The 57,671-nt window shown below is 46.5% G+C and carries 58 protein-coding genes and 2 pseudogenes (1 of these 60 running past the window's edge); 10 read left to right on the top strand and 50 right to left on the bottom strand.

The window, feature by feature from the left end:
* The 18 genes from ACZMB2_RS08940 to ACZMB2_RS08855 form a co-directional block, all read right to left on the bottom strand.
* Window positions 1-513: the 5' end (the start) of a dicarboxylate/amino acid:cation symporter gene (locus tag ACZMB2_RS08940; protein ID WP_487596474.1), read on the bottom strand. The gene continues 699 nt to the left of window position 1, outside the view; only the first 513 of its 1,212 coding nucleotides appear in the window; it begins with the start codon at window positions 511-513; its stop codon lies beyond the left edge, outside the window.
* Between the two features lie 153 nt (window positions 514-666).
* Complete coding sequence (locus ACZMB2_RS08935) at window positions 667-1,608, bottom strand: AEC family transporter (protein ID WP_487596473.1); 942 nt, start codon at window positions 1,606-1,608, stop codon at window positions 667-669.
* Window positions 1,609-1,614: 6 nt separating this feature from the next.
* On the bottom strand, window positions 1,615-2,235 hold the full coding sequence (locus tag ACZMB2_RS08930; protein ID WP_487596472.1) for an NUDIX hydrolase: 621 nt from the start codon (window positions 2,233-2,235) through the stop codon (window positions 1,615-1,617).
* Between the two features lie 2 nt (window positions 2,236-2,237).
* Window positions 2,238-2,600, bottom strand: a complete 363-nt coding sequence (rsfS, locus tag ACZMB2_RS08925; protein WP_487596471.1) for a ribosome silencing factor — start codon at window positions 2,598-2,600, stop codon at window positions 2,238-2,240.
* Between the two features lie 12 nt (window positions 2,601-2,612).
* Complete coding sequence (yqeK, locus tag ACZMB2_RS08920) at window positions 2,613-3,194, bottom strand: bis(5'-nucleosyl)-tetraphosphatase (symmetrical) YqeK (RefSeq protein ID WP_487596470.1); 582 nt, start codon at window positions 3,192-3,194, stop codon at window positions 2,613-2,615.
* Between the two features lie 16 nt (window positions 3,195-3,210).
* On the bottom strand, window positions 3,211-3,825 hold the full coding sequence (gene nadD / locus ACZMB2_RS08915; protein WP_487596469.1) for a nicotinate-nucleotide adenylyltransferase: 615 nt from the start codon (window positions 3,823-3,825) through the stop codon (window positions 3,211-3,213).
* 17 nt (window positions 3,826-3,842) lie between these two features.
* Window positions 3,843-4,136 carry a ribosome assembly RNA-binding protein YhbY gene (gene yhbY / locus ACZMB2_RS08910; protein ID WP_487596468.1) on the bottom strand — a complete coding sequence of 98 codons (294 nt, stop codon included), beginning with the start codon at window positions 4,134-4,136 and terminating at the stop codon, window positions 3,843-3,845.
* A gap of 11 nt (window positions 4,137-4,147) precedes the next feature.
* Window positions 4,148-5,437, bottom strand: coding sequence for a GTPase ObgE (gene obgE, locus ACZMB2_RS08905; protein WP_487596467.1), 1,290 nt, complete (start codon window positions 5,435-5,437; stop codon window positions 4,148-4,150).
* Between the two features lie 92 nt (window positions 5,438-5,529).
* Complete coding sequence (gene rpmA, locus ACZMB2_RS08900; RefSeq protein ID WP_487596466.1) at window positions 5,530-5,817, bottom strand: 50S ribosomal protein L27; 288 nt, start codon at window positions 5,815-5,817, stop codon at window positions 5,530-5,532.
* Between the two features lie 57 nt (window positions 5,818-5,874).
* A complete protein-coding gene (rplU, locus tag ACZMB2_RS08895) occupies window positions 5,875-6,183 on the bottom strand; it encodes a 50S ribosomal protein L21 (RefSeq protein ID WP_118769547.1) in 309 nt (102 codons plus the stop codon).
* 147 nt (window positions 6,184-6,330) lie between these two features.
* Window positions 6,331-6,657, bottom strand: a complete 327-nt coding sequence (locus ACZMB2_RS08890; protein ID WP_487596465.1) for a ribosomal-processing cysteine protease Prp — start codon at window positions 6,655-6,657, stop codon at window positions 6,331-6,333.
* Entirely contained in the window at window positions 6,654-7,853 is a 1,200-nt protein-coding gene (locus ACZMB2_RS08885) for a ribonuclease E/G (RefSeq protein ID WP_487596464.1), read from the bottom strand. The genes ACZMB2_RS08890 and ACZMB2_RS08885 overlap by 4 nt, the downstream gene beginning before the upstream one ends.
* Entirely contained in the window at window positions 7,846-8,550 is a 705-nt protein-coding gene (locus ACZMB2_RS08880) for a TIGR03936 family radical SAM-associated protein (protein WP_487596463.1), read from the bottom strand. Before ACZMB2_RS08880 ends, ACZMB2_RS08885 begins: the two co-directional genes overlap by 8 nt.
* Entirely contained in the window at window positions 8,540-10,399 is a 1,860-nt protein-coding gene (locus tag ACZMB2_RS08875; RefSeq protein ID WP_487596462.1) for a TIGR03960 family B12-binding radical SAM protein, read from the bottom strand. Before ACZMB2_RS08875 ends, ACZMB2_RS08880 begins: the two co-directional genes overlap by 11 nt.
* Window positions 10,400-10,592: 193 nt before the next feature.
* Window positions 10,593-11,897 (bottom strand): phosphopyruvate hydratase, encoded by a 1,305-nt coding sequence (gene eno, locus ACZMB2_RS08870; protein WP_487596461.1) that lies wholly within the window; start codon window positions 11,895-11,897, stop codon window positions 10,593-10,595.
* A gap of 212 nt (window positions 11,898-12,109) precedes the next feature.
* Complete coding sequence (gene pflA, locus ACZMB2_RS08865; RefSeq protein WP_487596460.1) at window positions 12,110-12,859, bottom strand: pyruvate formate-lyase-activating protein; 750 nt, start codon at window positions 12,857-12,859, stop codon at window positions 12,110-12,112.
* A gap of 6 nt (window positions 12,860-12,865) precedes the next feature.
* Entirely contained in the window at window positions 12,866-15,118 is a 2,253-nt protein-coding gene (pflB, locus tag ACZMB2_RS08860) for a formate C-acetyltransferase (protein WP_487596459.1), read from the bottom strand.
* Window positions 15,119-15,256: 138 nt separating this feature from the next.
* Complete coding sequence (locus tag ACZMB2_RS08855; RefSeq protein ID WP_487596458.1) at window positions 15,257-16,117, bottom strand: LysR family transcriptional regulator; 861 nt, start codon at window positions 16,115-16,117, stop codon at window positions 15,257-15,259.
* Window positions 16,118-16,237: 120 nt separating this feature from the next.
* On the opposite strand from ACZMB2_RS08855, the gene ACZMB2_RS08850 reads away from it, so the two are divergent.
* The 4 genes from ACZMB2_RS08850 to ACZMB2_RS08835 all read left to right on the top strand — a co-directional run bounded on the left by ACZMB2_RS08850 (window position 16,238) and on the right by ACZMB2_RS08835 (window position 20,036).
* Window positions 16,238-16,966 carry an AzlC family ABC transporter permease gene (locus ACZMB2_RS08850; protein WP_487596457.1) on the top strand — a complete coding sequence of 243 codons (729 nt, stop codon included), beginning with the start codon at window positions 16,238-16,240 and terminating at the stop codon, window positions 16,964-16,966.
* Entirely contained in the window at window positions 16,956-17,261 is a 306-nt protein-coding gene (locus ACZMB2_RS08845; RefSeq protein ID WP_487596456.1) for a branched-chain amino acid transport AzlD family protein, read from the top strand. The genes ACZMB2_RS08850 and ACZMB2_RS08845 overlap by 11 nt, the downstream gene beginning before the upstream one ends.
* Before the next feature lie 89 nt (window positions 17,262-17,350).
* The gene (locus ACZMB2_RS08840; RefSeq protein ID WP_487596455.1) at window positions 17,351-18,673 is read left to right on the top strand and encodes a sodium-dependent transporter; all 1,323 of its coding nucleotides are present in this window, start codon (window positions 17,351-17,353) and stop codon (window positions 18,671-18,673) included.
* Window positions 18,674-18,677: 4 nt separating this feature from the next.
* Window positions 18,678-20,036, top strand: a complete 1,359-nt coding sequence (locus tag ACZMB2_RS08835; protein WP_487596454.1) for an MATE family efflux transporter — start codon at window positions 18,678-18,680, stop codon at window positions 20,034-20,036.
* On the opposite strand, the gene ACZMB2_RS08830 is transcribed toward ACZMB2_RS08835, so the two are convergent.
* The 29 genes and pseudogenes from ACZMB2_RS08830 to ACZMB2_RS08690 form a co-directional block, all read right to left on the bottom strand.
* Complete coding sequence (locus ACZMB2_RS08830) at window positions 20,033-21,310, bottom strand: L-cysteine desulfidase family protein (protein WP_487596453.1); 1,278 nt, start codon at window positions 21,308-21,310, stop codon at window positions 20,033-20,035. The two genes, ACZMB2_RS08835 and ACZMB2_RS08830, sit on opposite strands and share 4 nt — an antisense overlap.
* A 47-nt stretch (window positions 21,311-21,357) precedes the next feature.
* The gene (gene truA, locus ACZMB2_RS08825; protein WP_487596452.1) at window positions 21,358-22,092 is read right to left on the bottom strand and encodes a tRNA pseudouridine(38-40) synthase TruA; all 735 of its coding nucleotides are present in this window, start codon (window positions 22,090-22,092) and stop codon (window positions 21,358-21,360) included.
* Window positions 22,092-22,841 (bottom strand): annotated as a pseudogene (locus tag ACZMB2_RS08820) (D-alanyl-D-alanine carboxypeptidase family protein); the annotation flags it as partial. The gene truA and the pseudogene ACZMB2_RS08820, both read right to left, overlap by 1 nt.
* Before the next feature lie 18 nt (window positions 22,842-22,859).
* On the bottom strand, window positions 22,860-23,276 hold the full coding sequence (locus ACZMB2_RS08815) for a hypothetical protein (protein WP_487596451.1): 417 nt from the start codon (window positions 23,274-23,276) through the stop codon (window positions 22,860-22,862).
* Window positions 23,277-23,439: 163 nt separating this feature from the next.
* Entirely contained in the window at window positions 23,440-25,152 is a 1,713-nt protein-coding gene (locus tag ACZMB2_RS08810; RefSeq protein ID WP_487596450.1) for a peptide ABC transporter substrate-binding protein, read from the bottom strand.
* A gap of 70 nt (window positions 25,153-25,222) precedes the next feature.
* Entirely contained in the window at window positions 25,223-26,236 is a 1,014-nt protein-coding gene (locus ACZMB2_RS08805; RefSeq protein WP_487596449.1) for an ABC transporter ATP-binding protein, read from the bottom strand.
* 1 nt (window position 26,237) lies between these two features.
* Window positions 26,238-27,251: an ABC transporter ATP-binding protein gene (locus tag ACZMB2_RS08800; RefSeq protein WP_118769530.1), complete on the bottom strand. Its 1,014-nt coding sequence runs from the start codon at window positions 27,249-27,251 to the stop codon at window positions 26,238-26,240.
* Between the two features lie 16 nt (window positions 27,252-27,267).
* Window positions 27,268-28,614, bottom strand: coding sequence for an ABC transporter permease (locus tag ACZMB2_RS08795; protein ID WP_487596448.1), 1,347 nt, complete (start codon window positions 28,612-28,614; stop codon window positions 27,268-27,270).
* A gap of 2 nt (window positions 28,615-28,616) precedes the next feature.
* A complete protein-coding gene (locus ACZMB2_RS08790; protein WP_118769528.1) occupies window positions 28,617-29,564 on the bottom strand; it encodes an ABC transporter permease in 948 nt (315 codons plus the stop codon).
* 199 nt (window positions 29,565-29,763) lie between these two features.
* A complete protein-coding gene (gene pepT / locus ACZMB2_RS08785) occupies window positions 29,764-31,002 on the bottom strand; it encodes a peptidase T (protein ID WP_487596494.1) in 1,239 nt (412 codons plus the stop codon).
* Window positions 31,003-31,014: 12 nt separating this feature from the next.
* The gene (locus ACZMB2_RS08780; RefSeq protein ID WP_487596447.1) at window positions 31,015-31,923 is read right to left on the bottom strand and encodes a DUF975 family protein; all 909 of its coding nucleotides are present in this window, start codon (window positions 31,921-31,923) and stop codon (window positions 31,015-31,017) included.
* A gap of 22 nt (window positions 31,924-31,945) precedes the next feature.
* Entirely contained in the window at window positions 31,946-32,410 is a 465-nt protein-coding gene (locus tag ACZMB2_RS08775) for an HD domain-containing protein (RefSeq protein ID WP_487596446.1), read from the bottom strand.
* Window positions 32,411-32,480: 70 nt separating this feature from the next.
* Window positions 32,481-32,960 (bottom strand): 23S rRNA (pseudouridine(1915)-N(3))-methyltransferase RlmH, encoded by a 480-nt coding sequence (gene rlmH, locus ACZMB2_RS08770; RefSeq protein ID WP_487596445.1) that lies wholly within the window; start codon window positions 32,958-32,960, stop codon window positions 32,481-32,483.
* A 72-nt stretch (window positions 32,961-33,032) separates the two neighbouring features.
* On the bottom strand, window positions 33,033-34,502 hold the full coding sequence (gene spoIVA, locus ACZMB2_RS08765; RefSeq protein ID WP_487596444.1) for a stage IV sporulation protein A: 1,470 nt from the start codon (window positions 34,500-34,502) through the stop codon (window positions 33,033-33,035).
* A 77-nt stretch (window positions 34,503-34,579) separates the two neighbouring features.
* Window positions 34,580-35,788 carry an NADP-dependent isocitrate dehydrogenase gene (locus tag ACZMB2_RS08760; protein ID WP_487596443.1) on the bottom strand — a complete coding sequence of 403 codons (1,209 nt, stop codon included), beginning with the start codon at window positions 35,786-35,788 and terminating at the stop codon, window positions 34,580-34,582.
* Between the two features lie 27 nt (window positions 35,789-35,815).
* Window positions 35,816-36,496 (bottom strand): GntR family transcriptional regulator, encoded by a 681-nt coding sequence (locus tag ACZMB2_RS08755; protein WP_308459312.1) that lies wholly within the window; start codon window positions 36,494-36,496, stop codon window positions 35,816-35,818.
* A 106-nt stretch (window positions 36,497-36,602) separates the two neighbouring features.
* A complete protein-coding gene (locus ACZMB2_RS08750) occupies window positions 36,603-37,271 on the bottom strand; it encodes an ABC-2 transporter permease (protein WP_487596442.1) in 669 nt (222 codons plus the stop codon).
* Window position 37,272: 1 nt separating this feature from the next.
* Window positions 37,273-38,118 (bottom strand): annotated as a pseudogene (locus ACZMB2_RS08745) (ATP-binding cassette domain-containing protein).
* Entirely contained in the window at window positions 38,118-38,492 is a 375-nt protein-coding gene (locus ACZMB2_RS08740) for a GntR family transcriptional regulator (protein WP_487596441.1), read from the bottom strand. The pseudogene ACZMB2_RS08745 and the gene ACZMB2_RS08740 overlap by 1 nt, the downstream one beginning before the upstream one ends.
* Window positions 38,493-38,685: 193 nt before the next feature.
* Window positions 38,686-39,078, bottom strand: a complete 393-nt coding sequence (locus ACZMB2_RS08735; RefSeq protein WP_487596440.1) for a hypothetical protein — start codon at window positions 39,076-39,078, stop codon at window positions 38,686-38,688.
* A gap of 98 nt (window positions 39,079-39,176) precedes the next feature.
* On the bottom strand, window positions 39,177-40,352 hold the full coding sequence (locus ACZMB2_RS08730) for a CapA family protein (protein ID WP_487596439.1): 1,176 nt from the start codon (window positions 40,350-40,352) through the stop codon (window positions 39,177-39,179).
* A gap of 56 nt (window positions 40,353-40,408) precedes the next feature.
* The gene (locus ACZMB2_RS08725) at window positions 40,409-41,086 is read right to left on the bottom strand and encodes a TIGR00266 family protein (protein WP_118769921.1); all 678 of its coding nucleotides are present in this window, start codon (window positions 41,084-41,086) and stop codon (window positions 40,409-40,411) included.
* A gap of 34 nt (window positions 41,087-41,120) precedes the next feature.
* Window positions 41,121-41,819: a DUF975 family protein gene (locus ACZMB2_RS08720; RefSeq protein ID WP_487596438.1), complete on the bottom strand. Its 699-nt coding sequence runs from the start codon at window positions 41,817-41,819 to the stop codon at window positions 41,121-41,123.
* A 183-nt stretch (window positions 41,820-42,002) separates the two neighbouring features.
* On the bottom strand, window positions 42,003-42,326 hold the full coding sequence (locus tag ACZMB2_RS08715; RefSeq protein WP_487596437.1) for a hypothetical protein: 324 nt from the start codon (window positions 42,324-42,326) through the stop codon (window positions 42,003-42,005).
* A gap of 16 nt (window positions 42,327-42,342) precedes the next feature.
* The gene (locus ACZMB2_RS08710) at window positions 42,343-42,684 is read right to left on the bottom strand and encodes a hypothetical protein (protein WP_487596436.1); all 342 of its coding nucleotides are present in this window, start codon (window positions 42,682-42,684) and stop codon (window positions 42,343-42,345) included.
* Between the two features lie 47 nt (window positions 42,685-42,731).
* Entirely contained in the window at window positions 42,732-43,208 is a 477-nt protein-coding gene (locus ACZMB2_RS08705; RefSeq protein WP_487596435.1) for a coiled-coil domain-containing protein, read from the bottom strand.
* A gap of 138 nt (window positions 43,209-43,346) precedes the next feature.
* Window positions 43,347-45,038 carry a S8 family peptidase gene (locus ACZMB2_RS08700; protein WP_487596434.1) on the bottom strand — a complete coding sequence of 564 codons (1,692 nt, stop codon included), beginning with the start codon at window positions 45,036-45,038 and terminating at the stop codon, window positions 43,347-43,349.
* 109 nt (window positions 45,039-45,147) lie between these two features.
* Entirely contained in the window at window positions 45,148-46,902 is a 1,755-nt protein-coding gene (locus ACZMB2_RS08695) for an ABC transporter ATP-binding protein (protein WP_487596433.1), read from the bottom strand.
* Complete coding sequence (locus ACZMB2_RS08690) at window positions 46,895-48,652, bottom strand: ABC transporter ATP-binding protein (protein WP_487596432.1); 1,758 nt, start codon at window positions 48,650-48,652, stop codon at window positions 46,895-46,897. The genes ACZMB2_RS08695 and ACZMB2_RS08690 overlap by 8 nt, the downstream gene beginning before the upstream one ends.
* Window positions 48,653-48,788: 136 nt before the next feature.
* Here ACZMB2_RS08690 and ACZMB2_RS08685 point away from each other — a divergent pair, with 136 nt between their 5' ends.
* The 3 genes from ACZMB2_RS08685 to ACZMB2_RS08675 are packed head-to-tail and all read left to right on the top strand — an operon-like array spanning window position 48,789 to window position 51,942.
* Complete coding sequence (locus tag ACZMB2_RS08685; RefSeq protein WP_487596431.1) at window positions 48,789-49,670, top strand: LysR family transcriptional regulator; 882 nt, start codon at window positions 48,789-48,791, stop codon at window positions 49,668-49,670.
* 17 nt (window positions 49,671-49,687) lie between these two features.
* Complete coding sequence (locus ACZMB2_RS08680) at window positions 49,688-51,229, top strand: DUF1538 domain-containing protein (RefSeq protein WP_487596430.1); 1,542 nt, start codon at window positions 49,688-49,690, stop codon at window positions 51,227-51,229.
* A 29-nt stretch (window positions 51,230-51,258) separates the two neighbouring features.
* Window positions 51,259-51,942 carry a P-II family nitrogen regulator gene (locus ACZMB2_RS08675; protein ID WP_487596429.1) on the top strand — a complete coding sequence of 228 codons (684 nt, stop codon included), beginning with the start codon at window positions 51,259-51,261 and terminating at the stop codon, window positions 51,940-51,942.
* On the opposite strand, the gene ACZMB2_RS08670 is transcribed toward ACZMB2_RS08675, so the two are convergent.
* Complete coding sequence (locus ACZMB2_RS08670) at window positions 51,939-52,733, bottom strand: zinc dependent phospholipase C family protein (protein WP_487596428.1); 795 nt, start codon at window positions 52,731-52,733, stop codon at window positions 51,939-51,941. The genes ACZMB2_RS08675 and ACZMB2_RS08670 overlap by 4 nt on opposite strands.
* Before the next feature lie 106 nt (window positions 52,734-52,839).
* Between ACZMB2_RS08670 and ACZMB2_RS08665 the strand changes: the two genes are divergently transcribed.
* From ACZMB2_RS08665 to ACZMB2_RS08655, 3 genes are all read left to right on the top strand, one after another.
* Window positions 52,840-53,145, top strand: coding sequence for a chorion class high-cysteine HCB protein 13 (locus ACZMB2_RS08665; RefSeq protein WP_487596427.1), 306 nt, complete (start codon window positions 52,840-52,842; stop codon window positions 53,143-53,145).
* Between the two features lie 171 nt (window positions 53,146-53,316).
* Window positions 53,317-53,649 carry a hypothetical protein gene (locus ACZMB2_RS08660; RefSeq protein ID WP_487596426.1) on the top strand — a complete coding sequence of 111 codons (333 nt, stop codon included), beginning with the start codon at window positions 53,317-53,319 and terminating at the stop codon, window positions 53,647-53,649.
* A complete protein-coding gene (locus ACZMB2_RS08655) occupies window positions 53,646-53,948 on the top strand; it encodes a hypothetical protein (protein ID WP_487596425.1) in 303 nt (100 codons plus the stop codon). The genes ACZMB2_RS08660 and ACZMB2_RS08655 overlap by 4 nt, the downstream gene beginning before the upstream one ends.
* A 29-nt stretch (window positions 53,949-53,977) precedes the next feature.
* On the opposite strand, the gene ACZMB2_RS08650 is transcribed toward ACZMB2_RS08655, so the two are convergent.
* Together ACZMB2_RS08650 and ACZMB2_RS08645 are read right to left on the bottom strand one after the other, a co-directional pair.
* A complete protein-coding gene (locus tag ACZMB2_RS08650) occupies window positions 53,978-55,255 on the bottom strand; it encodes a chloride channel protein (protein WP_487596424.1) in 1,278 nt (425 codons plus the stop codon).
* A 108-nt stretch (window positions 55,256-55,363) separates the two neighbouring features.
* Window positions 55,364-57,436, bottom strand: a complete 2,073-nt coding sequence (locus tag ACZMB2_RS08645) for an elongation factor G (protein ID WP_487596423.1) — start codon at window positions 57,434-57,436, stop codon at window positions 55,364-55,366.
* Window positions 57,437-57,671 lie beyond the last annotated feature (235 nt).

Raw genomic sequence — 57,671 nt, 5'->3', positions numbered from 1 at the left:
AATGATTTTGGAAAAATCGCTGATACCGTTATAAAGGCTGTTTCCCATCTCTTTTCCTCTCATGGTAGACAGGCAGAGTCCGAGAACGAAAGCAAGTGCTACTGCGGACAGGGTATCTAATACCGGTTCCAGTGAAATGGAAAAATAAGAACTTAAAGAAGCATCTGCGGTTGCTGCGATCTGCTCCAGTGCCCCCGCACTCATAAAACTCGGAAACAGATTGTCAGCTACCAGGAAGGAAGCGGTTCCTGCGATCAGTGTAGAACCATAAGCAATGGCTACGGTGATCAGCAAAAGTTTACCTGCCCCCTGGGACAGATCCGCGATTCCCATGGTGACATAGGCAAGAATCATCAGCGGAATGACGAATTTTAAAAATGTACTGAAAAGTCCGGATAATGTGACAACCAGACGGCAGAAGCCCTCCGGCAGAAACTGCCCGATCAGAATACCGAGCACGATCGCAATGATCAGTTTGGGAACCAGTCCCAGTTTTCGTTTGTTTTCTCTCATGTTTGTACCCTCCAAATTTTCCCCTTTGTATGGTTTGCCATAAATGGCAGTTACTTCCAGAGTATATCATAGGGAAATACTACAATCAAACTCATACTTTTCATATATAAGATGAATAATTTTCACAATAAAAAGCACAAAAAAACTGGAAGCTTAAAAAGCTCCCAGCTGTTTAAACAGGAAAATCCATCCGCATATAGTAATGCAGGATAAAAGGGATGTAAAGATCAGACATCCTGCAGCCAGTTCCCCGTTGCTGTCCATCTGCTGCGCCATGGTATATCCCGATACCGCACAGGGGGCTCCGAACATAATAATGAGAAGCGCTAACGGAAGTCCCCGAAGCCCTAACAGATATCCGGCTCCTAATGCCAGTCCGGGACTGACAATCAGCTTTCCGTTTACCCCTAAGATCAGATTCTTCAGGTTCTCTTTGATACTGCTGAACCGGAAGGATGCGCCCATGACCATCAATGCAACGACGGATGCGGAGGAAGCGACCTGTCCCATAGGCTTTGACAAAATCACAGGAAGTTTCACTCCCAGCACAGCCGCGATAATTCCTGCCACCGCTCCGAAAATCAGGGGATTGGTCATGATTCTCTTCACAATCACCCCTGGCTTTAAGGTTCCGCCACGGAACACTTCCAGCGTTATCACCGCCAGTACATTATAGATGGGAACAATAATCGCCACCATAACTGTGGTCAGTCCCATGGCTTCATCTCCCATGAGATTGTTCATGATCGGAATTCCCATCAGTACAAAATTTCCACGGTAGACCGCCTGAATCAGCGCGCCGCGGCTGTAATTCTGCTTCTCAGTCAGCAACGCCACGACAAGCGCAAGCCCATAGACTACTAACAGCATACCAATACAGAACGCAATGTAGCCTGGTAGAATGACGCCGGAAAAATCCACGGAATAAATATTATAAAACATCATAATCGGAAACATCACCTGAAAAATCGCCTTGTTGGCATGATTCAGCTCTGTATCCGACATAATATGAAGATTCCGGGAAGCCATGCCAAGTAAAATCAATAAAAAGATCGGCATGACTGCTTCCACTGCAATCCTGAAATTCGTCAGCATCAGCAGTTACCTCAGGAAATAGAATGGATCTTCTGCTGTATGGCACAGAAAATGCATCAGAAGGTATCCGCAGTTAATCGACACATGTTCTTCCTGTAAAATCCGGCGTACCTCTTTCCGGTCAGCCAGGACAACTTCCAGATCTTCATTGTCCTCCAGTCCGGCTTTGGAAATATTGCCAGATGCGTAGCCGTAGACGGTTGCACAGGACTCATCCGTCATACCGATAGTGGTGAACAGCGGTTTGCTGAACATTTCATTGGCTTTTACCGATGTGAAATCAAGTCCGGTCTCTTCCTTTAGTTCTCTGGCTCCGGCTTCTGCATAGGTTTCCCCTGCATCTACCAGCCCCGCTGGAAATTCATAGACATAATCGTTAATGGAGAACCGGTACTGGCGAACCATCACGACTTTATCTCTTCTCGGACCATATAATGCATAGATAATTACGCCATCCGGACGATTTACCCGGGTATTCATTTTCAGTGTATCAATAGAAGACGCACGGGATGCAATGTGATAGATGCCCTGGCCTCCGACTTTATTTTCATACTGAATGTCATACATATTGAGAAAACGGTTGTCTGTCTTTTTCTCAACAGAAAGAACGCGGTCATGCTTTTCCATTTTTATGCCTCTAACTCTTCCTCAGAAACGATTTTTCCATCTCTCCAGATTCTCTCCAGATCGTAGAACAGACGGTTCTCCTCATCAAAAATGTGAACGATAATATCCTGGTAATCCATGAGAATCCAGTTTGCAGTCTGATAACCTTCAATCTGCTTCTGCTCATATCCGGCTTTATACAGACGTTCTTCTACTTCGTCTGCCATAGCCTGCACCTGATTGCGGTTGCTTCCGGATGCAATGATAAAGTAGTCTGCCAGAACGGAAACATCAGAAATGTCAAGAATTTTGATGTCGTTTGCTTTCTTCTCTTCCAGTCCTGCAATTGCCAGTTTTGCCATTTCCTTTGAATTTTTTAATACCATAGTTCTTCTCCTCTAGGGTTGTAATTGCTGTTGATAGAAATCATAGGTTGATTTTGTCATGGAATCCACATCCTCAGGAGAATCTCCCAGATAGTTCAAAGTATCCTGCAAAATCTTTAAAAGCGCACGGTCCAGGTCGATGAAAGCCAGTTTCCGGATCTCGCCAAGATTCGGCGCCTTGTCTCTTTTGGGTTCAATATAATCAGCTACATAAACGATCTTTTCCAGAAGCGTCATATCAGGACGGCCGGTGGTGTGCCAGCGAATGGCTCCCAGCACTTCCTCATCGGTAATGTCGTACTTCTTTTCAGCCAGAACAGCACCTACCTTTGCATGTAACATAAAGGGATTTTTCTTTTCCAGATCGGTAATCTCCAGCCCGTACTTTTCTGCTGTCTTCAGCTTCTTGGCATTGGGCATGCATTTGGCACAGTCGTGCATGAGTCCGGCCAGAAGCGCTTTATCAAGATCACATTCATAGCGCATGGCCAGCGCTGCACTGGTATACATAACGCCAAGCGTGTGTTCATAGCGGCTTTCGTCCATATTTTTCTTCAGGTCTTTTTTCAAATCTCTGATACAGATTTCGTCCATGTCCAAGACTCCTTTCTCATTCGTACAGATGATTCTGACGAATATAGGCTGTCACTTCTTCCGGAAGCATATCGGAAGTATCCTCCCCCTGCTGCAGTCTTTTGCGGATCTCTTCCGATGCAATATCCATGTTCGGGGTATTTAAAATACGAATATCCGCACCAAAAAGCTGCTTCAGTTCTTCGATTTTCTGAAGAATCTCATCTCTCCGGCAATGATCCCTGGTAGCCGCCAGAATGACACATTCCCGGCTGATAATATCCGGTCTTTTCCAGTCTACAAAATCAAACAGGGAATCGGCTCCCATAATGAAATAAAACTGCACCTTTGGAAACAGATCTTTTAAAATATGAATCGTTTCAAAGGTATAGTGATAGCTCATTTCAAACTGCTCCAGTCCGCATAAGCGTAAATACGGAATCCCTGCAATGGCGCGGCGCACCATTTCCATCCGATGAGAAACATCGGCCTGGGAATGGTCTCTCTTGTGAGGGGGACGTCCATTGGGCATCATCCATACTTCATCCAACGCGAACTGCCGGTAAGCCTGCTCCGCCAGTGCCAGATGCGCCTTGTGAACCGGATCGAACGTGCCGCCCATGATTCCGATCTGTTTCCAGCCTTCGTCCATATAGCCTCTCTTCTGCGCTACTTAGGAAGCACGATTTTCTTCTTCTCTTCTTTTCCTTCTTTGTAAAGCACAATCTTCTTTCCGATGACCTGTACCACCTGGGAACGAGTTCTCTCTCCCACCAGGGCTGCCAGCTCCTTCGGATCATCCATACAGTTCTGCAGCACGCTGATCTTGATCAGTTCCCGTGCTTCCAGTGCTTCTGCAATGGCTGCTGTATTCTCCGGCGTCAGACTGTTCTTGCCGATCTGGAAAATCGGTTCCATGGTCTGTGCCAGTCCTTTTAAATAAGCTCTCTGCTTGCTTGTCATAATTTATCCTCTTATTTATAATATGTGAAGCTTAATCCATACATCCGGACAGTATCGCCCTCCTGGATTCCGGCTGCTTCCAGTTCCTCCAGAATTCCTGTCTCTTTCAGGAAACGCTGGAAGAAAGCAAAGCCCTTCTCGGATTCCAGATTGGTATAGCCAAGCATTTTTTCGATTCTCGGTCCTTCCACCACGTAGGTATTTTCCTCTTCGGTGGATTTTTCCACGGTATAAGGCAGATTCTCCCGCACGAACATATCTTCCGGGAAGAACTCCTGCTCGAAGACCACCGGCTTGTGATCCATATTGTCAAGCAGTCCTTTTACGTGATACATCAGTTCCTTCAGTCCCTGGCCGCTGACTGCGGAAATCGGGAATACTTTGATTCCTTCCGGCTCAAATTCCTTGCGGATCTTCTCTACCGGATCATTTTCCTTATCCCAGATAGCATCAATCTTATTGGCAGCGATGACCTGCGGTCTGGCAGCAATCTCCGGATTGTAGGCATTCAGCTCTTTGTTAATGGCATGAATGTCTGCGATGGGATCTCGTCCCTCTACGGATGCTGCATCTACCATATGAATGATAACCTTGGTACGCTCAATATGACGAAGGAAATCCAGTCCCAGTCCCACGCCCTCGGATGCGCCCTCGATCAGTCCCGGAATATCGGCAATGACAAATCCGTCTCCGTCCAGGTCTACCACACCCAGGTTTGGGCTTAAAGTTGTGAAATGATAGTTGGCAATCTTCGGCTGGGCATTGGTTACACGGGAAAGCAAAGTAGATTTACCTACGTTCGGGAATCCAACCAGTCCCACATCTGCGATGACTTTCAGCTCCAGCATGACCTCCAGCTCCTGACAGGGCTGTCCCGGTTTTGCATATTTCGGGGCCTGCATGGTGGAAGTGGCAAAATGCTGATTGCCAATACCTCCGCGTCCGCCTTTTAAGATCACCTGACGGCGGTTCTCACCGGACATATCCGCGATGACTTTGCCGCTCTCTGCGTCTTTGATCACAGTTCCTTCCGGAACCTTTAATACAATACTCTCTCCACTTTTTCCGTGGCAGTTTCTCTTTCCGCCTTCCTGGCCGTCCTGCGCCGCATATTTGCGCTTATGGCGGTAGTCGGTCAGCGTATTCAGTCCTTCGTCCACTTCGAAGATTACATCTCCTCCGTTTCCGCCGTCACCGCCATCCGGACCGCCGTCCGGTACGAACAGTTCTCTGCGGAAGCTTACATGGCCGTCCCCGCCCTTACCTGAGCGGATATAAATCTTTGCTCTGTCTGCAAACATGTGTCGTCTCCTTTTATCTGGCTAAAAAAACAAAGTTTTTTATTAAGAAAGGGCTCCAAATCTTACCGACTTGAAGCCCTTGTGAATGCGGATTATTCAGCTGCTACCGGAACGATAGAAACCTGCTTTTTATCTCTTCCTTTTCTCTCGAAGCGAACAACTCCATCCACTAAAGCGAATAAAGTATCATCTCCGCCGCGTCCTACATTCACACCCGGGTGAATCTTGGTTCCGCGCTGTCTGTAAAGGATGTTTCCGGCTTTCACAAACTGGCCGTCAGCTCTCTTGGCACCAAGTCTCTTGGACTCGGAATCTCTGCCGTTCTTTGTAGAACCGACTCCCTTCTTATGTGCGAACATCTGAAGGTTCATATTCAACATAGGTCTGCACCTCCCTGAATTTCTTAATGAATAAGTAACTGGTTAACTGTAAAAAAATTATTTGTTGATCTTTTCGATCTTAACAGCGGTGTACTGCTGTCTGTGACCATTCTTTTTATGATATCCAGTTTTTCTCTTGTACTTGTAAACGATAACTTTTTTCGCTTTTCCGTCACCGATTACAGATGCTTCTACGGTAGCACCCTCGACTACCGGAGTACCTACGGTAAGAGCGTCGTCACATACAGCGAGAACCTGATCAAATACATAGTTAGAACCTGCTTCAGCACCGAGCTTCTCAACTTTGATCACATCGCCCTCAGATACTTTATACTGTTTACCACCTGTTGCAATAATCGCGTACATATGGCACCTCCTAATATTTACTCGCCAGCTTCGGTGTCGTCCCTTTGGACAAACTTGCAACCCCACTGCGCGGCATCTTTGATATAATAGCATAGTGTTTTATGCCTGTCAAGTAATTTACCTTAACTTTTTGGAAAACTTTCCACTCTATTTTTCTTCGGTGTCAGCCACCTGCAGATAATCCGTTCCGTAGGATTTTACAATATTCCGAAGTCCCAGCATCAGTGCATCCATCAGAAGATCCGTTCCTGCTGATACATTGGAAGTGAACTCCCAACTTTCAATCATCCCGTCTTTACAGTCGCAGGTAAAGGCATCTTCCGTAAACTCTTCAATAGAATTGATGGTATTAATGACCAATGCGGACACAGCCGCGCAGACAATATCTTCACCCTCATCCGCATATCCTGCATGACCCTGGATGTGAAAACTCTTATAATGCCCTTTTTCTTTTAACGCATGTACTTCTATCATAGTATTCCGCACTCCTTTGCCTGTTCTTTTAATGTTTTCTTTTGCTTTTTCCGGGTCAGTTCCATAAGACCTAACGCCGTCATATCGACAGCAGCGGATTTTTGCGGGTCTTTTTTCAGAAATTTCTGCATAAATGCCAGAAGTTCTTCATCTGCACCCGGTTCCGTCATATCTACAAAATCAACCAGAATGATACCAGACAGATTTCGGAGACGAAGCTGTCTTGCAATTTCCAAAGCAGCTTCCTGGTTGATTTTCCGGATGGTAGCCTGCTTGTCTTTCCCTGCAATGCATTTTCCAGTATTTACATCAATGACCGTCAGCGCTTCAGTGGCTTCAATCACAAGATAACCTCCCGATTTCAGCCAGACCCGTTCTGCCAGCGCTTCTGACAGGCCCTTTTCCATCCGGTACAGGGCTTTCAGCGGAAGCATCCGGTCTTCATAAAGCCGCAGCTTTGCTTCATCACCAGGCATTTCTTCCTGCAGAAACTGACGTATCTCTTCATAAATTTTTTCATCATCGGTGATGATTTCTTTTAAAGACTCACTTCTGCTGCCAAGTACCGATCCCAGATAAGCGGGACGATTCTGAAATACACAGGAATACACACTTCGATGAATGGCCTGTTGGCTAAGATACCTGTACTGTTCTTCCAGATGCCGGTATTCCCGGTTCAGTTCCTCTTCTGCCACGCCGGAAGCATTGGTCCTCACGATGATTCCCACTTCGTCCGGAAGCTTCAGTCCGGCCGTCCATGCTTTCAGCCGGTTCTTCTCGGGGCTGTCAAGTTTTCCGGAAAACCCAATGGTCTCATTTCCATGGGTCAGCACCAGATATTTTCCGGTCAGGCTGAACTTGGTCGTCACCGAAGGAGCTTTGGTCTTCACCGCCTCGCGGCTCACCTGAACCAGAAGTTCATCTCCCTGCACCAGTGTCGGTTTTGCTTTCGGATGAAGATAGACGGGATTCTTCACATCTTCCAGAGGAAGATAACAGAGCAATCCTGGCTCAATCTCCACAAATGCCGCCTGAATATTTTTTACAATATTCTTTACTTTTCCTATATAGATATTTCCAAGGATAGATTCCTGTTCCTTGGAAATGAGGGACAATTCCATCATACGCCCATCTTCATAGAGAGCGTCTGCCAGAACTCCGTCTTTTATATAGGTAATGATTCTTGTATTATCCAATTTCTTCTCCCAGCGCTTCCAGAGAAATGAGTTTTCGCTCTTCTTCTGTTCCCTGATCCGCGTACATTTCCCGTCTGGTCACCAGCAGAGCAAACTGCGGCATGTCCCAGCCAATATGTTCCGCAAATGCTTTCAGTACCATTTCCGGTTTCAGGTTGTGAACGCTTCCTGCGGATACCTGCATTTTGATCATATCATCCACGATCTCCCAGCTGTAGATCCACGGGCGGATGTCAATCTCCTGCTGTCCCTTCTTGGTTTCTTTCACAATCCGCATTTCCGGCTGTGCAAGAAATTCTGTAAATTGCTCTTTCCAGCCATCTTCCGGCGCGCAGCCTTCCCGGAAACGCACTTCATAATCAGCTGCTGCCACGCTCGCCATGGCATTCTTGCTGTTCTCAGGAAGCTCCCGGAAGCTCATAACGTCAATTCCTTCCACCATCACCGCATTCAGGCGGCGAACCGCTTCCTTTGATGAGATGGAACCGTTAATCCGGATATCCATATATTCGCCGTCGCTCTCCAGACCTAATCCAAGGGGAGATGCAAAGGACATAATCATATGGGGGCTATATCCTTCTGAATAGCAGATATCAATGTTTGCCCGGCGGATAGCCTTCTGGAAATATCTCATCACATCCAGATGTCCGATAAATTTTAATACTCCATATTTACGAAATCTGACTCTAATGTTCACGGCAGACACCTCCTCCGAAGACAGCTGCACCACAACCGGAACATTGCATCCGGCAGTTGGGGGTTACGGTCTCCTCATGGGCCTTTTTCCACTCTCTCTCAAGGAATGCTCTGGTTACACCAATATCAATGAAATCCCACGGGAACACTTCGTCAAGCTCTCGTTTACGAATGGTATAAAAATCAATATCCACTCCGCATTCTGCAAAAGCTTCCATCCAGAGTTCATTTTTAAAACCTTCCGTCCAGGAGTCAAAGAGACAGCCTTTCTCATAGGCTTTTTTAATGACCTTTGCTACCTTTCGATCTCCTCTTGCCAGAACGCCTTCCAGAATGGTGACATCGGCCTCATGCCAGTTGTATTTGATGCTCTTCTTGTTGAGCTGATCTTTGATCTCATGATTGACAATATAGGCTCTGTGCAGGAACTCCTCCTTGGTACACATCTGCGCCCACTGGAATGGCGTAAAGGGCTTCGGCACGAAGAAGGAAGTGCTGACTACAATCTGGCACTTTCCGTTTCTCTTTTCCTTCGGCACCTCATAATAACGCTCAGCGATCTTCTCTGCCAGCCATGCAATACCCCTCATATCTTCCTCGGTCTCCGTCGGATGTCCCAGCATGAAATACAGTTTTACACGGTTCCAGCCGCCCTCGAAGGCCTGTCCGGCACCGTTTAAAATCACTTCCTCTGTCAGACCTTTATTAATCACATCGCGGAGCCTCTGGGAACCTGCTTCCGGTGCGAAGGTCAGACTGCTCTTCCGCACATCCTGCACCTTACCCATCACATCCAGAGAGAACGCATCGATACGCAGAGACGGCAGAGAAATATTAATATCCTTGCTTCCGAACTCATCAATCAGGAAAGTGACCAGTTCCTTCAGATGGGAATAATCACTGGAACTTAAAGAGCTTAAAGAGATCTCCTCGTAGCCTGTATTTTTCAGCATGGCATAGGCTGCTTTTTTCAGCATCTCCAGATCCCGCTCTCTGGTGGGACGGTACAGCATACCGGCCTGGCAGAAACGACATCCGCGGATACAGCCTCTTTGAATCTCCAGCACCACGCGGTCCTGGGTTGCCTTGATAAACGGAACCACCGGTTTCTCCGGGTAACTGGAAGTGGTGACGTCAAGCACCAGCTGTTTCTTCACCTTCTCCGGTGCTTCCGGACAGAGGGGGATCATTTTATCAATGGTCCCATCTTCTTTATAGGAAACACTATATAAAGACGGAACGTAGATTCCCGGAATCTGCGATGCTTTCTTTAAGAAGTCTTCTCTGGATGCGTCGCTTGATTTCCATTCTTTGTAAAGTTCCAGAAGGGCATCGTACTGCACTTCACCCTCTCCGATATAGAACAGATCAAAGAAATCTGCCAGCGGTTCCGGATTATAGGTACAGGGACCGCCGCCAATGACAAAGGGATGCTCCTTTGTACGTTGGGATGCCTCCAGCGGGATCTGTGCCAGATCCAGCACCTGCAGGATGTTGGTGTAGCACATCTCATACTGGATGGTAATACCTAAGAAGTCAAAGTCCTTAATCGGATCCTGAGATTCCAGTGCGAAAAGCGGAATCTGCTGCTCCCGCATTACCTTGTCCATATCATTCCACGGAGAATAGACACGCTCACACCAGGTATCCTCTCTCTTATTAAACATATCGTAGAGAATCTGAATGCCCAGGTGGGACATACCGATCTCATACACATCCGGGAAACACATGGCGAACCGGATGTCTACCTTTTCCTTGTCCTTCATGACCGCATTGACTTCTCCGCCGATGTAACGGGCCGGTTTCTCAATGGTCATCAGGATCTCATCTGATAACGCTAATTTACGCATAAACTACCTTTTCTATTATGTTCTGTTGTTAACTGTCAATCCGAATTATTATAAGGGATTTTGGTAGTTTGTGCAAGGGTGACTTGTATGATAGTTACTGTTCTATCGAAAGCTACGCCAATTTAGGAATGTTTTTCATCAAAAACAAAGGAGCCATTGCCAAGCAACAGCTCTTTTGTATATTTCTTATATTTTAGTCATTCTTTACATTAAAGGCGCCGATTCCCGGATAAACTGCGCTTGCGCCCAGCTGTTCCTCGATTCTGAGCAGCTGATTGTATTTTGCAACACGCTCAGATCTGCTCGGAGCACCGGTCTTGATCTGGCAGGTGTTGAGTGCTACTGCAAGATCTGCAATGGTAGTGTCTGCAGTCTCACCGGAACGATGGGAAGAAATTGCGGTATAACCAGCTTTGTGAGCCATCTTGATTGCTTCCAGTGTCTCAGATACGGAACCGATCTGGTTCAGTTTGATAAGGATGGCATTTCCTGCACCCAGTTTGATACCTTTTGCAAGTCTCTCGGTATTGGTAACGAAGAGATCATCGCCAACCAGCTGTACTTTATCTCCCAGTCTTGCAGTGAGTTTCTGCCAGCCTTCCCAGTCTTCCTCATCCAGACCATCCTCGATGGAAATGATCGGGTATTTCTCGCAGAGTTTTGCCCAGTGCTCAATAAGCTCCTCGGAAGTATACTCGGTCCCTGCTTTCGGAAGTTTGTAGAAGCCTTTGCCTTTCTCGCTCTTCCACTCAGAAGATGCCGCATCCATAGCGATCTTGAAGTCTTTGCCCGGCTCGTAGCCAGCTTTCTTTACTGCCTCCAGAATGGTCTCGATTGCTTCTTCATCGGACTTCAGTGCCGGAGCAAATCCACCTTCGTCACCTACGGAAGTAGCCAGTCCGCGCTCTTTTAAAATAGAAGCCAGTGCATGGAATACCTCCGCACACCATCTTAAGCACTCTTTGAAGGACGGAGCGCCTACCGGCATAATCATGAACTCCTGCACATCCAATCCGGAAGACAGTGCATGGCATCCGCCGTTTACAATATTCATCATCGGAACCGGAAGACGGTTGCCGGATACACCGCCAAGGAAACGATACAGCGGAATATCAAGAGAAACAGATGCTGCTCTTGCTGCTGCGATGGATACAGCCAGGATTGCATTTGCACCCAGTTTGGATTTATCTTTGGTTCCATCAGCCTCGATCATCGCTTTGTCGATGGCATAAGTATCGGATGCATCCATACCGGTCAATACTTCATTAATGACGGTATTGATATTCTCTACTGCTTTGGTAACTCCTTTTCCAAGGTATCTGCTCTTGTCGCCATCTCTTAACTCCAGAGCCTCGAACTCTCCGGTGGATGCACCACTGGGAGCTGCGCCTCTTCCGATGGTTCCGTCAGCCAGATAAACTTCTGCTTCTACCGTAGGATTTCCTCTGGAATCCAGAATTTCTCTTCCTACTACCTTTTCAATCTCTAAATAATCCATAGTAAATGTTCTCCTTTATGTAAAATTTTTCATTACTACCATGTCAAGCAGGACTCCTTCACCGGAATTGTCCAGGTTCCGGTGATTTTGAAAATGGAGTTTCCTGATTTATTCACGTTAGTTAGCATTTACTAACCATGGATTATCATAACAGACCAAAACAAAAAACGCAAGAAAAGGAGCTGATAGAATTTATCAAACTCCTTTATTACTTAATATTTATGTATTTCAAGAATTTCTTCCGCTCTTCTTACTTCTTCTTCCGTCGGTGTCGGCACTCCATTCAGTGAGTATGTTATTCCTAACTTTTTCCATTTGAACAAACCAAGGGTATGATAAGGAAGAACTTCCACTCTTTTGAGTGTTGGAAGAGATCGCTCCAGATCCCGAAGTGCCAGCAAATCTTCCTCTGAATCTGTCAGCTCCGGTACCAGCACGTGGCGAATCCACATGGATTTTCCATGGTCAGCCAGATAATGGGCCATGGCAAGAATATTGTCATTGGGCTGTCCCGTCAGTTCCTTATGAAGCTTTCCATCCACTGCCTTAATATCAAGCAGAAACAGATCGGTCAACTCCATAAGACGGTCAAATTTTTCCAGATACTCCGGAGTCATCAAAAACGGATTGCCGGAGGTATCCATTGCCGTGTTTACTTTTTTTTCTTTTGCCAGGCGGAAAAATTCCGTTACAAAGTCTAACTGGAGAAGAGGCTCACCGCCGCTGACGGTAAGCCCCCCATCTTTTCCCCAGTAATTCCGGTAACGGTACACTTTACGAAACATTTCTTCTGCTGTGGAATCTTCGCCTCCCTGCATGCTCCAGGTCTCCGGATTGTGGCAGTATCTGCAGCGCATATGGCAGCCCTGCAGAAATACCACGCACCGGACTCCCGGACCATCTACCAGTCCAAATGTTTCCAGAGAATGAATCTTTCCGGTGATTACGGTATGTTCATTCATAGCCAATTACATGCTCTTGTGGCAGGTTCTGGAGATCACATCCATCTTCTGCTCTCTTGTCAGATCGATAAATTTCACTGCATATCCGGATACACGGATAGTGAAGTTTGCGTACTCCTCTTTCTCCGGATGCTCCATCGCATCGATCAGTTTCTCGGTTCCAAATACATTGACATTGAGGTGATGTGCGCCCTGATCAAAGTATCCGTCCATCACCTGTACCAGATTCTTGATTCTCTCATCCTCACTGTGTCCCAGTGCATCCGGATTGATGGTCTGGGTATTGGAAATACCATCCAGTGCCCACTCATAGGGAAGTTTTGCAACGGAGTTGAGGGAAGCCAGAAGTCCACTCTTCTCAGCACCATAGCTCGGGTTTGCTCCCGGAGACAGCGGCTCGCCTGCTTTTCTTCCGTCCGGCATGCTTCCGGTTGCCTTACCATAGACTACGTTGGAAGTAATGGTCAGGATAGAGGTGGTTGCCTCGGAATTTCTGTAGGTATGATGTTTCTTAATCTTGTCAAGGAATGTCTTCAGAAGCCATACAGCGATGTCATCTGCTCTGTCATCATCGTTACCATATCTTGGGAAATCTCCCTCGGTAATATAATCGACTACGATACCGGTCTCATCACGAACGGTTTTTACTTTTGCATATTTGATGGCACTTAAGGAGTCTACTACATGGGAGAATCCTGCAATACCAGTTGCGAAGGTTCTTCGCACATCAGTATCAATGAGGGCCATCTCAGCTGCTTCATAGTAATATTTGTCATGCATATACTGGATCAGGTTTAATACGTTGACATAAAGGCCTGCCAGCCAGTCCATCATCTTGTCATATTTTGCAATGACTTCATCGTAATCCAGATACTCGGAAGTGATCGGTTTATAGGCCGGTCCAACCTGCTCTCTGGTCTTTACATCTACACCACCGTTTACGGCATACAGAAGGCATTTTGCCAGATTTGCTCTTGCTCCGAAGAACTGCATCTCTTTACCGGTCTGGGTTGCAGACACACAGCAGCAGATGGAGTAATCATCACCCCATACCGGTTTCATCACATCATCATTCTCATACTGTACAGAACTGGTGCGGATAGAAATATCAGCTGCAAATTTCTTGAAATTCTGCGGCAGTGCAGAAGAATACAGTACAGTCAGGTTCGGCTCCGGACTCGGTCCCATATTAACCAACGTATGCAGGAAACGATAGTCGTTCTTGGTAACCATGGAACGTCCGTCTACACCGATACCAGCCACCTCCAGAGTTGCCCATACCGGGTCGCCGGAGAACAGCTGATTGTAGGACGGAATTCTTGCGAATTTTACCATACGAAGCTTCATAACGAAATGGTCGATGAGCTCCTGGGCCTCTTTCTCAGTGAGGCTGCCATTTTCCAGATCTCTCTGAATATAGATGTCAAGGAAGGTAGATACGCGGCCAACACTCATAGCTGCACCGTTCTGGGTTTTCACAGCTGCCAGATATCCAAAATACAGCCACTGTACTGCTTCTTTTGCATTCTTGGCAGGCTGGGAAATATCAAAGCCGTAGATCTCAGCCATCTTCTTCATCTGGCCAAGTGCCTGATACTGTCTGCTGATCTCTTCTCTCTGACGGATCACATCATCCGTCATGGTGCCGTCTCCGCAGTTCGCGAAATCTTCTGCCTTCTTTTCCATCAGAAAATCAATTCCGTACAGAGCCACACGACGGTAGTCACCGACGATACGTCCTCTTCCGTAGGTGTCCGGAAGTCCGGTAATGATCTTGTTGTGACGTGCTTTCTTCATCTCCGGAGTATAAGCATCGAAGACGCCCTGATTATGAGTTCTGCAGTACTCGGTAAAGATTTTGTGTAGCTCCGGATCCGGCTCGTAGCCATTGGTCTGGCATGCCTGCTCGGCCATCTTGATTCCTCCAAAGGGCATAAATGCTCTCTTCAGTGGTTTGTCTGTCTGAAGTCCTACGACCTGCTCAAGATCTTTGGTCTCTTCACTGATATATCCTGCTCCATGGGATGTGATGCCGGATACAATATGAGTATCCATATCCAGAATGCCGCCTTTTGCACGCTCTTCTTTCTGCAGTCCCTGCAGAATTCCCCATAATTTGTCAGTTGCCTCTGTGGGTCCCTCCAGGAAGGATTCGTCTCCCACATACGGGGTATAGTTTTTCTGGATGAAATCTCTTACATTGATCTCTTCTTTCCAGATGCGGCCTTCAAATCCGCCCCACTGTTCAAAATTTTTCATCTATGAACCTCCTTGTGATAAATAATTAGCGTAGTATAACTTTCGAGACGCTGTTATTATATCATGGCCCATAGGAAATACAAGAAAAAGTGCCTTTCACGCAAAAATTTCTCAATATCTGCAAGATCTGGTGGTTTGTTAAAATTTTAACCGCACATAAGACACAAACTTTCTTGCTGCAAAGGGCATCGTATTCCAATCTTTCCACACCAGTGCCACCGGACGTTCCATCCGCTCTTTTACCGGGCGGACGGCAAGCCCTGCTTCGAATCCTTCCAGCACTCTTTTATACATGGCAGAGACTCCAAGGCTCTGTCGTACCATAGCTAAAATAGAGTAATCGTCGTATACTTTGTACTCAATTTTCGGATGCAGCCCCGCCCGCCGAAAAGCCTGCTCAGGTACGCTGTACTCTCCTTCATCCAGAAGAATGAAAGGTTCCTGCTCAAGATCTTCTAATGAAATGACTTGCTTTCTGGTCAGTGGATGTCCTTTTGGCAGTACGGCCGCCATTTCATCCTTATATAAAATACTGGTTTCCAGCCCTGGCACTGCTTCTGCATTGGCAAATCCAAAATCCACGCTTCCGTCTCTTACCCACTGGGCAATACTGGTATATTCCCCCTGTTGAAGAATGAATCGTACTTCCGGATATTGTTTCTTAAATTCCATCATCAGTCTTGGCAGGAAGGTACGGCTGACACTGGTAAAAGTTCCAATTCGGATGGCGCTGTTGGTAAGTCCCTTCATTTCCTCTTCTTTTCGTTCCAGATTCTTTTCCGCCTGATAGATCTGCTGAAAATACGGAAGATACTGCTCACCGTCTGCGGTCAGTCCAATTCCATCCTTTTTCCGGTCAATGAGCACCGTTTCTGTCTCCTGCTCCAAAGTCCGAACTGCCTGACTGACGGCACTCTGAGAATATCCCAGTTCTTCTGCTGTCTTTGTGAAACTGCCATTTTCCATTACTTTGCAAAATATTTCATATCTGGATAACATGTTATTCACCCCATCACTTTTTCTTATGCATTCATCATAATCATTCATTTTACTTATGTAAATAGAACTGGTAAAATATTGCACAGAAAATAAATCTGATTCTTGGGAGGAATCCGTGTTATGAGTAAATCAAATGCAAAGATATTCCAGGAGGGAATGAAGGATGCCATTCCCATAGGACTTGGGTATTTTGCGGTGGCTTTTTCACTGGGTATTGCCGCAAGAAATGCGGGCATGAATGCAGTTCAGGGATTTTTGCTCAGCTTTCTGAATAATGCGTCTGCCGGAGAATATGCCGGAATTACCGTGATCGCAGCCAATGCTTCCTACATAGAAATTGCTGTCGTTACATTGATTGCCAATGCCCGGTATCTTCTCATGAGCTGCGCCATGGGACAGCGTCTGAAACCCGGGCTTTCCTTCGGACACCGGCTTTTAATGGGTTACGATATTACCGATGAGCTCTTTGGCATCGCCATTGCCCGTCCCGGCTATCTGGAACCTTTCTATACCTACGGCGCCATGCTGACCGCCATTCCCTGCTGGGCAACCGGAACGGCCTGCGGTATCATTGCCGGAAATATCATGCCGGCCCGTGTGGTGAGTGCATTAAGTGTTTCTCTGTTTGGCATGTTCCTGGCAATCATCATTCCTCCGGCAAAAAAAGATAAGGTTGTTGCAGCACTGATTATTCTGGCCTTTGCTTTGAGCTGGGCTGCTTCTGTTTTTGCCCCATTTTCTGATCTTTCAGAAGGAACACGTACGATTATTTTAACCGTTGCCATATCCGGAGGAGCTGCTGTATTGTTCCCCATTTCAACAAAAGGAGAAAATCATCATGACGCATAATATGTATATTTATATTCTGATCACAGGTGTAGTATCTTATATTATTCGGGTACTGCCACTCACTCTGATCCGGAAACCCATTGAGAATAAATATTTACAATCATTTCTTTATTATGTACCTTATGTGACACTGGCAGTGATGACCTTTCCGGCCATTATCCATGCCACCCAGTCTCCGGTATCCGGAGTCCTGGCGCTGATTATCGGTATCTTCGCCGCTTATGCAGGTGCTGGACTTTTGCCGGTGGCTGTCATCTGCTGTGTTGTGGTATTTGGTATTGAGTTTTTTCTGTAGTTCGTCTGATGCTCTTTTTCATTTACTTTCCGACTCCAATCATGTATCATAGATACATTGAGTTTATGAATGCGAGGGACGAATAACAAATGAAAAAAAGAGATTCTTTTAACAATAAATGGGGATTTATTCTGGCCTGTATCGGCTCTGCCGTGGGTATGGGCAATATCTGGATGTTTCCAACCAGAGTCTCCATGTACGGAGGCGGTTCCTATCTGCTTCCGTATTTTCTTTTTGTGGCACTGATCAGTTTTACCGGAGTCATCGGCGAAATGAGTTTTGGGAGAGCAGCCCGCTCCGGTCCTGTAGATGCATTTGGTTATGCGTGTGAAATCAAAGGGCACCGCAGTACAGGAGAACTTCTTGGATACATTCCTGTACTCGGCGCCCTTGCCATGGCTATCGGCTATACTGTTGTCATGGGATGGATTCTGAAATATATGGTTGGTTCCTTCACCGGAGCTACTCTGGCGCCATCTGACGCAGATGGATTCGGAGCAGAATTCGGGCAGATGGCCAGTTCCTTTGGAAATAATGGCTGGCAGATTGTTGCGCTGCTCATTGGTATGATCATCCTGATGTTTGGTATCGGTCAGGGTATCGAGAAAGCCAACCGGATCATGATGCCGGTTTTCTTTATTCTGTTCGCTATTCTTGGAATCTATGTAGCATTCCAACCAGGTGCTATCGATGGTTACCGGTATATTTTCCGAATTGATCCGGTTATATTAGCAAACCCGAAAACCTGGATTTTTGCTCTCGGACAGGCATTTTTCTCCCTGTCCGTTGCCGGGAACGGTACACTGATCTATGGCTCCTATCTCTCTGATGAAGAGGATATTCCGGCGGCTGCCGGACGTGTTGCCCTATTTGATACCATTGCAGCTCTTCTTGCAGCCATTGTTATCATTCCGGCTATGGCAACCATCGGTGCACAGCTTGACCAGGGTGGACCCGGACTGATGTTCATCTATCTGCCGGCTTTGTTTAAATCTATGCCCTGTGGTCATCTGATTGCCATGATCTTCTTTGTGGCTGTCTTTTCCGCCGGGCTGTCCTCACTCATTAACTTGTATGAAGCGCCCATTGCAACCATCCAGGAAAAGCTTCACCTTGGAAGAAAGACTTCCTGTACTGTGATTGCTGTATTTTCACTGATTGTTTCCATCTGCATTCAGGGCATCGTATCCGACTGGATGGATGTGCTGTCCATCTATATCTGCCCGCTGGGTGCAGGACTTGCCGGAATCATGTTCTTCTGGATCTGTGGCAAATCATATGTGAATGTGCAGGTAAATAAAGGTAGGGACAAACCCTTTACCGATCTGTTTCTTCCTGTCTGCAAATATATTTACTGTCCGCTATGTGTACTTGTACTGATACTGGGAATTTTACTTGGAGGAATTGGTTGATCCTATGAGTCGCACAAATGATCTGGGACGGGACGAAATTTCCCGGCTGGTAATACGGCTGGCCATCCCCACAATGCTGGCGCAGCTGGTAAATGTTTTATATTCCATCGTGGACCGCATGTATATTGGAACCGGTGTCGGCGATCTGGCACTGGCCGGTGTCGGCATCTGTGCGCCGATTGTCACTCTTCTGGCATCCTTCGGCTCCATGGTCGGTCAGGGCGGCGCACCAATTATGGCAATGAAAATGGGAAGCGGCAATGAAAAAGAAGCCCATCAGGTACTGAACAACGGATTTTTAATGCTTCTGATTCTGTCTGCCGTACTGACCAGCTTATTCCTACTCAGCAAAAATACACTGCTTATGTGGTTTGGCGCCAGTGATGCGACTTTTTCTTACGCAAATACCTATGTGACGATTTATACGGCCGGAACCTTTTTCGCACTGATCTCCGGTGGCATGAACAGCTTTCTCATTGCTCAGGGCTTTTCCGGCCTTGGCATGGCGACAGTCGTCATCGGAGCAATCCTGAATATCCTTCTGGATCCGCTTTTCATCTTTGTCTTCCATATGGGCGTTGCCGGAGCTGCCATTGCGACGGTCATTTCTCAGATCGTCTCCTGTCTCTTTGTACTTGGCTGCCTGTTCAGCAAACGGATGCCGGTACGGCTTGGTTGGGGCGATTTTCATGTAAGCGTCATGAAACGAATTGTCACCTTTGGTTTCTCCCCGTTCCTGATTCTTGCCAGTGACAGCATTCTGCTCATTGTGCTGAACACCGTGCTGCAGCGTTACGGCGGTCCGGGTGAGGGTGATACGCTGGTCACCTGTGCAACCATTGTCCAGAGTTATCTTCTGCTCATCACCATGCCCATGGGCGGCATCACCCTCGGCAGCCAGCCGGTGGTCAGCTTTAACTATGGAAAAGGTGATGCAGAGAGAATCAAAAAAGCGATTCTGTGCATCACCGGACTATGTTTATCTTTCTGTATTCTGATGACCATTGTGACCTGGACCGTATCCCCAGTCTATGTACGGCTCTTTACAGAAGATCCTGTGATCTTAAGCCGTTCCGTTCCGTATATTAAGCGGTTCACCTTTATGATTATCCCGCTGGCTGTGCAGTATCCGCTGGTGGACGAGACTACCGCCCTCGGCAAAGTGAAGCTGGCACTCTTCTGCTCTGCTTTCCGGAAATTTGTGTTCCTCAGCGGACTCATCCTTCTGCCTGCCCTGCTCACCGCAGATGCTGCCTTCTTCTCAGAACCGGTGGCAGATGTGGTGTCCGCCACCATGACCAGCTGTCTGTTCTTTCATTTCTTTCCGAAAATACTGAAAGAGCGGGAGAAAATTACGATTTAACATCCAATCATAATCTTAATGATCTCCTGATTGGTCTCTTTCATTCCATCTTTTGCAAGACGGCCTACGTTCTGGATATTGGCTTCCACGCCTGCTCCAACCAGGCCGTCTCCTGCGTGGAATTCCTGCCCACACATGTACATATCGTATCCCATAATGCCTGCTTCCACTGCAGTTGCAATCTTTGCAGCGCAGGAAGCTTTTGCGCCGTCACAGACAATACCGGATACAATGGCAAGGGCATTGACTACTGTATGAATCAGCACTTTGTAGTCTCCGCCTTTTAAGTAGGAAATACCAGCTCCGGCGCCTACGCCTGCACTGATAGCGCCGCAGAATGCGGAAAGTCTTCCGATGGGCGTCTTCTGATGAATTGACGTCAAATTGGAAAGCGCCAGGGCGCGATACATCTTCTCTTCGGATACACCCAGTTCTTTCGCATAGATCACAACCGGAACAGATGCGGTGATCCCCTGATTGCCGCTGCCGGAATTGATAATTACCGGCAGCTCACAGCCGTTCATTCGGGCATCGGATCCGGCGGCAGCCATGGCACGGGCATGGTTGGCAGTCGTATGTTCTTTGGATTTCCAGATGACTTTTCCGATATTAGCACCATAATCGTTCGTCATTCCTTCTTCTGCAATGGCCATATTCATACGAAGCTGCGGCTCCAGTATCGGTTTTACATCTTCTATATCTACCGTATTGATAAACTCCCAGATATGCTCCATATCCAGAAGACTCCGGTCCGTCAGATTATTTTCCTCTTCTCCCGATACTGGAATATTTTCAAGGATCTCTCCGTTTTTCTCAATTCTTACAATATTAGTATGGTAATTAGCAATTCGCACCTTTGCAGAATCTGCGCCTGCATGAACGGTTACCTCAATATCAAAAGTAATACCGCTTTCCAGATGCTCCACTGTAATGGGGGTCTGTTCCAGAAACTGTTTGATCTCCTCAACCTGTTCCTCTTTTACATAGGAAATGACTTCCAGTTTCCTTTCCGCATCCCCCGCCACAATTCCTGCTGCCGCTGCTGCAGGAATTCCTTTCAGATGTCCGGTATGCGGTACGATTACGGATTTTACATTTTTGATAATACTTCCACTGGCTGCCACTTCTACTTTATCAGGCAATGAACCCAATGTCTTTCTTGCAACTGCTGCCCCATAGGCCAACGCAATTGGTTCAGTACATCCCATTGCCGGCACCAGTTCTTCTTTTAAAATCTGTAAGTATGCGCTGTATCTCAGATCTGTGTTTTTCATCCTTGATAGCTCCCTCCCGATCCATCATTCTTTTGGATCCTGTATATTTAGTATTCCACACTCTCCAGTGTCAGTCCTTCCGGCGGCATGAGCCGTCCGGCTTTTGTTCGATCCTGACCTTCCAGAATCTCCGTCATTTCTTCCGGTTTCCGAAGTCCCAGTCCCACTTCCACAAGTGTACCGGTTAGAATGCGCACCATATGGTAAAGGAATCCGTCTCCAGTATAGGAAATACGAATCTCCTGCCCCATTTTTCCGATCTCGATCTTCTCAATGGTACGTACCGTAGACTTTTTAAATTTTTTCAGGGAACAGAATGCCCGATAGTCGTTAGTTCCGCACAGAAGCGCTGCCGCCTGTTCCATGGCATCAAGATCCAGCGGCTTCTGGATCCAGGTGGTAAATCTTCTGCGGAATACATTTTTGACCGGTGCATTCCAGATCCGGTAGACATAGGTCTTTCGCACGGCATTCAGTCTCGCATGGAACCTGGGGGCTGCCTCCTCCACAGAAAGAACTGCAATATCTTCCGGCAGATATTCATTCATATATCGGCAGATTTCCTCTGGTGAGTCTTTTGTCTTACATCGAAAACTGATGACCTGCCCGGCAGCATGAACACCGGCATCCGTTCTTCCGGAACCGTTCACTTCCACCGGCTCTTCTGCCATCTTCGTAAGCAGAGCTTCCAGCTTTCCCTGTATGGTATTTTCGGTATTTCCCTGGGTCTGCCATCCCCGGTAACGGGTACCCTCATACTGTAAAATTGCTTTATAATTCATTATTTCGTATACTCCTGATAAACTGCCACATGGTCGTAAATACATCTCCAGCTGCTGTGAGCATTGGCGGTGACACAGATATAATGTTTGCCGCTGTCTGTCTCTTCATAGCTGGCTGCACAGTTTCCGGATTGAGCTACGAATCCGGTCTTGGCGCAGACGACGGTTCCCTTGGTATCCTTGTCTTCGATTCTTCTTAAAAACCAGTTGGAAATAGTGATTCCTTCCGGGTGCTGCTCCGTTGCACTGGTGGTATAAGTATGTGCTGTCAGCACTTCTCTTGCCAGATCATTTTCCACCGCTGCTTTTAAAATCATGGCCATGTCATAGATACTGCAGTAATGATTCTCATCATACAGTCCCACACAGTTGGTAAAATGTGCCGTATCGGACAATCCCAGCTCCGCAAGCTTCTCATTCATCATATTTACAAAAGAATCCATGGAACCAGCCACATAGCAGGCAAGACCTGCCGCCGCATCTCCACCGGAGGGAAGGATCGTTCCGTAGAGAAGATCCCGGACGGTTACCGTTTCCTCATCCAGAAATCCCACTGCACTGCAGTCATGGGAATAACTGAAATCCGTAATCTCCTTGGTAATGGTATAGGTATCATCAAGATCGGTTACATGTTCTGCCGCTACCAGAACTGTCAGAATCTTCGTCATGGACGCCGGATTGATCCTGTCATAAGCACTTTTCTGGGAGACAATCGTATTGTCATCCAGATCCACTAATAATGCATAGCTGCTCTGAACAGAATCGCTTCAAAGGTAGGTGGTGCTGTCTGTCTCCTGTGCATCGTATCCAACAGCAAATGGCATGGATGACGTCTGTGCCGGTGCAGTTTCTTCTGACTGTTCTATTTCCCCGGAAACCTGTTCCTCATCTTGTGAAGCGACCTCTGTCTCATTTTCCGAAGTTGTTTTGGCACCGGAATCTGACAATGCTTCTGTTGTCTGTTCCTGCACCGCTTTTTCATCTCCTTCTGAAAGCTGTGCCTTTCCTGTCCGTCCGGCCATCAGCCAGATCCCTGCCACAATCAGAATCACAGCGCAGCATCCCATGCCGCCCATCACCAGCATCCGCTTCTTTCTTTGTCTCTCACGGGCCCGCTTCCGGTTCTCTGCCCGTCTGCGTTCCCTTTCTCTTTGTCTCATATGATCTTCTTCATAATCACGCACGCTGGTGCCTCCATCTATTTGAACTTCCTGTCTATTTTAGCATCTAAGGACTCTTTTGTCTGCTGTTTTATGAAAATCAGCACAAAAAAACACAGACCGGACAAGTTTTTCCTGTCCGGCCTGTGCCATGATTTTTACGATCTTATAATCTTAAATCAGATTATTAGTTCTGCTGGGTATATCCGAAGAAGAAATATCCAAGCGGAGTGTAGTACATACCACTGATATTGTCAGACAGCATATACGGGTTGGTATAGAAGTAGATCGGTGAAAGAACGCTGTCCTGTCCGATGAGGAGATCCTCAGCCTTATGGAAAGCAGCCATACGCTCAGTCTGGTCAGATGTAGCTTTTGCTGCGTCGATCAGAGCATCATACTCCGGATTAGAGTACTGTGCATCATTGTTTCCACCGCCGGTATACCACATATCCAGGAAAGAGCACGGATCATTGTAGTCAGCAATCCAGCCGTTACGTGCGATCTGGAAATCTCCGTCTTTTCTGCTCTTCAGGAATACGTTCCAGTCCTGATTGCTCAGGTTAACGGTTACGCCCAGCTCGGTCTGCCACATGTTCTGCAGTGCCTCAGCGATTGCTTTATGACGGTCGTCAGTGTTGTACATGTACTCAACAGCCGGGAATCCCTCTCCGTTCGGATATCCAGCCTCTGCAAGAAGCTCACGGGCTTTGTCGCAGTTTGCCTGATAATCGTCAGCGGATACGCTGTAGTACTCGCCACCTACAGTACGGAAATCATCACCGTTAGCGCCCTCTGCATCATATACACCAGACGGAACATATCCGGTAGCCGGAACCTCACCGGACTGAGATACGTTCTCTACGATGTAGTTACGATCGATAACCAGAGAGAATGCCTGACGAACCAGCGGGTTGGAGAATACTTCATCCTCTGTGTTGAAGCATACATAGTAGGTTCCGATGTAGGGAGCTACCGTGATCTGTCCGGATGCGAGATAGTTAGCCATCTCGTCAGTCGGGAAGTTCATGATGAAGTTCAGCTCACCGCTGTTGAATGCTGCCAGCATAGCGTTGTTGTCATCCAGCAGGGTGTATTTGATGGTGTCCGGACCAAGTTTCTCATAATCATAGTAAGTCTCACTCTTCTCGGTAAGAATGTATGCATTATGGGACCACTCAACCATTTTATATGCACCGTTTCCGATGTAGGTCTCCGGGCTGTAAGTCCACTCTTCATTTCCTTCTACAATATCCTGACGAACCGGGAAAGTAGCCGGGAATGCCATGATCTCCTCGAAGTACGGGCAATCATAGGAAAGAGTAATCTCAAGGTTCTTGTCATCAATGGCTTTGATTCCAAGAGTATCTTTGTCTGCAGATCCGTCTGCAACTTCTGCATATCCCTGTACCATATCGATCATATAGCAGTAGTCTGCAGCAGTAGCCGGATCAGCCAGACGTTTCCAGCTGTACTCAAAATCGCCAGCAGTTACGTCTTTTCCGTCAGACCATTTGATACCATCACGCATTTTGATTGCGTAAGTAACGGTACCGTCATCATTCACGGTCTTCTCCCAGGACTCAGCCTGTCCAGGAGCAAGCTCTGCTTCTCCGCTTCCGTTGTCGACCCATTTTACAAGGCCCTCGAACATATGATTGGCCATAATTGCTCCGTCAACAGCAGAGTTCAGAGCCGGGTCAATGGTCATCGGCTCAGATGCCAGGCAGACTGCCAGGTTATATCCATCGGCGGATGCAGTGGTATCTGCTGCTTCAGTAGTAGTACTGCTGTCTGCTGCAGATGTGTCGTTAGTGGAGCTGCTGCTTCCGCAGGCTGCTACAGATACTGCCATAACAGAAGCCAGTGCCAGTGCCAGAAACTTTTTCGTATTTTTCATAATACGATCCTCCTTTATATTCTTCGCGTGAAAACACGCATGTATCAAAAGAACTTACGTTCTGATACTCTTATTTATCCAGAAGATGACATGCGGCCCAGTGTCCCGGCTCGTGTTCTTTAAAGGCCGGCATTTCCATGCTGCAGCGCTCGGTCGCATAAGGACATCTGGTATGGAAACGGCATCCGCTTGGCGGATTCATCGGACTCGGAATATCGCCCTGAAGGACGATTCTCTGTCTCGTTCTGGAAAGCTTTGGATCCGGTACCGGCACTGCGGAAAGCAGTGTCTGGGTATACGGATGAATCGGATGGCGGTTCAGCTCATAGCTCTCGCCAAGCTCCACCAGGGAGCCTAAATACATAACACCGATCCGGTTGGAAATATGGCGGACAACGGATAAGTCATGGGCAATGAACAGATAGGTCAGTCCCATCTCTTCCTGCATGTCCTCCAGCATATTTACCACCTGGGACTGAATGGATACGTCCAGTGCGGAAATCGGCTCGTCACATACGATAAATTCCGGTTTTACTGCCAGGGCGCGGGCAATTCCCACACGCTGCTGCTGTCCACCAGAAAATTCATGAGGATAACGGTTGGCATGCTCGGTATTCAATCCAACTTTGCCAAGCAGTTCTTTGATCATATCGGAACGGTCCTTTTTGGACTGGGCCAGCTTGTGAATATCAATAGCCTCTCCGATGATCTCTCCTACAGTCATACGCGGGTCGAGGGATGCGGAAGGATCCTGGAAAATAATCTGCATCTTTCTGCGGTACGGCAGCATATTAACTGCCTTTTCTTTTCCCAGCGGTTTGCCATCTGGCCCCAGCGGATTGTCATAGATCGTCTCTCCATCATATACGATCTTACCACTAGTCGGCTCATGAAGGCGGATAATGGTACGGCCAAGGGTCGTTTTGCCACATCCGGACTCTCCTACCAGACCAAGGGTCTCTCCCTTTTTGATAAAGAAAGAAACATCCTGTACCGCCTGTACACCGGGTCCTTTCATTCCCTTTACCGGGAAATATTTTCTTAAGTTATTAATCTCAAGAAGAATCTTGTCTTCATTTGCCATCTTACTTCTCCTCCTTGTTCATCTGCTCCTGAACACGCAGCCAGCAGGCAGAACGATGATTCTCTCCTACTTCCACATAAGGAGGCATTTTCTTCAGGCAGATCTTCATGCAGTGTTCGCAGCGGGGAGCAAAGGGGCATCCTTCCGGCGGGTTCAACATATCGACCGGTGATCCCTCGATCGGAATCAGACGCTCATAAGATTCTGCATCCACACGGGGCATGGAACGAAGAAGTCCCATGGTATAGGGATGGGCCGGTTCATAGAAAATATCGTCTACCGGACCCTGCTCAACAATTCTTCCTGCATACATAACAGACACCTTGTCGCAGATATCTGCTACGACACCCAGGTTATGGGTGATGAAAATAATACCCATATGGGTCTTTTTCTGCAGATCTTTCATCAGTTCCAGAATCTGTGCCTGGATCGTAACGTCCAGTGCGGTAGTCGGCTCATCGGCAATCAGAAGCTGCGGATGGCAGATCAGACCCATGGCGATCATAACACGCTGGCGCATACCACCGGAGAACTCATGAGGATACTGTTTCATACGCTTTTCCACGTTATTGATGCCCACCATCTCCATCATCTCCATGGCACGCTTCTCTGCGTCTGCCTTGGAAATGTTCTTGTCATGAGCTCTCAGCGCCTCAACCAGCTGGTTTCCGATGGTGTATACCGGATTTAAGCAGGTCATGGGGTTCTGGAAAATCATAGCTACTTTATTTCCACGAAATGCGGTCATTTGTTCTTTCGTATAACTTAATACATCTTCCCCTTCAAAAGTAATGGAACCTCCAGTTACTTTTCCCGGGGACTGTAATAATCCCATAATGGAATAGGCTTCCTGGCTCTTTCCGGAGCCGGACTCACCTACAACCCCCATGACCTCACCGTAATTCAGGTCATAAGAGATGCCTCCAACTGCTTTTACTTCTCCGGCAGGAGTGAAAAAAGATACGCGAAGGTCTTTTACTTCCAGTAATTTTCCTGTTTTATTCGTCTCTGACATATTCGCTCCTCCCTTCTTATTTCTTCAGCTTCGGATCCAGTGCATCGCGAAGTCCATCACCAAACAAGTTGAACGCCAGAATCATTACACTTAAGATCACGGACGGAATGATCAGACGATAAGTATAAGTATACATACCACTTAATGCATCCGTTGCCATGGAACCAAGACTTGGCAGCGGTGCGGATACACCAACGCCCAGATAGGAAAGGAAGGACTCCAGGAAGATTGCTGACGGAATCTGCAGGCATGTCGTAACAACAATCTGTCCGATACAGTTCGGCAGCAGATGCTGACGGATAATTCTTCCACCGGAAGCACCCAGTGCACGGGCTGCGGTTACATACTCCTGCTGTTTCAACTGCAGTACCTGGCCACGGATAATACGGCTCATGGTTACCCAGTACAGCATACCAAATGCAATAAACATGGAAATCAGATTCGGTCCCATAGTGTTGACAAACTCTTTCATAGGACCGCTTCCTGTATTTACAAAATTCGTCAGGATTGGTTTCAGTGCTGTCGCAATCAACAGAACAACCAGCATTTCCGGTACAGAATAAATTAACTCTACAATACGCTGCATGACTGCATCCACTTTACCTCCACAGTAACCGGAGATGGAACCGTAGAGGGCACCGATAAAAAGTACCAGCAGCGCCGCACAAATACCAACTGCCATGGATACACGCGCTCCATACATCACACGGACCAGAATGTCACGGCCATACATGTCGGTACCGAACACATGGGGAAATACTTTTTCCCCTGCTGCTTTTCTCTGCAATTCTTCGTTGGAATAGCCAAACAGTTTTTTCTTAATGCCAAGTTCCTTGCGGACAGTAGCCGGATCGGTATCCTCGTGCTCACTCTGTCCCTGAGAAGCTACCTTTGCTTTTGCACGGATCATGGCAATGTCTACACTGGAAAGAGTCTCGCCTTTGGCTTCTGCCTCTGCCTTCGCATTCTCAATCAGCGTATCTACGTCCATAACTTCAGACTCGGATCTGGCTGCAATCTCTTCATCCAGACGGGTCTGATCTTCCAGGGCATAATGGTACGGGTACAGATTTTCTGCTCCTGTACTAAACTGATCATAACCATAGGGAACCAGGAATGGTCCCACGAATGCAAACAGGAACAGGAAAATAATAACTCCCAACGCAATCATAGCTACGGTATTTTTCTTCAGACGTCTCCAGGCATCCTTCCAGTAGGAAACACTCTGACGATCCTGAATGAAATCATCTCTTTCCTGCTGACTTGCCGGTTCGAAATCTTCCGGAGTCAGCTCCGTAAGAAGGGATTCAATATCCGGCTGAAGGCTGACGGGACATCGCTTTATCTTATTGTCTTCTGCCATAGTTACTCTCCTCCCTTGCCAAGGCTGATACGCGGGTCAGCCACTTTATAAAGAATATCCACTACTACATTCATCAGAATAATAAATGTTGCAAGGAAAATCGTGGTACCCATGATAACCGGGTAGTCACGGTTCTGGATGGACTGTACGAAATAACGTCCCAGTCCCGGAATGGAGAATACACTCTCCACTACAAAACCACCGCACAGAGTAAATGCAACCTGCGGTCCCAGATAGGTAATTACCGGAATCAGGGCATTTCTGAGGGCATGTTTGAAAATAATCTTGCTGTTTTTCAGACCCTTTGCTCTCGCTGTCTTAATATACTCCTGATTCAGAGAATCCAACATGGCAGATCTGGTCTGACGTGCCGTATAACACATCGGGTAAAATCCCAAGGAGAAACACGGAAGTACATAGGTCCTCCATCCTGCCGACGCATCAAAAATGGTCGGGAACAGCTTGAATCCGGAAATACCTCCTGCCATGGTTACCAGAAGCACAGAAGCAACCACGAAACTCGGCATGGAGATTCCAAGGGTACAGACAACACGGAGAATACTGTCGGTCATTTTTCCCCTCTTAAATGCTGCCAGGCATCCCAGCGGCACGCCTACCAGTACTGCCCATGCCAGCGCAATGGCACCGATCTTTGCAGACACCGGGAACATCTCAAGAATAATGCTCAGAACCGGACGATTCTTCTGCATCTTCAGGGAAACGCCGAAATCACCATGTGCAAGGTTGCCAAGGTATTTGAATAACTGAACGTATACCGGCTGGTCCAGTCCGTATTTGGCATTCAGTGCAGCCAAAGTCGCTTCCGTCGGACTTTTCTCACTTAACCAGGGACTTCCCGGGACTGCGTTCATCAGAAGGAAGGTCAGACAGGTTACCAAAAAAATGGTAACAATTGCCATTCCAAGTCTTTTCGCAAAATATTTGCCCATTTTATCACCTACACAAAAATTTTTTTGGTCGTTATTCGCGAAAAAACAGCCCCGTATCTGTTGTCAGGTAAGGGCTGTCTTCAAAAAACGAACCATATTAGATATTATACCATCAAATTATAGAAATTTCAATGTTACGTTCTGCTAATTTTCGTCATTTTTGCATGGTATGATTTTACATTTCTGTAAATTCTCACAATTATTTGGCAGTTACAAACTGTTCTACAACTCGAAGCAGCATTTCTGTAATCTTCTCCATGGACTGAACAGGCACATATTCATATCTTCCATGGAAATTGTGTCCGCCTGCACAAAGATTCGGGCAGGGAAGTCCCATAAAGGAAAGTCTGGCTCCGTCAGTGCCGCCGCGGATCGGACAGATCTTCGGTTCTGCGCCCACCAGCTTCAATGCTTTGGATGCAATTTCGATGAGTTCCATGTGAGGCTCCATCTTTTCCTTCATATTATAGTAGGAATCCGTAATCATCGCATCGACAGTTCCTTCTCCGTACTTGCGGTTCAGATAGGCAGCCGCCTCTTTCATCAATGCTTTTTTCTCTTCGAACTTTGCTCTGTCGTGGTCACGGATGATATATTTCATGACAGTCTCTTCCACATCGCCTTTCATCTCATCCAGATGGAAAAATCCTTCATAACCGTCGGTACAGACCGGATTAGCATAAACCGGAAGCAAGGACTGCAATTCCATACCAATAAGCAGCGAATTCTTCATAGCTCCTCTTGCAGAACCAGGATGGATGCTGACACCATGGATGGTAATTTTTGCACCCGCCGCATTGAAGTTCTCATATTCAATCTCTCCCAGCGCTCCACCGTCTACCGTATAAGCCACATCTGCCCCAAATCCTTCCACATCAAAAAGATCTGCGCCACGGCCTACTTCCTCATCCGGTGTAAACGCGATACAGATTTTTCCATGAACCAGTTCTGGATGTTCCAAAATACAGGCTGCCATGGTCATGATCTCTGCCACACCTGCTTTGTCATCTGCTCCCAGAAGCGTTGTTCCATCGGTAGTAATCAGGTCCTGTCCTACATAATCAAGGAGTTCCGGATACTGTACCGGATCAAGAGTCTGTCCTGTCTGTTCATTCAGAAGAATTGCTTTTCCATCATAATTTTTCACTATTTTTGCTTTGATATTTGCACCGGGAGCAGCTGGTGCCGTATCGATATGAGAAATAAAACCCACTGCCGGAATTTTTTTATCTGTGTTAGCCGGAATATAACCATATACATAACCATGCTCGTCCATCCGAACACCAGATACCCCCATATCTTCCAGTTCCTCTTTTAATATGGCTGCCAGCTTCAGCTGTTTCTCCGTGCTCGGGATCTGTTCCTGCTCATCTAAGGATTGGGTATCTACGGATACATATCTGAGAAATCGTTCTGTTACACCTGTAATATTATTTATCATATCATCCTCCTACTCCTCATCCCAGATATCGGTATCCTGGAAGGGATGTTCTTCTTTCTTTTCTTCTTTATAATGAAATGTTTCTGGCTGTTCCTGTCCGAACGGCTGCTCCGGTTCTTCCTGTCTGTCATAGTTCCAGGAATATGGCTCCGGTTCTTCCTGAACCTCATAAGGATTGCTGTATCTTGCCTCGGAAATTTCCCGGTAAAATGCAGCCCTTGCTGCCTCCCGATAGGGATGAACCCATAAATCTCCGATATTCAGCGTCAATACCGCGAGAATATCCCATCCGATAAAGCTTAATTCCAGACAAAACAGTCGGAATTTATTGCCTCTCATCATTTTCTTGGATTCCGTAATGGCTTCCATCACAGACAGTTCCATATTTTCCGCCAGAATATACGGCGTCATGGAATACCGGTAACTGGCAATGATTCCCGGAATGACAAATAACAGTGACCACAGAAATACCATCATTCCCTGGAAGAACTGCATGCAGAAACCTTCCCAGAGACGGTGAATGTGGGAAAAAATGTCTGAAAAATGCGGATCCCGGTCGTCTACTAGATTTAGATTGAACTGTGCATAGCCAAGGGTAACGGCACCTCCCACAATCAGATTGACCAGAAGCCAGATCAGCAACACCACACCCATCCCAAGAAGCCATGGCAAAATATTCTGCACAAATTGGTCACTATTCAGAAAATCCACGATTTTCTGTGCCTGCGCCTGTGCTGCCTCATAATCTGCCGTTGATACATCACTGTTGGTGGAGGAATAGTTCAAACCACCTCCTGCGGTAATGGCTGTGGATGCACCCAGAAGGCTTGCCACAAATCCGGCTCCCACTGCCATGCCCCAACGGCCTCTTAAGCTGTCTCTTGCAATTTTACGAAAGTCTTTTGCTAAAATTGTCATTTGTATTGAATTCCTCTCTTTTTTATACGCCGACTGTCTCTATGACAGAACAGCACTTATCTGCCAGACACACAATGGCTGCTTCCCTGCTTTCTGGCATATGCCGGAGGGTCAGCGGCCACATGTGGCTTTCGATAATGTGTTTTTCTTTTTCGTTGATTTCGAAAATCTTTCTGGCATTTCCTGCCGCCCGGAAAGGATGGGAAAATCCGTGCCATCGATGCCAGGTACTTTTCTCATGCCAGTCATATAGATAGAAGTCGTGCAGCAAAGCTCCCACTAATAATGCTTTCTCATCCGCATGCAAATGAAAGTGTTTGTTCAGCCAGTAGCTTAACCGCACCACATTCATGCTATGCTGATAAGTAGAAGTATGCCCGTGCTGCACGAATTTCTGCATAGACTGTACTTCTTTTTGTACCTGGTATGTTTTCAGAATCTCATGTATGCGCTTCCGATCTCTGGAAGTCAGGTGTATTCCCAGCATTTTATGGCACTCCTTTCTTTCACAGAGTGTATTGTATCATTAACCGTAGGGAGATTCAACGGTTGTTCCCTTATTTGTGGTAAGGTTCATGATTGCGGATCCGGAAACTCCGGTAAACCTGTTCCAGCAGAATCACCCTCATGAGCTGATGGGGAAAGGTCATTTTGGAAAAACTAAGCTTATAATCCGCCCGTTTCAGCACCGTAGGCGCCAATCCAAGGGAACCTCCAATCAAAAAGACCACATGGCTGATGCCGCCCACATTCCACCGTTCCATCTGACCTGCCAGTTCCTCGGAATCCAGCATCTTTCCATCAATGGCCAGAGCCACCACAAAAGCTCCATCGGGAATCTTCTGTAAAATCCGTTCGCCTTCTTTTTCTTTGATCTGCAGTTCCAGACCTTCGCTTGCACCATCCGGCGTCTTCTCATCCGGCACTTCAATAAGATCCAGCTTGCAGTAGCGGCTGAGCCGTTTGGCATATTCCTCTATCGCTCCGGTAAAATATTTTTCTTTTATTTTTCCAACGGAAATGACTGTAATTTTCATAAAAGTCTCTTCTTTCTCAGTAACTATTCAGAACGCATGTGCATAGCTCTGAATAGTTACAGTATACCATATTTATATGATAATGCATACCAGTCCACCGTTGGAATCATTTACAATCTTCTGCATGGTATCCTGCAGTTTCACCTGGCTCTCCTCTCCGATCTGGTAAAGTTTGCTGCGAATTCCGTCCTCCACCAGTTCTTCGATGGTCTTTCCGAAAATATTGATCTGCCAGATTCCTTCTTCCTGCTTTCTGCCATCCTGAATATACTGGATCAGGTCCTTCGCCTGCTCCTCGCTTCCAACGATCGGTGCAATTTCTGTCTCGATATTGGCCCGGATCATGTGCACCGATGGAGACAAGGCCCGAAGTTTTACTCCAAATTTTCCACTCTGATGAATGAGCACCGGGTCTTCCATACGGATTTCATCTTTCTCCGGCAACACCATTCCATAACCTTTCTGGCGCACCGTATCCATAGCTTTCATGACTTTTCCGTATTTCTTCTGCATAACGGACAGTTCTTTTAACTGCTCCATAAGATCGTACTCGTCTTTCAACTCCATGCCCGTCAGCTCTGTCAGCATTTCATAATAACAGCTCTCTTCCATCTCTACAGAATAGCTGGCTCTTCCTTTATTTAATGCCACCTGATCAAGCTTTATTTTATGAATGCCCGGTCCTGTACAGTCTGTAGAAACAGCACCAATATCCCGCAATACCCGGAACTGATCCATCATGGAACGCACCTTTTCAATGAGTTCCTGCTTCACTGGATGGTCCGTCGGAAGCATTTCCACCCAGCGGGGCATATGAAATTCTACTTCCACCAGCGGGAATTCCAGCAGCACCTGTTCCAGAATCATGGTAATGTCTTCTTTTTTCAACTGCTCACAGTTTACCGGAATTACCGGTACATTATATTTGTGGTACAGTTCTTTTGCTTGTTTCCGTACAGGATCGCTGTAGGGTTTGGTTGTATTTAAAAGAACCACAAAAGGTTTCCCTATTTTTTTCAGTTCTTCCACCGTTCGTTCCTCCGGCTGCCTGTAATTTTCTGCCGGAATCTCGCCGAAGCTTCCATCGCAGGTCACCACAATTCCGATGGTGGAATGTTCGTGAATGACCTTATAGGTCCCAAGCTCTGCCGCTCTGGTAAATGGAATCTCATCCTCATACCAGGGGGTCTTCACCATACGTTCTGTATTATTTTCCAGGTGTCCGGCTGCTCCTTCCACCATATATCCCACACAGTCAATGAGACGAATTTTCACGGCAATGCCGTCTGCAATCTGGATTTCCACAGCATCTTTTGGCACAAATTTGGGTTCCGTTGTCATAATGGTTTTGCCTGCTGCCGACTGAGGCAGTTCATCCGTTGCCCGGTCCCGTTCATGAGGATCTTCCATGTGCGGCAGCACCAGCATATCCATAAACCGCTTGATAAACGTGGATTTTCCGGTGCGGACAGGTCCCACTACCCCTATGTAGATTTCGCCGCCCGTTCGTTCTTTGATATCCCTGTATAAATGATTTTCCATACAAAAAACCCTCCCACATTTGTACTAAATATATGGGAGGGTTCGTATTTTTATTCATATGACCGCAAAAGCTCTTTTTACAGCGCTGCTTCCACTTCTTTTCGGATCTCTTTAATAAAATCAGAAGAATTCAGAACCTGCGGATTCGGAAGGCTGGTAATCAGCGCCAGATCCTTGGTCATTTTTCCGGACTCAATCACTTTCAGGGAAGCCTGCTCCAGCACGTCTGCAAAATGCATCAGTTCCGGAATTCCGTCCATCTCGCCACGTTTCCGTAAAGCACCGCTCCATGCGAAGATGGTCGCCATGGGATTGGTGGACGTCTCTTTTCCTTCCAGATGCTGATAATAATGTCTCTGTACGGTTCCGTGAGCTGCCTCAAATTCATAATATCCTTTCGGAGATACCAGAACGGAGGTCATCATGGCAAGAGAACCGAATGCCGTTGCCACCAGATCGCTCATGACATCACCATCATAGTTCTTGCAGGCCCAGATGAAACCGCCCTCGGATTTTACAACTCTGGCCACTGCATCATCGATCAGTGTATAGAAATAGGTAAGTCCGGCTGCCTCAAACTGCGCCTTGTACTCTTTTTCATAGATTTCCTGGAAAATATCCTTGAAATGATGGTCGTATTTCTTGGAAATGGTATCTTTCGTTGCAAACCATACATCCTGCTTTGTATCAATGGCATACTGGAAGCAGCTGTGTGCAAAGCTTTCAATGGAAGCATCCAGGTTATGCATCCCCTGTACCACGCCTGGTCCTTTGAACTCATGTACCAGAACGGAAGTCTGTGTGCCATCCTCCGCTGTATAGACCAGATCCACCTTGCCCGGTCCCGGAATCTGCATCTCAGAAGCTTTATACACATCGCCGTATGCATGTCTTGCCAGTGTGATCGGTTTCTTCCAGGTCTTTACATAAGGCTCTATTCCCTTGACAATGATAGGAGCACGGAAAACGGTTCCGTCCAGAATCGCACGGATGGTTCCGTTGGGACTCTTCCACATTTCCTTCAGATCATACTCTTTCACACGCGCTGCATTCGGGGTGATGGTTGCACATTTGACAGCTACACCGTATTTCTTTGTTGCCTCTGCAGCGTCTATCGTGATCTGATCGTTCGTCTCGTCTCTTTTCTTCAGTCCCAGATCATAGTACTCGGTTTTCAGATCCACAAAAGGAAGTAATAACTCATCTTTGATCATCTGCCAGAGAATTCTGGTCATCTCGTCTCCGTCCATCTCTACCAGCGGGGTCTTCATCTCAATCTTTGCCATGGAAATCATGTCCTCCTCATTCTGCAGTTATAATATTTTCTCCAGTCCGTATGCCTGAATACTTTCAATGGTATGTTTTACATGCTCCTTTGCCAAAGCTTCCGCCTTATCAGGATCCTTCTCTTTGATTGCTTCAAAAATTGCCCTGTGTTCTTCCGTGGATGTCACGGAACGGCTGCTGGTGGAAATGGTTGCTTTTCTTACCATCTTCACATAATCGTGAAAATCTGACAGTATATGATTCAAAATCCGGCTTCCTCCTGCTTCATAGAGCTGCTCATGAAACAGGCTGTCCAGCTCATAAAGCTTTTCATAGTTCTTTTTACTGGTATGGTATTCCGACAGACACAGCGTTTCTTCCATAGAATCCAACTGTTCTGCCGTAATAGACTGGGTTGCCCATCTGGCACATAATCCTTCCAGCATGGAACGGATCACATAGATATCCTGTACATCCTTTGCGGTAATCATATTGACATAAGCGCCGCGGTTGGGAATAATCGTCACCAACCCTTCTAACTCCAGCTGTCGAAGGGCCTCTCTGACCGGTGTTCTGCTCACGCCAAGTTCTGCTCCGATAGCTGCTTCTTTTAATTCTGTATTCTGCTCATAACGTCCGCTCAAAATATCTTCCCGAATACTCTGAAAAACTCTTCCTCTGAGAGAATATTTATCACGTCCGTCTTTTTGACCCTGTGTACTGCTCATGTTAGTTGTTCCATGTCCTCCTCAGTTTTGCATTATTGTATACAATCTAACTTCGTATACATTTTACCATGTTAGAGGAAGATGTCAATGAGTTTGCGTAATTTAATTAAAACTCCCGGTGTTCCATGATTTTTACAGCACAGAGATAAGCCATTGCCATGACTCCAAGATACAGAACCATCCCCATTGCTATAAACGGGAAACGATTGCGCCCCATCATTAACAACATCTGCTGGAACCATTCATTTTCCATCAATGCTACATTCCATTTTAGTTTGAAAAATGCAATCGCTGCAAAGAAGATGCAGGCCAGCATTCCGGTATAGATGCCTCTTCCTTTTTCGGCTCCATAATAGAAGATAACCGGAAGGCAAATACCAAGAAGCAGAACTGCCAGCATGGCTACAGACAGGCTGGAAATCAGATATTCTTCCAAACCATCTGCATTTTGAAAAAATGCGCCTACAATTCCTATTAAACTGCAGATTCCCCATACCATGCAGGACATCAGGATACCAAAACAATATTTTTCCTTCACATAAGTTCGCCGCTCTACCGGCAACACCAGAAGGTATTTGATTCCATTGTCATACTCATCATAACTGACCGTGCTGATTGTAAAAATAGTCGTCATCATAATACTGTAACTGGCTGCAAACTGAGGAAAGCTGTCACCCTGTAAAAAAGAGCATACGATCATAAAAACAGCAATTCCGAGAAGTGTTTTCCCTTGTGTAATCATCAGTCTTCCGTCTTTGATCAATAATCCTTTCATCTTACTTTCCCTCCACCATCATGGTCATGATCTGATCAATGGTTCCTTTTTCAACAATTATCTGCGGCCAGTTTTCCTGATAAAAATCTTTCTGTCCAGTCAGGCAGGCATAACCATAATCTTCTTTTTTCACTCGAAGAAGATATTCTTTATCAAGAGTGTCATACTGTTCCGTTGTTACCTTCAGAATTCCATACTGTTCCAGAAGTGTATCCACATCTTCATGAAGAATGATCTTTCCTTGATTCATCAGATAAACATCATCACAGAATCCCTCCAGATCACTGGAAATATGGGAACTGATGAGAATCGACCGATCTCCCGGCATCATAAATTCCCGCAAAAGATCAAGAATCTGTTCCCTCACCATCACATCCATCCCTGCTGTGGGCTCATCCAGAATAAGAAGTCTGGCATCTCCATTGGCAACAGCTGACAATACTTTCAGCTTTGCTTTCATGCCTGTGGAAAAATCTTTTAATTTCTTATCCATCGGCAAATGAAATTCCTCACATTTCTTTTGAAACCAGCCTTCATCAAATGCCGGATACATATTTTTTAATACGGCAATCAGATCTTTTCCCATGAGGTATCCGGAAAATCCAGCATCTTACCAGACCACGCCAATCTTCCTCCGGTCTTCTGCCGTAAACTCTGAAATCTCTTTTCCAAAGATCTCGACCCGTCCGGCCTCCGGCTTTGCCAGTCCGGTGAGCAACCGAAACGTGGTACTCTTGCCAGCTCCATTAGGGCCGATCAAGCCAGTTACCATACCTTCCTGCACCTCCACAGAACAGTCCAGGTGAAAGTTTTTATATTGTTTTTCTGCTTGTTCCAGTCTGATCATTACGGTTCCTCCAATACCATCTGAAATAATTCCAGCAGTTCCTCCTGCTCCATGCCGCAGCTTCTGCCCTTTCGGACTGCTGCTGCCAGTTCCTCCTCGACTTCTCTCCGCCTCTCTTCCAGGTAAATGTCTTGTCCGGAACAGGTCACGAAGCTGCCTTTCCCGTGAACAGTCATAATGAAGCCTTCCTGCTCCAGTCCGTCATAGGCCTTTTTAACGGTCAACGCACTGACCTTCAAATCCTTCGCCAGTGCACGCACCGACGGCAGTGCCTCCCCTTCTTTCATAGTTCCCTTTGCGATTCCGGAACGAATCTGTCCCATAATTTGTTCATAGATGGGCTCCATAGAAGAATGATTGATAATAAACTGCATCTTCTTCCCTCCTGTCTATAAACAGTATATAACAGTTTATAACTGTTGTCAACTGTTATATGGTGTTTATTCATTGTTCTTCGCAGATAAAAAGGCAGGCTGTGATTTTCTGTCACAACATGCCAATGTTACTAGTTTTTTACTGCCTCCATTATATATTCTGCAGCAGCCCCTTTTTATCTTACTTCATTCTTTACATCGATTCAAAATCCAGTCGGATCAATCGGTTTCCATCCTCATCCTGGGGTTTTCTCATGAAAACCAGGTCCATATCCCTGGCCTGGAATTCCATCACCGCCTGTTCCGGCAGAATGGTTCGATAGCTTTTGGGCCAATGTCCTCCACAGGGAATGGCATAGTCATTCTCCGGATCCCACAGTATCAGAGATACCACTCTTGCATGACATGCTTTGATTAATTCAATCGTCTTTTTTAATCCCAAGTATTCTGCAGCCAGATTGACCAACACAACTTCTGATTCTTTCACGGAAGGATTCCTGTAATCCAACTCATAAATACTATAAGCCTCATCATTATATTTCTGCAGCTGCTGGCTATGCATATCATTCAATAAAGTCTGTACCATCTTTCTCCTCCTGCCCTTTTCTTTCACATATATTCGCCTTTTTTATTTATCTATATATTAGACAATTTATGTATCAGAAAAGTTTCACAGGAAATAAATTATATTTGCTCAAGGATATAATTTTTTACATTTTCCAGCTTACTGTTTTTCCATTCTTTTTCTTTTTCTTTTTCTGCCAGTGGGCAGACAATGGCAAAATCCAGTGCCTCCCCGATGACGCGCCCGCTTCTTCTTGGATTGGAGAAATTTTCCTTCCATTTTTCTTCGGAAGCATTGGCATACTCAGCTGGATTCAGATAAATCTGCTGCCGTTTGGTGGCACTGATAAACATTTTTGCCGCAAGGGGCTCCAATTTTAAGTACTCTTCTTCCTGTACATCTTCAAAAATGCGTGGAATCTCGCCCTGTACCACATGCTCCGGTCCACGCTCAATTTTAATTCCAAACGGTTCAAAGGAAAAATCCTCTTCTGTAAAATGTAATTTCAGCAAAAGACCAATATCCGTATTGAACTGTGCCCGCTGATAATCCGTATCAAATATGAAATTACCCAGAGAATAGAAAATTGCCTTCTTATCAAAGGTCTCATAGTTCATGGGCACATGGGGATGATGGCAGACCACCACATCCGCACCCATCTTCAGATACTCCAGATACCGATCTCTTGTATAAGGCGTCGGCAGGGATGTGAATTCCTCTCCTCCGTGAGACACAATCACGCACCAGCGGCAGGTCTTTTTGATTTCATTGATGACGTTTTGAATGGTCTCCATATCCGCCCAGTTGAGACACCCGGCTTTCTCCTCCCCTGCTGGTTTGCATCCCCTCTGATATCCCACGCCGAACATTCCAATTCCACCTGCATCCGGCAGAATCAGAGGCTTCTTTGCTTCCTTCAGATTCATGCCCGCACCGATCGTCTTTACTCCGTGTTTTTCAGCCTGTTCCAGGGTACACTTCATGCCCATTTCGCCTGCATCCATAATGTGGTTGTTGCAGATATTCCAGATATCCGCCTTCATCTTCTGAAGCACTTTGATTGCTGCCGGATTCATGGTATGCATGAGCTGCTGTACCCCTTCCGTCGTCGTATTGGATGCCTGATCCACCAGCGGGCCCTCTACATTTGCAATGACATGATCCGCACTGTGAAGAAAGGCAAGTACTTCCTCTGATAGCAATTCCTCGTCATCCCATTTTCCTTCCATGTAGCGGTCAAATCCGATATCTCCTGTAAATACCAATGTCGTTTTATCACGTTTTATCCCTGACATAAAATAAACCTCCAAACTGATAGGTCTATCTTACATCAGTCTGGAGATTTAATCAATTAGTTGTTTCCTGTCGGAATATACGGTTTGATTGCCATAGCTACATTGTAAAGAGGCATGGTCTGAAGCCAGATTTTACCCGGTCCGGTAAGTACCGTATTAAAGAAGCCTTCACCGCCAAGCAGTTTATTTTTCAAACCTTTTACCTGCTGAATATCCATCTTTACACTGGTCTCAAAACCGAGGACATTACCAGTATCTACGACGATCTGCTGGCCTTCTTTTAATTCGTAAGCTACCAGCTCGCCATCCACCTCTGCAAATGCCGTTCCATTTCCGGACAGCTTCTGCATAATGAATCCTTCACCACCGAAAAATCCGGCACCCAGCTTTTTGTTAAAGTGTATGCTTAATTCTACTCCGGCCTCTGATGCGAGGAAAGCAGATTTCTGAAGAACAAATTCTTTTCCCGCAGAGATTTCCAGAGGAAGAATTTTTCCGGGAAAACTGGATCCAAATGCAATCAGTCCCTTTCCGTTTGCAGTATAAATATTCTGAAAAAGGTTCTCACCGGAAAATGCTTTGGAAAACATCTTTCCAACACCGCCTCCTGAGGTTGACATCTCCATATTCGGAGACATCCATACCATGGAACCACTCTCTGTAATCATTTTTTCGCCATCTTCCAGCTTACATTCTACAACCGGAAAAGAGCCGCCTTTGATTTCATATTGCATATGTTATTCCTCCTTCTATTTAATGTTCTGCTCTTTACTGTGCATCCTTTAATGTCTGGTAAAGTTCTGCTTTTGTCAGATTCTGATAAGGAGCAACAAACAGGACATTCAGAATTCCAAGTGTAATGCCTCCAAGAATACTCCATCCAAGGAAGGAAAGATCCAGCACGAAGGCTTTCCATTTGTTTCCGGTCATCATCTTTTTGCTCAGGGCAAATACCTCTTTTCTGCTCATATCCGGATTCTCAGCCAGAATAAACGGCACCATCATATATTCATACATTTTAACAATACCCGGAATAATCAGCAGAACAGACCACAGACAAATAAAAACAGTTCTTACAAACATGATTCCACCAATATGTCCATATCCATTTTTAAATGAATAAAGGACGTCACCAAGTCCTGCTTCCTGATCCTCAACTGCATTGACAAAAAAATTCTGGCAGCCTACATGAAGTGGGTTCCACAAAAAGATCGTCAGAAGAAGACCAATCAGCATGGAAATCAGAATTGCTCCTGCTACCACTCCGATAATCAGTAAAAAAGTAGAACCATCCATTCCTGCAAATGCATCTTTTGCATTACTCAGTTCATCAGATGCCTCTCTTCCTGTACTGGCTGCACCTGATCCAGTAATAAAAAGGAAAATCAGACTCACAATCACTGACTTCCAATAGTTTTTTTTGAGCACAGATTTTGCATTTCTTTTCAAATCTGTTCTTGTCCACATAACACATTTCCTCCTGTACGTTTCATTTTCTTACAGCATACACTGATAACCGCATCTGTACAGCACCATTATACTACATTTTCGGTGTTTTCTTTTTTAAATTTTCTTTAAATATCTGATAATTGTCTTAAGACAACCGCACGGCATGCATTGGTCCAGTGATTACACAGCTGTCTCCAGGATTCAGCTTTTAAAAAAACGGAACCATCCGGTCGTTACATCATCCGCAATGCAGCGAATTTCCATCAGCTGCTCCAGACCAAGACTGTTGATCGTCACCAGAAGATATGGGTGTAATTCTTTATCCAACGCCATCTGATACTCTATCTGTTCACTCTTTAACAAATCCATAACCGGATACAGTCTGCCAAGCAGAACCGGTCCCAGATCATCTGCAGTGTCTGCCCGGATTCCTGTTTCTGCTTCTTCCTCCTCAACGGAAAGCAGATCCAGATTCTGATCCACCCAGAGATATCTTACCGCCGGAACAGATTCTTCTGCCTTCATAAATTCCGGTTTATATTCATGAGGTCTTTCTATCTGAAAAATAACTGCATAAATACAGATGATATACCAGCATCAGTTCATCGGACATCAAAAAAACCAGAAAATTGCTGATCCGAACCATCCAGTAGCCAAGGATCCCTTCATTTCCTCTGAATGTCCACGCAATCGAATCCATACTCAAAAGTACTGCAACAGAGCAGTCCAGAATCATTAAAAGTTTTCTTTTCCCAAGCGGAAAGTTTTTACTCAAATGCATGCAAAAAGCCATAATCAGGCAAAAAATAGCTCCCCAGATTTCCAGCGATACGTGCATGGATCGCATTGTAAACAGTGTTGGCATCTCTTTTCCTTTCTCCATTTTATAAAGAAGGACCGGCATAACTGCCGATCCTATTATATATTTTTTTATGCAATTTTAAGTTTATCACGAATTTCACGAATATCAAGTTGTAATCCCGATACTTTTATATCCAGCAATGTATATTCAGAGCGTCGGACCCGCACCATATCAAGTTTGCGGGACAGATCCAGATGCCCTTCTGCAATCTTGCAGATATTGGGGCGCAGTTCATTCTCCATCATACATTCGATTCGATCTGTCTTTCTGCTAAGACTGTCTACATCCGTACGCAGTTTCTCCATTCCGGTCTGCAGCTCTGTCACATCTTTCCTCAACTCGGTCATTCCCACCTGCAGCTCTGTCACGTCTTTCCTCAGCTCCGTCATTCCCACCTGCAGTTCTGTCACATCTTTCCTCAGCTCTTTCACTTCAACCTGCAGTTCCGTCACGTCTTTCCTCAGCTCTTTCACCTCTTCACGTACAGGTTCAATTGCTTTCCTGACAACTCCACCAATCAGTTCCAGATCTCTTTCCGTTAGCATACCTTTCTCCTTCTTTTCTTTAGCGATATGTTTTAATTATTTCAATTGCTACAATCAGTATATCTTATATCTTCATAAAAGTCATCCTCATTTACATCATTTTTAAAGTTTGTGCATATTTCACAATAACTGATTGTATCAGATTCCACGAATCGCTCGGAAGACACCATAGAGATCCAGCAGTCCATATCCCCAGGTTTTGTTAGGATAAGTATAATTTTCAGAGCGGCTGGCACCGCGGATCAGGTAACGTTGAATGGTAACACTGTCCATGGCAGGTGCGTTCTGCTGTACAATCCCCCATTCCAGAAGAAGGGCGCAGGCTCCTGCCCCCAGGGCTGCCGCCGCACTGGTTCCTGTGAGAGTACTGTTCCGTCCTCTCATATCAATGGTGCAAACTTCCACTGCAGGCGCCGCCACATCAGGCACCACTTTTCCGGTTCGTGTATATCCTCTGCCTGAGTCATACCAGATACTGTTGGTTCTGGCATCATATCCGGCAAAGGTCAGAACACCTTCCGCATTGGCAGGTTCTGTGACGGTTGTATCCGGATCCGACTGTATAAAATAAGTTTCTGAACTGATAAATCCTGTCACTGGCAGCCACATATGAAATCCCTTTTCCAGATTTCCGACGGAATAAATTCGAATGGTCCAGATTCCGGCAGTTGGATTCTGAAAAGCCAGCAAAATCCGCTCATCCCCGGAAATCACTTCCGATAATTCATACTGTACATCCAGCATAGTATTTTCAAACACGAAATCGTAACGTTCTCTGCTCAATACCTGGGGCGTAATTCGTGAAATCCGTTCTCCGCTGGGCGCAATCACCTCCGTCACAAAAAGTCCTGGCGCATTTCCCCAGAGATTTACCTGAAATCCCGTCTCCCCGGGTCCCACTCTCAGCTCTACATCCATATATCCGGTCTCCGACGGTACGGTCCCGTAGAAATGATGTCCCCGGTTTCCCTCATTTCCGGCGGCTGCCACCACTGCCCGGCCTGATTTTCTGGAAATATAGGTAAGATATAGTCCAAGGGGTGTCTCGCCTGTATGTCCGCCGGAGTTACTTCCAAGGGCCAGACAAATGATTAACGGCTTTCCCTCCTGTTGTGCCAGAAGATCCAGATACCGGATTCCCAGCATAATGTCCGCTTCCTCATAGGCAATACTGTCCTGAGGAATTCTCTCCAGCTGCCTGATAAAAGGCTTTGCCTCCTTCAGCTTCACAAAGGCAATGTCTGCTTCCGGTGCTGCCCCTAAAAAGTTTTCATTCGCAAGTTCCGATCCCGCCGCAATGGCCGCCACTTTGGATCCATGCCCGTTCTCATCCCGTCCCGGCAGATATTCCCGTCCTTCCCGAAGCCACGAATCTATCTCTTCCCGACCATAACTGCTCCCATAGAGAAATCCATCCGGCGCAGTGCCGCTTTGATCTGTCTGATCCCATAGTCCGATCAGCCTCGTTCTTCCATCTGAAGTCCGGAACACTGGATTTTGCAGGGCAATCCCTGAATCCACGAACCCAATGATCACACCGCTCCCTTTTAACTGCAGCGCCGGCTGATTCTGAATGGTCAGAATCCGGGTTGCCTCCAGACTTTCCGTATCCATCTGCGTATGGCAATAGGTTACACCATAATCTCCCACAGGCAGACTGATCCGGTTACCGAATACTTCCTCCCGCCGTACATAATACACACTGATGTTCGGACTGATATATTGTCCGCAATACCCGTAAGGCAGCCATTCCGCTTCCGGCGGCCGCACATCCATCTTCCACACAAAATCAATATACTCATCTGAAAGGATTGCTTCCCGACAGTCCATACCTGTTCCTCCGCCAAACACCTCCCCTTAATATATGTAAAAAAAGCTCCAATGTGCATCTGCACATCAGAGCTTTTCTGTCATTCACGCCGGGTGAACCTCATCCTGTTTAGTCTTCAAACTGACTGTTATAAAGTTTTGCATAGAAACCATTCTGTGCCAACAGTGTTTTATGATTTCCCTGTTCTACGATTTGTCCATCACGCATAACAAGGATCACATCTGCCTCACGAATCGTAGACAAACGATGCGCTACGATGAAACTGGTATGACCTTCCATCAGTTTGGCAAAGGCATTCTGAATCTTCATCTCTGTTCTGGTATCAATGGAAGACGTTGCTTCATCCAGAATCAACATGGTCGGGTGACAGAGCATCAGTCTGGTAATACACAGAAGCTGCTTCTGACCCTGGGAAAGTCCGCCGCCATCCTCACCGATGAAGGTATCATATCCTTTCGGCAGACGTTTAATAAAACTGTGGGCATGGCTTAATTTTGCCGCTTCCACAATCTCCTCATCTGTCGCATCTGTTTTTCCAATGAGCAGGTTCTCTTTTACCGTACCGGAACGAAGCCAGGTATCCTGCAGCACCATTCCGTAAGCCGCACGGAGACTGTTTCTGGTGAGCATGCGGATATCTGTACCCTCTACCTGAATGCTTCCGCTGTCTACATCATAGAACCGCATCAGAAGATTAATGAGCGTTGTCTTACCACAGCCAGTCGGACCAACGATTGCCACACGCTCACCCGGTTTCACCGTCAGATTCAGATTCTCGATTAATTTCTGATCCGGGCGGTATGCAAATCTTACATTTTGAAGACGTACAGTTCCTTCTACGTCCGTCAGAACCTTCACATCTTCCGGTTCCGGTGTCTGTGGTTCCTCCTCAATGAGTTCAAAGACGCGGCCCGCACAGGCAATGGCATTCTGAAGCTCGGTAATCACACCGGAAATCTCATTGAAGGGCTTGGTATACTGGTTTGCATAGCTCAGGAAACAGGTCAGCTGTCCGACAGACATTCTGCCGCTCACGGCTGCCAGTGCTCCCGTAATTCCTACACCCGTGTATACAAGGCTGTTTACAAAACGGGTGGACGGGTTGGTGATAGAGGAAAAGAAAATCGCCCGCAGGGAATATTTCTGAAGACGGCCGTTGATCTCATCGAACCGATCCATTGCTTTCTGCTCATGGCCAAATGCCTGTACTACTTTCTGATTTCCGATCATCTCATCGATCAATGCTGTCTGCTCACCTCTTGTCTCGGACTGCTTCCGGAACATATCAAAGGTGTGTTTCGCAATGAAGGAAGCCACCAGCCAGGAAATCGGGGTTACCAGAAGAACCACGAAGGTGATTCCTACGTTAACGCTGAGCATGAATCCGATGGTTCCAAGAATCGTAATCACACCGGTAAACAGCTGGGTAAATCCCATGAGCAGACCATCTGCAAACTGATCTACATCCGCAATGATGCGGCTCACAATCTCTCCTGTTGACTTCTGGTCAATGTATTTCAGAGGCAAGATTTCCAGTTTGGCAAATGCCTCATTTCGAATATCCCGCACAATCTGATAAGTCAGTTTGTTGTTGCAGATATTCATGCCCCACTGTGCCAGCGCTGTCACACCAATGACCATTGCCATTTGCTTCAATACGGCAAAGACACCTGCCCAATCCACATGTCCTTTGCCCACAATACAGTCTACCGCATCTCCGGTGAGCAGCGGAATATACAGGGTAGATGCTACGGTAATCGCTGCCAGAAAAATGGAAATCGCCAGGTAAAACCAGTAGCGTCTCATATAGCGGAGCACCTTTTTCAGGACTTCTGTCTGTTCAGAATTCACTTTCTTACTCATGAACGCTCACCCCTTCCTCGGCTGCCGCCATCTTTCCTTCTTCTTTCTCAAACTGGGAATAGTAAATCTCCTGATATACTCCACAGTTTTTAAGAAGTTCCTGGTGGCTTCCAATTCCTGCCACTTTACCATCATCCAGCACGATGATCTTATCTGCATGACGGATGGAAGACGTTCTCTGGGATACGATAAAGACGATCGGCTGTCCCTCCATCTCACGGATGGATTTCCGGAGTGCCGCATCGGTTGCAAAGTCGAGGGCAGATGCACTATCGTCCAGAATCAGAATGCCCGGTTTTCTAATCAAAGCACGGGCAATGGTAAGCCTTTGCCTCTGGCCGCCGGATAAGTTCTTTCCGCCCTGCTCAACATGAGCCTTGAGCTGTCCGTCACGGTTTTCCACAAAGTCTTTTGCCTGTGCAACCGAGAGAGCCTGCCACATTTCTTCTTCCGTAGCATCTTCCTTACCCCAGCGGAGATTGTCCTCGATGGTTCCGTTAAAGAGCACGGCCTTCTGCGGCACCACGCCTACCATATGGCGCAGGGATTCTTTGTCATAATTTTTGACATCCTCGCCGTTGATCCGGACAGCTCCTGCTGTCGCATCATAGAATCTCGGAATCAGATTTATCAGGCTGGATTTACCGGAACCGGTGCCGCCGATAACGCCGATGGTCTCTCCTGCATGGGCGGTAAAATCAATATCCGTCAGAGATTCCGTTCCTGCCTCTGCATAGGTCAGTCCCACGTGGTCAAACTGCAGGGAGGTAATGGTGTTTTTTATCTCTCTGGTTCCGTTCTTCATACTGCACGGAATTTCGAACACGCTCTGGATCCGGTTTCCACAGGCTACTGCCTTGGTTACGGTGATGATCAGGTTTGCCAGTTTTACCAGCTCTACCAGTATCTGATTCATGTAGTTCACCAGTGCAACCACCTGGCCCTGTGTCAGAATACCTGCATCTACCCGGACAGCTCCCGTGTAGAGAAGTACAATGACAGCGCCATTTACAATAGTGTAGGTTACCGGATTCATAAGACCGGAGATACGGCCTACAAATTTCTGCAGATCCGTCAGATGCTCATTCTCCTGACGGAAATGTTTCTGCTCCTGCTCTTCCATCCGGAATGCACGGATGACACGGACACCGGTCAGATTTTCTCTGGTCAGACCCAGTACCTGGTCAAGGGCACCCTGCACTCTCCGATACATGGGCATGGTCCAAAGCATAATTCCAAAGACTACAATGGACAGAAGCGGAATCGTAATGACAAATACAAACGCCGCTTTCACATCTACCGTAAATGCCATCACCATGGCGCCAAATACGATAAACGGGGAACGAAGGAATAGACGAAGCACCAGATTGATGCCGGACTGGACCTGATTGATGTCACTGGTCATACGGGTCATCAGTGTAGAGGTACCGATCTTGTCCATCTCTGTATAAGAGAGGCTCTGGATATGTCCGAACAGCTCTTTTCTAAGGGCTGTGGAAAATCCTGTCGCCGCCTTTGCTGCAAAGTACTGGGCCGTAATAGAGCAGGTCAGGCCGATCACGCCCAGGGTAACGAGAATGAGGCACATTCTCACAATATAACCCCTGTCGCTTCCGCCGATACCTGTATCAATGACGGCTGCCATAACCAGAGGCACAAAAAGCTCAAAGAGCGCTTCCAGCATTTTAAAAAGCGGTGCCAGAACCGTCTCCTTTTCATACCCCTTCAGGTAAATAAGAAGTTTTTTCATGATGGTTCTCCCTTGTTCAGAAACCGTTCAGGTTTCCGTATTTCCTTGACATTATAGCACAGCATATTCTATATTAAAATTATTCATTTTGTATATTTCCTATATATATTTCATATGGTTTATAAAGGAGTCATTGATGGATTTAAAACAGTTATCTTATTTTGTGACAGTGATTCAGGAAGGAACCATCTCCGGCGCTGCCCGGAAACTCCACCTGACCCAGCCGCCTTTAAGCGCCCAAATGAAACTTCTGGAGGAGGAAGCCGGATGCCTGCTCTTTGAACGGGGTTCCCGGCATGTGCAGCTCACCGCCGCCGGACAGATGCTCTACGGCCGCGCCGTTAAAATGCTGGAACTGGCTGATATTACTGCGCGGGAATTAAAAGATTACCGGGATGGAACCGCCGGAGTCCTCCGACTGGGAGTAGTTTCCTCAGTAGGAAGCACCTATCTCATCCATGCGGTACAGGATTTTCAGAAACAGTATCCCCACATTGATTTTGAATTAACCGAGGGAAATACTTATCAGCTTCTGGAGCAGCTGTCTTCCGGTCTCATAGAACTGGCATTGGTCCGCACCCCGTTTTCCAAACAGGGGCTGATCTCTGTTCCGCTGATTGAAGAACCGCTTCTGGCAGTCGGCAGCAAACGTTATTTTCAAAGCAAGAATCCCATTACCCTGTCCGATCTCTCCGGCCTGCCATTGATCCTGTACCGGCGATGGGAACCAATTCTTCTGGAATCTTTCCGGGAAGCCGGATTGGTTCCCCATGTTTTCTGTAAAAATGACGATGCCAGAACTTCCGTCATCTGGGCTGATGCCGGACTTGGAATCTCCATTCTCCCGGCTTCCGCTTTCGGACTGGTGAAAAACCCGGACACTGTAAGCCGCCAGATCTCCGATCTTCCACTGACTTCCAGCATCTGTCTGGTGCGAAGCCAGGATACCTGGATTTCCACAGCTGCCCGCGCCTTTTTAAACTGTCTCTCGGAAACTTACGATCACCCGTTTACTTAAAACAACGAAAGGAGCTGATGCCTTTGGCAGCTATTCAGACAAATCTACTTGAAAAACTTAACGAAGCATTAAAAGCCGTCCTTCCCATTATGGGAATCGTACTTCTTTTAAGTTTTACCATCGCGCCCCTTCCCTCCGGTATTCTGCTGCTGTTTCTCTTTGGCGGAATCCTGCTGATTCTCGGCATGATGTTCTTTAATCTCGGTGCAGAACTGTCCATGACGCCCATGGGCGAAAAAGTCGGCAAGAAAATGGCGGGAAGCATGCATCTGGGACTGGTACTGTTTCTTTGTTTTCTCCTCGGTTTTATTATCACCATCTCAGAGCCTGACTTACAGGTACTTGCCGGACAGGTTCCTTCCATCCCGAATCTGACGCTGATCCTTGCCGTGGCAGGCGGCGTCGGGCTGTTTCTGATGATTGCCGCCCTCCGAATGCTTTTTTCCATGGCACTGGCTCCGCTGCTCATCGTCTTCTATCTGTTTGTGTTTACCCTGGCTTCCTTTATTCCCGGAGATTTTCTTGCTGTCGCCTTTGATTCCGGCGGCGTGACGACCGGCCCCATGACCGTTCCATTTATCATGGCTCTGGGTATTGGTTTTTCTGCCATCCGAAGCGATAAGCATGCAGAAAACGACAGTTTTGGACTGGTAGCCCTCTGTTCTGTAGGTCCTATACTGGCAGTTCTCATTCTGGGGCTTATTTTCAGGACTTCCGACAGCTCCTATACCGCTGCTGTTATACCGGAAATCCAGAATTCCAGAGATCTGTGGATCTGCTTCAGGGATGGATTTCCGGAATATATAAAAGAAATTGCCCTCTCTCTTCTGCCCATTACCCTCTTTTTCTTCCTGTTTCAGATCTTTTCCCTGAGACTGAAGAAACGGACCTTGAAAAAAATTGTGATCGGCATTCTCTACACATATATTGGTCTTGTACTATTCATGACCGGCGTTAATGTAGGATTTATGCCAGCCGGGAATTATCTGGGGCAGCAGATTGCCGGACTTTCCTGCAACTGGATTCTTATTCCTATCGGTATGGTGATCGGATATTTTATCGTAAAAGCAGAACCGGCCGTCTATGTCTTGATGGATCAGGTGGAAGAACTTACTTCCGGTGCTATTTCCGGCCAGGCCATGGGAATGTCTCTGTCTCTTGGTGTGGCAGCATCTGTTGGAATTGCCATGCTCCGTGTACTGACCGGCATCTCCATTTTATGGTTTCTCATTCCGGGATACACCATTGCCCTCTGCCTGTCCTTCTTGGTACCGAAGATCTTCACGGCCATCGCATTTGATTCCGGCGGAGTTGCTTCCGGTCCCATGACCGCTACTTTCCTGCTTCCTTTTGCCATGGGAGCCTGCGATGCTCTCGGCGGAAATATCGTCAGTGATGCCTTCGGCATTGTTGCCATGGTAGCTATGACACCGCTCATCACCATACAGATACTGGGAACCATTTACCGTTTCCGCTCCGGCACCTCCGGTTCATTTATCCCGGTACCTGCTGTCTCCTATCTGGATCAGTTTGCAGATGATGACATTATCGAACTGTAATCATATTACTTTATAAAAAGGAGCCGCTTATGAATCAGATCTTTCTCATGGGTCTCATTGCCAACCGGGGACTTCGGAAAAAGTACCTGGCATTTTTTGAGGAACACCATATTACAGTTGTATTATCTACTATGGCTGCAGGTACTGCTTCCAATACGATTCTGGATGCCCTCGGTCTGGAAGCCACAGAAAAGACCGTCTATTTTGCCCTGCTCACCAGGGATACATGGAAATCTTTGAAAAAAGAATTATATGAAAAAATGAATATCGCTGTTCCGGGAAGAGGGATTGCATTTCTGATTCCTCTATCCAGTATTGGCGGAAGAAAAACCCTGCAGTATCTCACTGCGGGACAGACAATGAAGATTGAGGAGGAAAGCACGTTGCAGAACACGGAATATGAACTTTTGGTAACCATTGCAAACGGGGGACATATTGAGACTATTATGGATGCGGCCAGAAGCGCCAATGCGCCCGGCGGGACCGTCATCCATGCAAAAGGAACCGGTGCCGAACATGCAAAACGTTTCCTTGGCATCTCCCTTGCGGAAGAAAAAGAAATGATTTTTATCGTAGTGAAAACAAGCCAGAAACAGGCGATTATGAAATCCATCATGGAACGGGCCGGCGTTGGTTCCCCGGCAGGAGGCATTGTCTTCTCCCTGCCGGTCACCAGCACTGCTGGACTCCGTTTTCCGGAAACCAATGATTAAATTTCCTCATAATTACGGTAAAGCCGCATGGACAGAAATCCTTTTTTGTCCAGCGCTTTGCTGTAATTTGTAATTTCCTCTGCGGCCAGTTTTACACTGTGGATAAGCCTTTCTTCCAGAAACTGATCACTCTCTGCACATTGGGAATTAAACACTCCGTCCGTAATTAATCCGCCGATTCCTTTTTTCTGGCCAATCAGGCCAAAGAAAAACTGCAGTACTTTTTGTTTTCTCCGATTCCTGCATATAAAGAACCGGATTGTATGGCGGAAATATCGAATGCAGACGTCGATCTGTCGCGGCGTAATCCGGTCAAACATGGATGCAATGATTCTTCTCGTATGGGAGCGACTGATCAGATGATGGATGGGGGCATACTGAAGCGGATCCTTTCCATCCCGTTCCATGAGATACCGGTCAAATTCCGTCTCAATCTCCAGGTGTCCCAGATTCTTTTCTTCCATGTAACAGTTAATGTACGGGTGGCATTCGCTGTCCAATATAAAATGACAGATAAATCCGTATAAATATGCTCTCAGCACCGGATCTTCACTTTGACGGTACTTTTTCAAACCTTTTTCAAAAAAATCAGCGGCTAATTCTTGGTGAAGATGTACTCCCTGCTGATTGACCCTGTTTTTCATTAAAGGAAAATAGTAAAACAAGAGATCAGGACCGTGCAGTCCTAACAAAAATGCGTCTTTTCCTTCCAGGATCCATTTCTTCTCCTTCTCCGGTAATTCTTTATATACTTCTTTTCCAAAACAATAATGTGCATATGCTGCAGGCATCTTACCAGCCTCCTTCTCAAAGTTTGTACTTTGCCAATTGCAGTATAACACAATTCCCCCACTCTGCATATGATGAAGTGTAAATAGTTTTTTGGAGGTTCTCTTCATGGGTGACTTAAGTTCGAGAAACGGTTGTGGATGCAATTCCTGTGGTTGCGGTGGCAACAATGGAATTTTCGGCGGCGGAAGCTGCTGCAGCTGGATCTGGATCCTTCTGCTGTTAAGCTGCTGCTGTGGCAACGGAAATGGAATCTTCGGCGGCTCCGGCTGTGACAATGGCTGCGGTTGCAGCGGCAATGACAACAGCTGTGTGTGGATCATTCTCCTGCTGTGCTGCTGCGGAGGATGGGGAAATAACAGCTGCGGAGGCGGATGTGGAAACAATTGCGGATGCAATTCCTGCGGATGCTGAGATTTTTAAGGGCAGAAATATTCTGAGCAGGGGACGTCAGCCTATCTGACGCCTCCTGCTCCCTGTCCTTGGATCCCGGATGAACGTCCGTCAAAAGTCCCGGCTCCGGAAACGCATGATTTCCGGTATCCGTTCATATATTGAAGAAAGACGCAGGGGGCAGATTCTACTATGACTCCATTTGATGAAGCAATGCTTCCCAAAGAACTGCAGATGCTCAAAGCCTTCCTGCCCTTTCTTCCTGTTTCCATGCAGAAAATGCTGGCAATCTACATCAAATGGACAGAGCTTCGCAATGTCATTGAATATTATAACCGAAATCCACCTGTGCAGCTGTCCCCAGAGGGCGGCAATCTCATGAAATGCCTCAAAGGACTGCTTCCCCCGGAAGAGCAAGCACAGATGGAGCAATTTTCGGACCTGTTTGAAAATATGGATCTCTACCGGGAAATGTTCGAGAGCTTTTCCGCTCCGGCTCCCGGTTCAAAGGAAGGTGACACATGAATATTCCGGACTGGTTTTATGATGAGCGGGTGCAGCAGATTGCCCCGGAAAAATTAACGCTTCTTCTAAGGCTCGCTGAACAGCTGGAAGGAAAGACAAGCCAGCGGGAAATGCTTCCCATTATCATGGGAGCCGCCGCTTCTGCCAGCAGGCAAAATCTTGGATTTACCAGAGAGGAATTTGAACTGATCTTCCGGATCATGAAAGAAGGAAAATCCGATGCGGAACAAGCACAGATGGACGAAATGCTGAACCGGGCTCATCGGCTCTTTTCCGCACAGTCACAAAAAGGCAGGTAGCGCATGCTCCTGCCTTTTTCTATTTCCAATTATTCTTTTGTATGAGTATTTATAAATTGAAGCTTAGTCTTGGAATAGAGAATTTTCTGGCTGTGATACAAGCCATAATATCCCGATTCCAGATAACTGATTCCGACAACCAGCAAAATAAACGGCATAAAATCAAATCCAAATAACTCAAAGCTCAAGAACATGGATGAAATCGGGCAGTTGGTCACACCGCAGAAAACTGCTGCCATACCACAGGCTGCTGCCATAGAAGGTGACAGGCCGGTCAGTTGTCCGAAGAGACATCCAAAGGTAGCTCCCACAAACAGGGTCGGTACAATCTCGCCACCACGGAAACCACATCCCAATGTAACTGCTGTAAATACGATCTTCAGTAAAAAAGCAGCTGCTTCTGTCTCTCCATTCAGGGCACGTTCAACGACATTCATGCCTGTGCCAAGATAATCCGTTGTATTCAGGAATTTTGCCATAACAATCACCAGAAGTGCTCCTGCCACAATCCTGACCCATTCATTGGGAATTATCTCTTTATACCAATGCTCTGTCCGATGTAATACCGTACAGAAAAGGATGCTTACACCGGCACATAAAAATCCAAGCAAAACTGTCAATGCCGCAGTCTTCAGATTAAGGGCCGGAATATTTATAATATCAAACCGCTCACTTCCGGCACCTACCATCAGCGCAACCTGGTGCGCAATTAGTGAAGCCATTGCGCAGGGAACCAGTGCTGCATACTGCATAATTCCTACACTGATTACTTCCATTGCAAAGATCGTTGCTGTCAGCGGTGTACCGAACAGTGCGGAAAATCCGGCACTCATACCACAGATGATCATGAGTTTATGGTCGTATTCGTCAAATTTCATCCACTTACCAAGGGTTCCTCCAATACTGCCTCCCAGCTGCAGCGCTGCTCCTTCCCGTCCTGCAGACCCTCCAAATGCATGGGTCAGAATTGTAGAAACCACAATCAGAGGTGCCATTCGAAGCGGCACATAGGTGTCTGACTGGACACCTTCCAATACCCGATTTGTACCTGTTTTATAGGGATCCAGTTTATAAATTGCCACAATCAGAAGTCCTGCAGCAGGAAGCAGATACAGCATCCAGGGATGGGTATTTCTGAAGGCTGTCACTATAGTAATGCTTTTTCCAAACAAACCACCGAAGATTCCAAGGATTATGCCCGTAGGACCTGCTACCAGAATCCATCTTACCAGCAGTTCAAATCTTCCAAAACATTTTTCTGCAAACTCTTTCATTTCACTTCTTATCCTCTCCATCTTTTTTACCATGACATCCCCACATCATAGCAAAAAAAGAGGGTCTGCCGGGACAGAACCGCCTCCCTTCGGTTCTGTCCAAGACAGCTCCCCTTTTTCTCTTTAATTATAAACTATATCTTACACCTCTGCTGCTCTCGATGCAACCTCTTTTTCCTGTACATCAGACGGAGTCTGCTCATAGCGCGCAAATTCATAGGAGTAAATTCCGCTTCCACCGGTCATAGAACGAAGATCTGTGGTATATCCAAAGAGTTCCATCATTGGTACATCTGCCACAATCTCAGTCTTTCCAGCACCTGCCGGATTCATACCAAGTACACGGCCTCGTCTCTTATTGAGATCCCCCATAACATCACCCGTATATTTATCCGGGACCAGAACAGTAAGGGATTCAATCGGCTCAAGGAGAATCGGAGATGCCTCCATAAATCCTTTCTTGAATGCCTGGATTGCTGCAGTTTTGAATGCCATTTCAGAAGAATCTACCGGATGATAGGATCCATCATAGAGAACAGCCTTCACACCTACCACCGGATATCCAGCCAGAGGTCCTTTCTGTACAGATTCCTGTACACCCTTTTCTACTGCCGGGAAATAGTTCTTCGGAACTGCTCCACCAACGACAATCTGATCAAATACATAGGAAGATTCCAGATCACCGGACGGCTCGAAGGTCATTTTAACATGACCATACTGTCCGTGTCCACCGGACTGTTTCTTATATTTGTATTCTACATCTGCTTTCTTGCGGATCGTCTCACGGAATGCTACCTTCGGTTTTACCAGTTCCACATCTACTTTGTATTTTTCAGCCAGGGTGCTGACAATCACAGACAGATGCTGATCACCCATTCCATAGAGCAGACTCTGGCGATTTTCAGAATCATTCACGGTCTTCACGGTCAGATCCTCGTCCATAATCTTGGACAATGCCTGAGAGATCTTGTCCTCATCCCCTTTATTCTTTGCTTTATATGCCATGTATGTGTAAGGCTTGGAGATATCTGTCTTACCATACATCACTGGAGTTGCCTTGGTAGAAAGGGTATCTCCGGTCTTGCAGCCTGCTTTTCCGATGGCTCCAATGTCACCAGCATGAAGCTCCGAAACCTCCTCCAGCTTGTTGCCCCTCATCACATAGAGTTTGCTCAATTTTTCCTCTGTCTCGGAAGATGCATTATACAATGTATCATCGGATTTCACAACACCGGAGCAAACCTTGATCAAAGAATATTTTCCAATGAACGGATCTGCAATGGTCTTAAATACATAGGCGGATTTTGCTTTTGCAAAGTTATAATCTGCCTGGAAGATCTCGTTCGTCTTCATATTGATACCAGCGCAGGCTACTTTATCCGGTGACGGGAACAGTTCTACAATGTCATTCATCAGATTGTGAATGTTTCTCAACTCTACATTGGATCCCATAGATACCGGAATGATGGTTCCATCGTCTACGTTGGTCTTCATAGCTGCTCGAATCTCTCCAACAGAGAACTCATCTCCTGCAAAATAGCGTTCCATAAACTCTTCGCTGGTCTCTGCCACTGCATCCAGCATAGCCTCCCGATAAATATCCAGGTTTGGACGACAATAATCCGGGATCTCACAGTCTTCTCTCTTGCCGATACCGGTAAATCTTCTTCCTGCCATCTTCATGACATTGACATAGCCAACAAACTTCTCATTTTCACGGATCGGCTGATAAAACGGAGCAATTTTCTTTCCATAAAGCTCAGTCAGTTTCTCTACAACTGCACGGAAGGATGCATGATCCACATCCATCTCAGATACAAAGAACATACGCGGCAGCTTATATTTCTCGCAAAGCTCCCATGCCTTCTCTGTTCCGACTTCCACTCCTGCTTTTCCGGATACTACGATGATTGCTGCATCTGCCGCTGCAACTGCCTCTTCCACTTCCCCTACAAAGTCGAAATATCCCGGTGTATCAAGAATATTAATTTTGGTATTCTGCCAGATAATCGGTACTACAGATGTATTGATGGAAAACTTACGTTTGATCTCTTCCTTATCGTAATCGCTGATGGTTGTGCCGTCGGTCACTTTTCCGAGACGTCCGGTCAGTCCGGACACGTATGCCATTGCTTCGACCAGACTGGTCTTACCGCTGCCACCATGTCCCAAAAGAACCACATTACGGATACTGTCAGTTGTGTAAACGTTCATAGCTTTTTCCTCCGATGCCATTTAGTAATCATGTTAGAATTATACTAAAATATTTCAAAAATATCAAGGTCTTTGTGTAAATTGACTATATCTTTTTCGTTTTTCTGTTTTTTTACAGTCAGATACAAAAACAAGGGGCTGTCGCACTAGCAAATATTTTTTGCTGGGCGGCAGCCCTGCTTTATGCCCCAATGGGGGCGAAATCGGTTGTGATTTGCTCCCATCCCTTATAAAC

The sequence above is a fragment of the Hominiventricola sp. genome (assembly GCF_057604405.1).
This window is presented reverse-complemented; position numbering and strand designations above follow the sequence as displayed.

What these genes read in the sequence shown, in the direction of transcription:
- nadD (WP_487596469.1), bottom strand. Translation starts at nt 3,825, where the DNA reads ATGGACGAAGGCTGGAAACAGATCGGAATCATGGGCGGCACGTTCGAT.
- ACZMB2_RS08850 (WP_487596457.1), top strand. Translation starts at nt 16,238, where the DNA reads ATGAGTAAATCAAATGCAAAGATATTCCAGGAGGGAATGAAGGATGCC.
- ACZMB2_RS08890 (WP_487596465.1), bottom strand. Translation starts at nt 6,657, where the DNA reads ATGATAGAAGTACATGCGTTAAAAGAAAAAGGGCATTATAAGAGTTTT.
- ACZMB2_RS08675 (WP_487596429.1), top strand. Translation starts at nt 51,259, where the DNA reads ATGAATCAGATCTTTCTCATGGGTCTCATTGCCAACCGGGGACTTCGG.
- rpmA (WP_487596466.1), bottom strand. Translation starts at nt 5,817, where the DNA reads ATGTTGAATATGAACCTTCAGATGTTCGCACATAAGAAGGGAGTCGGT.
- ACZMB2_RS08685 (WP_487596431.1), top strand. Translation starts at nt 48,789, where the DNA reads ATGGATTTAAAACAGTTATCTTATTTTGTGACAGTGATTCAGGAAGGA.
- ACZMB2_RS08725 (WP_118769921.1), bottom strand. Translation starts at nt 41,086, where the DNA reads ATGCAATATGAAATCAAAGGCGGCTCTTTTCCGGTTGTAGAATGTAAG.
- obgE (WP_487596467.1), bottom strand. Translation starts at nt 5,437, where the DNA reads ATGTTTGCAGACAGAGCAAAGATTTATATCCGCTCAGGTAAGGGCGGG.
- ACZMB2_RS08875 (WP_487596462.1), bottom strand. Translation starts at nt 10,399, where the DNA reads ATGCGTAAATTAGCGTTATCAGATGAGATCCTGATGACCATTGAGAAA.
- spoIVA (WP_487596444.1), bottom strand. Translation starts at nt 34,502, where the DNA reads ATGGAAAATCATTTATACAGGGATATCAAAGAACGAACGGGCGGCGAA.
- ACZMB2_RS08775 (WP_487596446.1), bottom strand. Translation starts at nt 32,410, where the DNA reads ATGCTGGGAATACACCTGACTTCCAGAGATCGGAAGCGCATACATGAG.
- eno (WP_487596461.1), bottom strand. Translation starts at nt 11,897, where the DNA reads ATGGATTATTTAGAGATTGAAAAGGTAGTAGGAAGAGAAATTCTGGAT.
- ACZMB2_RS08750 (WP_487596442.1), bottom strand. Translation starts at nt 37,271, where the DNA reads ATGAAAGGATTATTGATCAAAGACGGAAGACTGATGATTACACAAGGG.
- ACZMB2_RS08935 (WP_487596473.1), bottom strand. Translation starts at nt 1,608, where the DNA reads ATGCTGACGAATTTCAGGATTGCAGTGGAAGCAGTCATGCCGATCTTT.
- ACZMB2_RS08740 (WP_487596441.1), bottom strand. Translation starts at nt 38,492, where the DNA reads ATGCAGTTTATTATCAATCATTCTTCTATGGAGCCCATCTATGAACAA.
- truA (WP_487596452.1), bottom strand. Translation starts at nt 22,092, where the DNA reads ATGAATTATAAAGCAATTTTACAGTATGAGGGTACCCGTTACCGGGGA.
- ACZMB2_RS08840 (WP_487596455.1), top strand. Translation starts at nt 17,351, where the DNA reads ATGAAAAAAAGAGATTCTTTTAACAATAAATGGGGATTTATTCTGGCC.
- pflA (WP_487596460.1), bottom strand. Translation starts at nt 12,859, where the DNA reads ATGAATGAACATACCGTAATCACCGGAAAGATTCATTCTCTGGAAACA.
- ACZMB2_RS08760 (WP_487596443.1), bottom strand. Translation starts at nt 35,788, where the DNA reads ATGGCAAAGATTGAGATGAAGACCCCGCTGGTAGAGATGGACGGAGAC.
- ACZMB2_RS08730 (WP_487596439.1), bottom strand. Translation starts at nt 40,352, where the DNA reads ATGTCAGGGATAAAACGTGATAAAACGACATTGGTATTTACAGGAGAT.
- ACZMB2_RS08665 (WP_487596427.1), top strand. Translation starts at nt 52,840, where the DNA reads ATGGGTGACTTAAGTTCGAGAAACGGTTGTGGATGCAATTCCTGTGGT.
- ACZMB2_RS08645 (WP_487596423.1), bottom strand. Translation starts at nt 57,436, where the DNA reads ATGAACGTTTACACAACTGACAGTATCCGTAATGTGGTTCTTTTGGGA.
- ACZMB2_RS08755 (WP_308459312.1), bottom strand. Translation starts at nt 36,496, where the DNA reads ATGAGCAGTACACAGGGTCAAAAAGACGGACGTGATAAATATTCTCTC.
- ACZMB2_RS08700 (WP_487596434.1), bottom strand. Translation starts at nt 45,038, where the DNA reads ATGGACTGTCGGGAAGCAATCCTTTCAGATGAGTATATTGATTTTGTG.
- ACZMB2_RS08735 (WP_487596440.1), bottom strand. Translation starts at nt 39,078, where the DNA reads ATGGTACAGACTTTATTGAATGATATGCATAGCCAGCAGCTGCAGAAA.
- rlmH (WP_487596445.1), bottom strand. Translation starts at nt 32,960, where the DNA reads ATGAAAATTACAGTCATTTCCGTTGGAAAAATAAAAGAAAAATATTTT.
- ACZMB2_RS08830 (WP_487596453.1), bottom strand. Translation starts at nt 21,310, where the DNA reads ATGAAAAACACAGATCTGAGATACAGCGCATACTTACAGATTTTAAAA.
- ACZMB2_RS08790 (WP_118769528.1), bottom strand. Translation starts at nt 29,564, where the DNA reads ATGGGCAAATATTTTGCGAAAAGACTTGGAATGGCAATTGTTACCATT.
- yqeK (WP_487596470.1), bottom strand. Translation starts at nt 3,194, where the DNA reads ATGGACGAAATCTGTATCAGAGATTTGAAAAAAGACCTGAAGAAAAAT.
- ACZMB2_RS08670 (WP_487596428.1), bottom strand. Translation starts at nt 52,733, where the DNA reads ATGCCTGCAGCATATGCACATTATTGTTTTGGAAAAGAAGTATATAAA.
- ACZMB2_RS08710 (WP_487596436.1), bottom strand. Translation starts at nt 42,684, where the DNA reads ATGGAGAAAGGAAAAGAGATGCCAACACTGTTTACAATGCGATCCATG.
- ACZMB2_RS08805 (WP_487596449.1), bottom strand. Translation starts at nt 26,236, where the DNA reads ATGGCAAATGAAGACAAGATTCTTCTTGAGATTAATAACTTAAGAAAA.
- ACZMB2_RS08695 (WP_487596433.1), bottom strand. Translation starts at nt 46,902, where the DNA reads ATGAGTAAGAAAGTGAATTCTGAACAGACAGAAGTCCTGAAAAAGGTG.
- ACZMB2_RS08810 (WP_487596450.1), bottom strand. Translation starts at nt 25,152, where the DNA reads ATGAAAAATACGAAAAAGTTTCTGGCACTGGCACTGGCTTCTGTTATG.
- yhbY (WP_487596468.1), bottom strand. Translation starts at nt 4,136, where the DNA reads ATGACAAGCAAGCAGAGAGCTTATTTAAAAGGACTGGCACAGACCATG.
- ACZMB2_RS08720 (WP_487596438.1), bottom strand. Translation starts at nt 41,819, where the DNA reads ATGTGGACAAGAACAGATTTGAAAAGAAATGCAAAATCTGTGCTCAAA.
- ACZMB2_RS08660 (WP_487596426.1), top strand. Translation starts at nt 53,317, where the DNA reads ATGACTCCATTTGATGAAGCAATGCTTCCCAAAGAACTGCAGATGCTC.
- ACZMB2_RS08795 (WP_487596448.1), bottom strand. Translation starts at nt 28,614, where the DNA reads ATGGCAGAAGACAATAAGATAAAGCGATGTCCCGTCAGCCTTCAGCCG.
- ACZMB2_RS08835 (WP_487596454.1), top strand. Translation starts at nt 18,678, where the DNA reads ATGAGTCGCACAAATGATCTGGGACGGGACGAAATTTCCCGGCTGGTA.
- ACZMB2_RS08680 (WP_487596430.1), top strand. Translation starts at nt 49,688, where the DNA reads ATGCCTTTGGCAGCTATTCAGACAAATCTACTTGAAAAACTTAACGAA.
- pflB (WP_487596459.1), bottom strand. Translation starts at nt 15,118, where the DNA reads ATGAAAAATTTTGAACAGTGGGGCGGATTTGAAGGCCGCATCTGGAAA.
- rsfS (WP_487596471.1), bottom strand. Translation starts at nt 2,600, where the DNA reads ATGGTATTAAAAAATTCAAAGGAAATGGCAAAACTGGCAATTGCAGGA.
- ACZMB2_RS08655 (WP_487596425.1), top strand. Translation starts at nt 53,646, where the DNA reads ATGAATATTCCGGACTGGTTTTATGATGAGCGGGTGCAGCAGATTGCC.
- ACZMB2_RS08800 (WP_118769530.1), bottom strand. Translation starts at nt 27,251, where the DNA reads ATGTCAGAGACGAATAAAACAGGAAAATTACTGGAAGTAAAAGACCTT.
- ACZMB2_RS08690 (WP_487596432.1), bottom strand. Translation starts at nt 48,652, where the DNA reads ATGAAAAAACTTCTTATTTACCTGAAGGGGTATGAAAAGGAGACGGTT.
- ACZMB2_RS08715 (WP_487596437.1), bottom strand. Translation starts at nt 42,326, where the DNA reads ATGAAGGCAGAAGAATCTGTTCCGGCGGTAAGATATCTCTGGGTGGAT.
- ACZMB2_RS08650 (WP_487596424.1), bottom strand. Translation starts at nt 55,255, where the DNA reads ATGGTAAAAAAGATGGAGAGGATAAGAAGTGAAATGAAAGAGTTTGCA.
- ACZMB2_RS08780 (WP_487596447.1), bottom strand. Translation starts at nt 31,923, where the DNA reads ATGACAATTTTAGCAAAAGACTTTCGTAAAATTGCAAGAGACAGCTTA.
- ACZMB2_RS08930 (WP_487596472.1), bottom strand. Translation starts at nt 2,235, where the DNA reads ATGGAAAAGCATGACCGCGTTCTTTCTGTTGAGAAAAAGACAGACAAC.
- ACZMB2_RS08705 (WP_487596435.1), bottom strand. Translation starts at nt 43,208, where the DNA reads ATGCTAACGGAAAGAGATCTGGAACTGATTGGTGGAGTTGTCAGGAAA.
- rplU (WP_118769547.1), bottom strand. Translation starts at nt 6,183, where the DNA reads ATGTACGCGATTATTGCAACAGGTGGTAAACAGTATAAAGTATCTGAG.
- ACZMB2_RS08845 (WP_487596456.1), top strand. Translation starts at nt 16,956, where the DNA reads ATGACGCATAATATGTATATTTATATTCTGATCACAGGTGTAGTATCT.
- ACZMB2_RS08855 (WP_487596458.1), bottom strand. Translation starts at nt 16,117, where the DNA reads ATGTTATCCAGATATGAAATATTTTGCAAAGTAATGGAAAATGGCAGT.